Origin of the sequence: Pseudorhodobacter ferrugineus DSM 5888 (genome assembly GCF_000420745.1) — a bacterium.
In the GTDB taxonomy this organism is placed as follows: domain Bacteria; phylum Pseudomonadota; class Alphaproteobacteria; order Rhodobacterales; family Rhodobacteraceae; genus Pseudorhodobacter; species Pseudorhodobacter ferrugineus.
The window spans coordinates 1-47,807 of record NZ_ATVN01000024.1 but is presented as its reverse complement, the minus strand read 5'-3'; the positions used below and the strand labels follow the sequence as shown (position 1 = coordinate 47,807).

Annotated in this window: 54 protein-coding genes and 3 pseudogenes; 38 read left to right on the top strand and 19 right to left on the bottom strand. The window is 59.0% G+C overall.

Annotated features, from left to right (window positions below; genetic code table 11):
* The coding region (locus tag G560_RS0116780) for an IS3 family transposase (RefSeq protein ID WP_022705451.1) at nt 1–330 on the top strand (330 nt) is incomplete at its 5' end.
* 11 nt (nt 331–341) lie between these two features.
* On the opposite strand, the gene G560_RS19640 is transcribed toward G560_RS0116780, so the two are convergent.
* From G560_RS19640 to G560_RS0116760, 3 genes and pseudogenes are all read right to left on the bottom strand, one after another.
* The gene (locus G560_RS19640; protein WP_022705450.1) at nt 342–758 is read right to left on the bottom strand and encodes an IS110 family transposase; all 417 of its coding nucleotides are present in this window, start codon (nt 756–758) and stop codon (nt 342–344) included.
* A gap of 194 nt (nt 759–952) precedes the next feature.
* A pseudogene (locus G560_RS21545) lies at nt 953–1,561 on the bottom strand (transposase); the annotation flags it as partial.
* 386 nt (nt 1,562–1,947) lie between these two features.
* Nucleotides 1,948–3,090, bottom strand: coding sequence for an alpha-D-ribose 1-methylphosphonate 5-triphosphate diphosphatase (locus tag G560_RS0116760; protein ID WP_022705446.1), 1,143 nt, complete (start codon nt 3,088–3,090; stop codon nt 1,948–1,950).
* An 82-nt stretch (nt 3,091–3,172) separates the two neighbouring features.
* Here G560_RS0116760 and G560_RS0116755 point away from each other — a divergent pair, with 82 nt between their 5' ends.
* On the top strand, nt 3,173–3,847 hold the full coding sequence (locus tag G560_RS0116755) for a DUF1045 domain-containing protein (protein ID WP_022705445.1): 675 nt from the start codon (nt 3,173–3,175) through the stop codon (nt 3,845–3,847).
* Here the strand turns inward: G560_RS0116755 and phnN are convergent.
* Genes phnN through phnG form a run of 7 tightly spaced genes read right to left on the bottom strand, consistent with a single transcriptional unit; the run spans nt 3,829 to nt 8,789 of the window.
* Entirely contained in the window at nt 3,829–4,353 is a 525-nt protein-coding gene (gene phnN / locus G560_RS0116750; RefSeq protein WP_022705444.1) for a phosphonate metabolism protein/1,5-bisphosphokinase (PRPP-forming) PhnN, read from the bottom strand. The genes G560_RS0116755 and phnN overlap by 19 nt on opposite strands.
* Nucleotides 4,350–5,033 carry a phosphonate C-P lyase system protein PhnL gene (gene phnL, locus G560_RS0116745; RefSeq protein ID WP_022705443.1) on the bottom strand — a complete coding sequence of 228 codons (684 nt, stop codon included), beginning with the start codon at nt 5,031–5,033 and terminating at the stop codon, nt 4,350–4,352. The genes phnN and phnL overlap by 4 nt, the downstream gene beginning before the upstream one ends.
* A gap of 4 nt (nt 5,034–5,037) precedes the next feature.
* Nucleotides 5,038–5,823 (bottom strand): phosphonate C-P lyase system protein PhnK, encoded by a 786-nt coding sequence (gene phnK / locus G560_RS0116740; RefSeq protein WP_022705442.1) that lies wholly within the window; start codon nt 5,821–5,823, stop codon nt 5,038–5,040.
* Nucleotides 5,820–6,710 (bottom strand): alpha-D-ribose 1-methylphosphonate 5-phosphate C-P-lyase PhnJ, encoded by an 891-nt coding sequence (locus G560_RS0116735; RefSeq protein ID WP_022705441.1) that lies wholly within the window; start codon nt 6,708–6,710, stop codon nt 5,820–5,822. The genes phnK and G560_RS0116735 overlap by 4 nt, the downstream gene beginning before the upstream one ends.
* On the bottom strand, nt 6,707–7,789 hold the full coding sequence (locus tag G560_RS0116730) for a carbon-phosphorus lyase complex subunit (RefSeq protein ID WP_022705440.1): 1,083 nt from the start codon (nt 7,787–7,789) through the stop codon (nt 6,707–6,709). Before G560_RS0116730 ends, G560_RS0116735 begins: the two co-directional genes overlap by 4 nt.
* On the bottom strand, nt 7,789–8,358 hold the full coding sequence (gene phnH, locus G560_RS0116725) for a phosphonate C-P lyase system protein PhnH (RefSeq protein WP_022705439.1): 570 nt from the start codon (nt 8,356–8,358) through the stop codon (nt 7,789–7,791). Before phnH ends, G560_RS0116730 begins: the two co-directional genes overlap by 1 nt.
* Nucleotides 8,355–8,789 carry a phosphonate C-P lyase system protein PhnG gene (gene phnG / locus G560_RS0116720; protein WP_022705438.1) on the bottom strand — a complete coding sequence of 145 codons (435 nt, stop codon included), beginning with the start codon at nt 8,787–8,789 and terminating at the stop codon, nt 8,355–8,357. The genes phnH and phnG overlap by 4 nt, the downstream gene beginning before the upstream one ends.
* Nucleotides 8,790–8,907: 118 nt before the next feature.
* On the opposite strand from phnG, the gene phnF reads away from it, so the two are divergent.
* On the top strand, nt 8,908–9,624 hold the full coding sequence (gene phnF / locus G560_RS0116715) for a phosphonate metabolism transcriptional regulator PhnF (protein ID WP_022705437.1): 717 nt from the start codon (nt 8,908–8,910) through the stop codon (nt 9,622–9,624).
* Here phnF and G560_RS0116710 read toward each other — a convergent pair.
* From G560_RS0116710 to G560_RS0116685, 6 genes are all read right to left on the bottom strand, one after another.
* On the bottom strand, nt 9,615–10,256 hold the full coding sequence (locus G560_RS0116710) for an LbetaH domain-containing protein (protein ID WP_028914212.1): 642 nt from the start codon (nt 10,254–10,256) through the stop codon (nt 9,615–9,617). The genes phnF and G560_RS0116710 overlap by 10 nt on opposite strands.
* 1 nt (nt 10,257) lies before the next feature.
* Nucleotides 10,258–11,583 (bottom strand): phosphonate ABC transporter, permease protein PhnE, encoded by a 1,326-nt coding sequence (gene phnE / locus G560_RS0116705; RefSeq protein ID WP_028914211.1) that lies wholly within the window; start codon nt 11,581–11,583, stop codon nt 10,258–10,260.
* Nucleotides 11,580–12,455 carry a phosphonate ABC transporter, permease protein PhnE gene (gene phnE / locus G560_RS0116700; protein ID WP_022705436.1) on the bottom strand — a complete coding sequence of 292 codons (876 nt, stop codon included), beginning with the start codon at nt 12,453–12,455 and terminating at the stop codon, nt 11,580–11,582. Before phnE (G560_RS0116700) ends, phnE (G560_RS0116705) begins: the two co-directional genes overlap by 4 nt.
* Before the next feature lie 68 nt (nt 12,456–12,523).
* The gene (gene phnD, locus G560_RS0116695) at nt 12,524–13,417 is read right to left on the bottom strand and encodes a phosphonate ABC transporter substrate-binding protein (protein ID WP_022705435.1); all 894 of its coding nucleotides are present in this window, start codon (nt 13,415–13,417) and stop codon (nt 12,524–12,526) included.
* Between the two features lie 48 nt (nt 13,418–13,465).
* Nucleotides 13,466–14,284 (bottom strand): phosphonate ABC transporter ATP-binding protein, encoded by an 819-nt coding sequence (phnC, locus tag G560_RS0116690; RefSeq protein ID WP_022705434.1) that lies wholly within the window; start codon nt 14,282–14,284, stop codon nt 13,466–13,468.
* A 91-nt stretch (nt 14,285–14,375) separates the two neighbouring features.
* The gene (locus G560_RS0116685) at nt 14,376–14,609 is read right to left on the bottom strand and encodes a lysophospholipid acyltransferase family protein (protein ID WP_022705433.1); all 234 of its coding nucleotides are present in this window, start codon (nt 14,607–14,609) and stop codon (nt 14,376–14,378) included.
* An 89-nt stretch (nt 14,610–14,698) separates the two neighbouring features.
* Between G560_RS0116685 and G560_RS19630 the strand changes: the two genes are divergently transcribed.
* Nucleotides 14,699–15,709: a Na/Pi cotransporter family protein gene (locus G560_RS19630; protein WP_244870049.1), complete on the top strand. Its 1,011-nt coding sequence runs from the start codon at nt 14,699–14,701 to the stop codon at nt 15,707–15,709.
* 179 nt (nt 15,710–15,888) lie between these two features.
* Nucleotides 15,889–16,590 (top strand): hypothetical protein, encoded by a 702-nt coding sequence (locus G560_RS21115; protein WP_155947357.1) that lies wholly within the window; start codon nt 15,889–15,891, stop codon nt 16,588–16,590.
* 85 nt (nt 16,591–16,675) lie between these two features.
* On the opposite strand, the gene G560_RS0116665 is transcribed toward G560_RS21115, so the two are convergent.
* The 3 genes and pseudogenes from G560_RS0116665 to G560_RS20065 all read right to left on the bottom strand — a co-directional run.
* Entirely contained in the window at nt 16,676–17,323 is a 648-nt protein-coding gene (locus tag G560_RS0116665) for a DUF6990 domain-containing protein (RefSeq protein WP_155947356.1), read from the bottom strand.
* Nucleotides 17,316–17,684, bottom strand: coding sequence for a hypothetical protein (locus tag G560_RS0116660; RefSeq protein ID WP_022705428.1), 369 nt, complete (start codon nt 17,682–17,684; stop codon nt 17,316–17,318). Before G560_RS0116660 ends, G560_RS0116665 begins: the two co-directional genes overlap by 8 nt.
* A 379-nt stretch (nt 17,685–18,063) precedes the next feature.
* Nucleotides 18,064–18,701, bottom strand: a pseudogene (locus G560_RS20065) (LLM class flavin-dependent oxidoreductase); the annotation flags it as partial.
* Between the two features lie 144 nt (nt 18,702–18,845).
* Here G560_RS20065 and G560_RS0116650 point away from each other — a divergent pair.
* The 33 genes and pseudogenes from G560_RS0116650 to G560_RS0116490 all read left to right on the top strand — a co-directional run.
* The gene (locus G560_RS0116650) at nt 18,846–20,003 is read left to right on the top strand and encodes an acyl-CoA dehydrogenase family protein (protein WP_022705427.1); all 1,158 of its coding nucleotides are present in this window, start codon (nt 18,846–18,848) and stop codon (nt 20,001–20,003) included.
* Nucleotides 20,000–20,533, top strand: a complete 534-nt coding sequence (locus G560_RS0116645) for a lysozyme inhibitor LprI family protein (protein WP_022705426.1) — start codon at nt 20,000–20,002, stop codon at nt 20,531–20,533. Before G560_RS0116650 ends, G560_RS0116645 begins: the two co-directional genes overlap by 4 nt.
* A 24-nt stretch (nt 20,534–20,557) precedes the next feature.
* On the top strand, nt 20,558–22,162 hold the full coding sequence (locus tag G560_RS0116640) for a carboxyl transferase domain-containing protein (RefSeq protein WP_022705425.1): 1,605 nt from the start codon (nt 20,558–20,560) through the stop codon (nt 22,160–22,162).
* Between the two features lie 72 nt (nt 22,163–22,234).
* Nucleotides 22,235–24,169 carry an acetyl-CoA carboxylase biotin carboxylase subunit gene (locus G560_RS0116635; RefSeq protein WP_022705424.1) on the top strand — a complete coding sequence of 645 codons (1,935 nt, stop codon included), beginning with the start codon at nt 22,235–22,237 and terminating at the stop codon, nt 24,167–24,169.
* Nucleotides 24,166–24,810: a glutathione S-transferase family protein gene (locus tag G560_RS0116630; RefSeq protein ID WP_022705423.1), complete on the top strand. Its 645-nt coding sequence runs from the start codon at nt 24,166–24,168 to the stop codon at nt 24,808–24,810. Before G560_RS0116635 ends, G560_RS0116630 begins: the two co-directional genes overlap by 4 nt.
* Before the next feature lie 3 nt (nt 24,811–24,813).
* Nucleotides 24,814–25,710 carry a hydroxymethylglutaryl-CoA lyase gene (locus G560_RS19620; RefSeq protein ID WP_022705422.1) on the top strand — a complete coding sequence of 299 codons (897 nt, stop codon included), beginning with the start codon at nt 24,814–24,816 and terminating at the stop codon, nt 25,708–25,710.
* On the top strand, nt 25,700–26,485 hold the full coding sequence (locus tag G560_RS0116620) for a crotonase/enoyl-CoA hydratase family protein (RefSeq protein ID WP_022705421.1): 786 nt from the start codon (nt 25,700–25,702) through the stop codon (nt 26,483–26,485). Before G560_RS19620 ends, G560_RS0116620 begins: the two co-directional genes overlap by 11 nt.
* A gap of 214 nt (nt 26,486–26,699) precedes the next feature.
* Nucleotides 26,700–27,065 (top strand): NADH-quinone oxidoreductase subunit A, encoded by a 366-nt coding sequence (locus tag G560_RS0116615; RefSeq protein ID WP_022705420.1) that lies wholly within the window; start codon nt 26,700–26,702, stop codon nt 27,063–27,065.
* Nucleotides 27,056–27,589, top strand: coding sequence for a NuoB/complex I 20 kDa subunit family protein (locus G560_RS0116610; RefSeq protein WP_033419488.1), 534 nt, complete (start codon nt 27,056–27,058; stop codon nt 27,587–27,589). Before G560_RS0116615 ends, G560_RS0116610 begins: the two co-directional genes overlap by 10 nt.
* A gap of 11 nt (nt 27,590–27,600) precedes the next feature.
* Nucleotides 27,601–28,206: an NADH-quinone oxidoreductase subunit C gene (locus tag G560_RS0116605; protein ID WP_028914209.1), complete on the top strand. Its 606-nt coding sequence runs from the start codon at nt 27,601–27,603 to the stop codon at nt 28,204–28,206.
* Nucleotides 28,207–28,211: 5 nt separating this feature from the next.
* Entirely contained in the window at nt 28,212–29,096 is an 885-nt protein-coding gene (locus G560_RS0116600; protein WP_028914208.1) for a sulfotransferase family protein, read from the top strand.
* Nucleotides 29,096–30,304 (top strand): NADH-quinone oxidoreductase subunit D, encoded by a 1,209-nt coding sequence (locus G560_RS0116595; RefSeq protein ID WP_028914207.1) that lies wholly within the window; start codon nt 29,096–29,098, stop codon nt 30,302–30,304. Before G560_RS0116600 ends, G560_RS0116595 begins: the two co-directional genes overlap by 1 nt.
* The gene (locus tag G560_RS0116590; RefSeq protein ID WP_022705415.1) at nt 30,304–30,672 is read left to right on the top strand and encodes a hypothetical protein; all 369 of its coding nucleotides are present in this window, start codon (nt 30,304–30,306) and stop codon (nt 30,670–30,672) included. The genes G560_RS0116595 and G560_RS0116590 overlap by 1 nt, the downstream gene beginning before the upstream one ends.
* The gene (locus G560_RS19615) at nt 30,672–31,907 is read left to right on the top strand and encodes an NADH-quinone oxidoreductase subunit E (RefSeq protein ID WP_022705414.1); all 1,236 of its coding nucleotides are present in this window, start codon (nt 30,672–30,674) and stop codon (nt 31,905–31,907) included. Before G560_RS0116590 ends, G560_RS19615 begins: the two co-directional genes overlap by 1 nt.
* Before the next feature lie 2 nt (nt 31,908–31,909).
* Nucleotides 31,910–32,146 (top strand): DUF5337 domain-containing protein, encoded by a 237-nt coding sequence (locus tag G560_RS0116580; RefSeq protein ID WP_022705413.1) that lies wholly within the window; start codon nt 31,910–31,912, stop codon nt 32,144–32,146.
* A 9-nt stretch (nt 32,147–32,155) separates the two neighbouring features.
* The gene (gene nuoF, locus G560_RS0116575; RefSeq protein ID WP_022705412.1) at nt 32,156–33,451 is read left to right on the top strand and encodes an NADH-quinone oxidoreductase subunit NuoF; all 1,296 of its coding nucleotides are present in this window, start codon (nt 32,156–32,158) and stop codon (nt 33,449–33,451) included.
* A complete protein-coding gene (locus tag G560_RS0116570) occupies nt 33,448–33,738 on the top strand; it encodes a hypothetical protein (protein WP_022705411.1) in 291 nt (96 codons plus the stop codon). Before nuoF ends, G560_RS0116570 begins: the two co-directional genes overlap by 4 nt.
* Nucleotides 33,735–34,226 (top strand): DUF3291 domain-containing protein, encoded by a 492-nt coding sequence (locus G560_RS0116565; protein ID WP_028914205.1) that lies wholly within the window; start codon nt 33,735–33,737, stop codon nt 34,224–34,226. Before G560_RS0116570 ends, G560_RS0116565 begins: the two co-directional genes overlap by 4 nt.
* Before the next feature lie 4 nt (nt 34,227–34,230).
* Complete coding sequence (nuoG, locus tag G560_RS0116560; RefSeq protein WP_022705409.1) at nt 34,231–36,249, top strand: NADH-quinone oxidoreductase subunit NuoG; 2,019 nt, start codon at nt 34,231–34,233, stop codon at nt 36,247–36,249.
* A gap of 3 nt (nt 36,250–36,252) precedes the next feature.
* Nucleotides 36,253–36,672, top strand: coding sequence for a hypothetical protein (locus G560_RS0116555; protein WP_022705408.1), 420 nt, complete (start codon nt 36,253–36,255; stop codon nt 36,670–36,672).
* Between the two features lie 56 nt (nt 36,673–36,728).
* Nucleotides 36,729–37,766 (top strand): NADH-quinone oxidoreductase subunit NuoH, encoded by a 1,038-nt coding sequence (gene nuoH, locus G560_RS0116550; RefSeq protein WP_022705407.1) that lies wholly within the window; start codon nt 36,729–36,731, stop codon nt 37,764–37,766.
* Nucleotides 37,767–37,768: 2 nt separating this feature from the next.
* Nucleotides 37,769–38,272: an NADH-quinone oxidoreductase subunit NuoI gene (gene nuoI / locus G560_RS0116545; RefSeq protein WP_028914204.1), complete on the top strand. Its 504-nt coding sequence runs from the start codon at nt 37,769–37,771 to the stop codon at nt 38,270–38,272.
* Complete coding sequence (locus tag G560_RS0116540; protein ID WP_022705405.1) at nt 38,269–38,679, top strand: carboxymuconolactone decarboxylase family protein; 411 nt, start codon at nt 38,269–38,271, stop codon at nt 38,677–38,679. Before nuoI ends, G560_RS0116540 begins: the two co-directional genes overlap by 4 nt.
* Entirely contained in the window at nt 38,676–39,290 is a 615-nt protein-coding gene (locus G560_RS0116535; protein ID WP_022705404.1) for an NADH-quinone oxidoreductase subunit J, read from the top strand. The genes G560_RS0116540 and G560_RS0116535 overlap by 4 nt, the downstream gene beginning before the upstream one ends.
* Before the next feature lie 23 nt (nt 39,291–39,313).
* Nucleotides 39,314–39,802 (top strand): hypothetical protein, encoded by a 489-nt coding sequence (locus G560_RS0116530; RefSeq protein ID WP_155947354.1) that lies wholly within the window; start codon nt 39,314–39,316, stop codon nt 39,800–39,802.
* Between the two features lie 96 nt (nt 39,803–39,898).
* A complete protein-coding gene (gene nuoK, locus G560_RS0116525) occupies nt 39,899–40,204 on the top strand; it encodes an NADH-quinone oxidoreductase subunit NuoK (protein ID WP_022705402.1) in 306 nt (101 codons plus the stop codon).
* A 3-nt stretch (nt 40,205–40,207) separates the two neighbouring features.
* Nucleotides 40,208–42,322 carry an NADH-quinone oxidoreductase subunit L gene (nuoL, locus tag G560_RS0116520; protein ID WP_022705401.1) on the top strand — a complete coding sequence of 705 codons (2,115 nt, stop codon included), beginning with the start codon at nt 40,208–40,210 and terminating at the stop codon, nt 42,320–42,322.
* On the top strand, nt 42,322–43,860 hold the full coding sequence (locus G560_RS0116515) for an NADH-quinone oxidoreductase subunit M (protein WP_022705400.1): 1,539 nt from the start codon (nt 42,322–42,324) through the stop codon (nt 43,858–43,860). The genes nuoL and G560_RS0116515 overlap by 1 nt, the downstream gene beginning before the upstream one ends.
* A gap of 10 nt (nt 43,861–43,870) precedes the next feature.
* Nucleotides 43,871–45,310, top strand: a complete 1,440-nt coding sequence (gene nuoN, locus G560_RS0116510; protein WP_022705399.1) for an NADH-quinone oxidoreductase subunit NuoN — start codon at nt 43,871–43,873, stop codon at nt 45,308–45,310.
* A 28-nt stretch (nt 45,311–45,338) separates the two neighbouring features.
* The gene (locus G560_RS0116505; protein WP_022705398.1) at nt 45,339–46,061 is read left to right on the top strand and encodes a biotin--[acetyl-CoA-carboxylase] ligase; all 723 of its coding nucleotides are present in this window, start codon (nt 45,339–45,341) and stop codon (nt 46,059–46,061) included.
* 19 nt (nt 46,062–46,080) lie between these two features.
* Complete coding sequence (locus G560_RS0116500) at nt 46,081–46,860, top strand: type III pantothenate kinase (RefSeq protein WP_022705397.1); 780 nt, start codon at nt 46,081–46,083, stop codon at nt 46,858–46,860.
* Nucleotides 46,857–47,465, top strand: a pseudogene (locus G560_RS19610) (MBL fold metallo-hydrolase); the annotation flags it as partial. The gene G560_RS0116500 and the pseudogene G560_RS19610, both read left to right, overlap by 4 nt.
* Before the next feature lie 104 nt (nt 47,466–47,569).
* The coding region (locus G560_RS0116490; RefSeq protein ID WP_244870048.1) for a helix-turn-helix domain-containing protein at nt 47,570–47,807 on the top strand (238 nt) is incomplete at its 3' end.

The following is a 47,807-nucleotide window of genomic DNA, read 5'->3' as shown; positions in this document are numbered from 1 at the left end:
AAACCAAAGGCCAAAGTTCAGGTGCATTCCGACCAGGGTTCACAGTTCACCAGCTATGAGTGGCAGGAGTTCCTCGAACAGCATAATCTAACGCAAAGCATGAGCCGACGTGGCAACTGCTGGGACAATGCGGTGGCGGAAAGCTTCTTCAACCTGCTCAAACGCGAACGCATCCGCCGCAGAAAGTATAAAACGCGCGCCGAAGCCCGTCAGGACGTGTTCGACTACATCGAGTTTTTCTACAACCCGCAGCGCAAACACGTTAGGAACGGGATGCTGTCACCGATCGACTTTGAACAGCAGCAGAAACTGAAGCTGCAAGGTGTCTAGGAAACTAGGGGCTATTCAATTAGTGCCGTTCTGGCAACCTGCAAGTCTCTGAGAATGCGTGTATTCTGTGAAATCACGGCGTCAGGCTCCAGGGCCAGCGCAGCCCCCATGCGCGCCAGGCCACGGGCGTCCAACGCATCCGTCTTCGCGCGGGTCCCGCAGGCTTCGGCAAATCGGCGCGCCTGCAGCGGGTTTACCTTCACAAGCGGGAGCTGACCGGACAGGGTGTCCTCGAAAAGACGGTGATACGGCCCGGTCGGCTCGTACACGACACGCGCCAGGGGCCTTGAACCCAGCCATTTGCGCAACGCGCGTAAGCCGTCGGGGGTATTTTCAAAACGCTGCGCTGCATTTTCCTCCAGATGAAAAACATCAAAATGGGATTTGGAAATATCGACGCCAATGGTATGCTCTGTCATCTTCACCATGTCCTATGCTTGTCATGCATGATTTGTCACACGCGTATCCGTTCAGGCCCTTTGGGAAGACGGCGGTTGATCACACTCAAGAACGGTCCATCACGACCAAGCAATTTACGATCCAACCGCCGCCACTGCCCGCCATAAATGGCGTGGCGGGCAGTGGCTCCTTCATACTGCAGGAGCCGGGTTCAGCATAAGACAAGCAGGTCATGCTCAATCTGGAGTTCGCGGATGCAGCACAGCAGGGCTTCACGCTGACGTTCCAATTCTTCGACCTCTGGAACCAAGGGCGCCCTTTTCTTGCGTTTCATTGTGGCAGGAACCTCCGGGCCAAGGAGTTGGTTTTTCCAAGCATACAGCGTTGGCCTGCTAACTCTGACCTTTTCTGCCAAAGCCTGCGCACTTTCTTGACGGCTATAAAGTCCAACCACAGCAGCTTTCTTCACGGCGTCAGAGTGATTTCCTGGTCCATGTGTCCCGGTGGAAATCGTCTTGGTATCGGGGAAGACCTCGCGCACCCAGGCCGTCAGCGTGGCTCGCCCTGGATAGCCTAAGGCACGCAGTGTTCATGAAATGCAGCGCCCTTGGCTGGCATAATGCTCTAACGCCACCTGCTTTTGTGCCTCTGAGAATTTAGGCGCGCGCGGCACTGAACGTGTCGGCAAATCCTGCCCACGCTCATATTCTCGATGCCAGCCCTTTAAGGCATTCTTCGTTGGATACCCCAACTCACGGATCGTGGCCCGCAAGCGCTTGCCGAGCTTGATATAAAGCTCAACCGCACGCATTCGTTCTTCGTAGCTATACATGAACTATCTCCAAGATAGTCCAACTTTTCGTCCGCACCCCCCTTTTTTTCATTTGGCGCCGACCTGTTTGAAATTTGTTAATCTCATGAAAAATAAGCAGAAATATTGAAACTAGTGGGTCACGGCGTTGCGGAAAACTGGGTCAATCTCTCGCAGAATTCAACGCCGAAGACAGCTTGACAACGATACCGCACGGCTGTGCCGAACACAGTGCCCCCCCCCTAAGCCGACGCGATCCGCCTGAAAACTGCAGTGGTGCAGCAAGATTTCTCGCCCGAGGCCTGCCTGTCGTCGGAGCTACCAGACGCGGTGGCGACCGTCGCAAAAGGCGTAGCGCCACTGCTGATATTTCTGCGCGGTGCGCTGCACGGATAATACTGTGGGCATCAGCCAACCCTTTCGCCTTGCACCCACACTCCGCGCACCGCCCCTGAGCGCTCATGGCGTGTCACGCGGATCACATCGGCCCGAGCGCCCGGGATCAGATGCCCTCGGTCGGACAGGCCCGCAACCGCAGCCGGGGCTGCGGTGATCGTGGCGATACCGCGTGCGGTATCGCCCCACATATCGCCGAGCATCAAGCCTGCCGACAGGAGGGACGCGGGCACATAGTCAGATGAGATAATATCTAAAAGTCCTGCATCGGCCAACGCGCTAGCCGCCACATTGCCCGAATGGCTGCCACCCCGGATCAAGTTCGGCGCCCCCATCATGATCTTGATTTCGTGTGCTTTGCAGGCCGCCGCCGCCTCATGCGTCGTGGGAAACTCGGCAAACCGCGCGCCATGGCGGGCTGACTGATCGACGTGGCCCGCCTCGGTATCATCATGGCTTGCCAAGACCGCGCCATAGCGACGGGCTGCGGCAACGGCGGCAGCCTCGTGCCGGGCGCTGAATTCTTGCGAGAGGGCGATGCGGTTGGCCACCAGATCGTCGAATTCACCGTCTGAATAGCCGTGCTTGCCAACATAGTATTCCTTGAGCTTGGATAGGTCACGAAACTGCCGCGCGCCGGGCGTGTGATCCATCAGACTAACAATACCGATGCGGTCGTCCGCGCCGAACTTATCCAGCTCGGCCGTGAGGGTCTCAGAGCAAACCTCGGCGCGCAGGTGCAAAAAGTGGCTGACCCGCAGCGCGCCGCTGGCACGCAAAGTCAAAATTTCATCGGCAAGCGTGCGGGCATATTCGCCGTAATTCGCCTTCGCATGGGATACGACAGATCCGACCCGCAGCGCATCAAATACGGTGGTGATACCAACGCTGGCCAATTCCGCGTCATGTGCGATGATGGCTGCCGCATGGGGCCAGTTTACCTTTGGGCGCGGCTCGATGTGACGCTCTAGGTTGTCGGTGTGCAACTCGATCAGGCCGGGCAACACCAGGTCGCCGCCACAATCCACCGCTCCTGTTGGAATGTTGGCCCCGTCTGCGATGTCGGTTATAATTCCGCCGACCATACGCACCTGTCCGCGCAGGGTTTCATGTGGCAGCACAAGTGTGGCATTGGCGAGGATCGTTTCAGTCATGATCTGTTGTCCGAACTTGAGAAGGGGTTCAAAAGATGCCAGATGACATCGCAGTGTCACATGCGTGTGACGATTTACCTTTATGTCGTTTGCCATGGAAATTATGCACCGCTATGCCGTCTATTATGCGCCCCGCAATGGTGCTTTCGCTGGTCATGCCGCCCGTTGGCTGAACGATGACGCGGGTATAATCGCCCTGCCTGCCAGTGCCGAGATCCTGACCCGTGACGCGCGGCGATATGGCTTTCATGGCACGCTGCGCGCGCCGTTCAGGCCAGCAAACGGTATCAGCGAAAATGATATTGTAACTGAGATCGCCGCCTTGGCCTTGCGCCTGAAACCCGTGGAATGCACCGGTCTGCACCTTGAAAACCTCGATGGGTTTTTGGCGCTGACCCCGACGGGGAACACGACCGCGCTGGCAGCTCTGGCAGCAAGTGTGGTGCGGGCCACGAACCCTTTGCGCGCACCCATGACCGAGGCCGACATCGCCCGCCGTCGCCCCGACAGTCTGACATCTCGGCAGCGCGCACTGATGGGCGCTTGGGGGTATCCTTTTGTGATGGATGAATTCCGGTTCCATCTGACCCTGACTGACCGTTTGACCCCAGAGCAAATTCCACAGGTGATGCAAGCATTGCATGCCTATTTTAACCCGGTTTTGCCGCACCCTTTCTGTGTCGAAGACCTGTGCCTGTTTGGCGAGGATGCTGCCGGGGCGTTTCATCTGCTGCACCGCTATCCCCTATCCGGGTAAAGGGCCGCCAGAAGCCGAGCTGTGCCGATGGCGGGGGTGGCATCGTTCATGACTTGGATTGCGGCAATTTCGGGCGGAAGTGCAAAGGCCGCGCGGGTCAGACGGGCGCCGATGTCATTGGCATTTTCGCGGCCGCGTGCAGTCAGACGGGCCGCAAGCACCTCATCGGGTGCGGTGATCATGATCACCCGCAGGTTCGGGAACACCTGCACCGCGTGGAGCAAGGCGCCACGGCTACCATTGAAAACCACATCGCCAGGGCCCTCAATCTGGCTGTGCGGGATCCCGTAGCGCAGGCCATGCGCCGCCCAGTCCAATGCGAAATCGCCTCGGTTCTGGAGGCGGGTAAACTCTGCCTCGGTCACGCTCTCAAAATCCTCGCCGCCTGCATCCGAAGGGCGGGTGATAACCCGGCACACCAGCCGCAGGTCGGGCCGCGCCCGCAGCGCGCCTGCCAGCAGCGTGTCCTTGCCCGCCCCCGATGGCCCGACGATCGCAAAAATCATGCGGCAGCCTTTGGGGTGAACCCGGTCACATCGACCAGCCGGTCGCAGACGGTGCTTCGCGCGCCCTCGTCGTGGAAAATACCAAGGATGGCCGCGCCAAGTCCTTTGGCCTCAAGGATCAACTCCAGCACCACCGCACGGTTGGTGGCATCAAGGCTGGCGGTAGGTTCGTCCAGCAGCAGCGCCGGATAGGGATGGATAAAGCCGCGCGCGATGTTGACGCGCTGCTGCTCGCCGCCCGAGAACGTGGTGGGCGACAGATCCCACAGCCGCTCAGGAATGTTGAGGCGTGCAAGAAGCGTTTCGGCCCGCGCGCGCGCCTCTGCTTGGGCAACCCCAAGTTGCAACAAAGGCTCGGCCACCACATCGCGGGTCGGCACCCGCGGCACCACGCGCAAAAACTGGCTGACATAGCCCAGCGTTTCGCGGCGCAGGGCGATGATCTCGCGCGGGGTGGCCTGTGCCACATCCGTCGCCCCGATATGGATTGCCCCGCCCGCTGCCAGATAATTGCCCCAGACAAGGCGCATCAGCGTGGACTTGCCCGCCCCCGATGGGCCGATCAGGCCCACACATTCACCGCAGGAAACGGCCAGATTTGCCCCCGTCATCACCGGGATCAAGGCGCCACCCTGATTGTGCAGCACAAAGCTTTTCGATAAATTTTCTATGCGGATCATGGGGCTATACCTGCAAGACGGAGGAAACAAGAAGCTGCGTATAGGCGTGTTGCGGATCATCCAGCACCTGATCGGTCAGGCCCTGTTCCACCACCCGCCCGCCCTGCATCACCATCAGACGGTGCGCCAGCAACCGCACCACGGCCAGATCATGGGTGACAATCACCACCGACAGACCCAGATCGCGCACAAGCCCGCGCAATAGGTCCAACAGCCGAGCCTGCACCGAGACATCAAGCCCCCCCGTCGGCTCGTCCATAAAGACCAAGCGCGGTCCCGTCACCAGATTGCGGGCGATTTGCAGGCGTTGCTGCATGCCGCCGGAAAAGGCGCGGGGCCGGTCGTCGATGCGGTCGGCGGCGATTTCCACCAGGCCCAGCCAGTCGGTTGCCGCCGCGCGGATATCGCCGTAGTGCCGCGCGCCCACGGCCATCAGGCGTTCGCCAACATTGCCGCCCGCCGATACCCCCATGCGCAGCCCGTCGCGCGGGTTTTGGTGGACATAGGCCCAATCGGTGCGCCCCAGACGGCGGCGTGCGCTCTCAGACATCGCGAGAACGTCCTGCCCGTCATAGGCAATCCGGCCCCGCTCGGGCCGCTGATGCCCTGCCAGACAGGACAAAAGCGTAGACTTGCCCGACCCACTCTCGCCCACAATCCCCAGCACCTCGCCGGGATAAAGGTCAAACGACACATCTGCGCATCCGATGCGCGCACCATAGGTTTTGGTCAGGCCTGCCACGGTCAGCAGCGGCGTATCCGTGGCTGTGACTTTTTCAATATGGCTCATGCCGCACCTCCCGAGATGGGTGCCGACAGCCGACCCCGCTTGCCATGCGCCTGACGGTCGGTGCAAAAGTCGGTGTCCGAGCAGACGAACATCCGACCGCCCAGATCATCGGTGATCACCTCATCCAGATAGCTGGCCCGCGCACCGCAAAGGTCGCACACATGCGCGGCCTTGCTGGCGGTAAAAGGATGGTCATCAAAGTCGAGGCTGACGACCTTTGTATAGGGAGGCAGGGCATAGATCCGCTGCTCGCGCCCCGCGCCGAAAAGTTGGATGGCGGGGCTGTCCGACAGTTTGGGGTTGTCGAATTTCGGGATGGGCGACGGGTCCATCACATAGCGCCCCGACACCTTGACCGGATAGGCGTAAGAGGTGGCGATTTGCCCGTGCCGCGCAATATCTTCATACAGCTTTACATGCATCAGCCCGTATTCCTCTAACTCGTGCATCTTGCGTGTTTCGGTCTCGCGCGGCTCCAGAAAGCGCAAGGGTTCGGGGATCGGCACTTGGTAGACGAGGATCTGCCCCGCGTGCAGCGGAGTCTCGGGGATGCGGTGCCGGGTCTGGATCAGCGTCGCATCCGCTGTGCGGGTGGTGGTGGCAACCCCCGCGGTGCGGGCAAAGAACCGGCGGATGCTGACCGCGTTGGTGGTGTCATCGGCGCCTTGGTCGATGACCTTCAATCGGTCTTCGGGCACAAGGCATGCCGCCGTGACCTGCACCCCGCCGGTGCCCCAGCCATATGGCATTGGCATCTCGCGGCTGGCAAAGGGCACCTGATAGCCGGGCACGGCGATGCCCTTCAGGATCGCGCGGCGGATCATGCGCTTGGTCTGCTCATCAAGGTAGGCGAAGTTATAGGCCGGCTCGGGGGTGGCGTCGTTCATTCGGCGGCCTCCTGCAAGGCGATTGCATCGGCCCGCAGGCGGCGGACCAGTTCCAGCTCGGCCTGAAAATCGACGTAATGGGGCAGTTTGATATGTTCCAGAAACCCGGTTGCCTGCACGTTGTCGGCGTGCATCAGCACGAATTCCTCGTCCTGAGCCGGGGCGCCGGTAAAGTCTTCGCCCAATTCCTGCCAGCGCAGGGCGCGGTCGACCAGACTCATCGCAATCGCCTTACGTTCGGACTGGCCAAAGACAAGGCCATAGCCGCGGGTGAATTGCGCGGGCTGAGTGCGGCTGCCGGAAAACTGGTTGACCGTTTCACATTCGGAAAGCTCGATCTCACCGATCTCGACCGCAAAGCCCAACTCGGGAATGTCAACCTCGACCGCCACATGGCCGATGCGCAACTCGCCGACGAAAGCATGGGTGCGCCCGTAGCCGCGCTGGGTAGAATAGGCCATCGACAGGATAAATCCCTCATCGCCGCGCGTGATCGCCTGCAGGCGCAGCGCGCGGGCGGCGGGCAACTCCATCGGCTCGCGCGTGAGGTCAGGGGGCAGGGTGTTGTCGGGGGTGGCGGCCTCGATCAGGCCGTCGCGGTTCAGAATATCCATGACATGCGGGACGGGCGCAGCGGTGGTGGCGGTTTGCGGTGCGGGCGGCACTGTGCCCTCGGCTGCGAGTTTGAAATCCAGCAGGCGGTGAGTATAGTCGAACGTCGGCCCCAGCACCTGCCCCCCCGGCAGATCCTTGAACGTGGCGCTGATGCGCCGGTCTACGGCCATGGCCCCGGTATCGACCGGGTGCGACGATGCCAGACGGGGCAGCGTGGTGCGGTAGGCGCGCAGCAAAAACACCGCCTCGATCAGGTCACCGCGCGATTGCTTGATTGCCAGCGCCGCCAGGTCGGGGTCAAAAAGCGACCCTTCGGCCATCACCCGGTTGACCGCCAGCCGCATCTGTTCGCGGATTTGTGCTACCGAAAGTTCGGGCACCGACGGGTCGCCCCGGCGTTCCTCGGCCAGCCAGGCGTGGGCATTGTCGATGGCGCGCTCGCCACCCTTTACGGCGACATACATCAGAGAGCCTCTACTTTTGTGCTGCGCGGCAGGCCCGCGATGCGGCTGCCACAGGTGAACAGGCAATCAAACCCCATCGGAAACAGCGCCCGGTTGGCACGAAACGCAGCGGTTTCGGGCAGGCTGAGCCAGGTGGCCGTCTCAATCCCGGGTCCGGTCAGGGTGGGGCCGTGGTTGGTCAGCCGGTCCATCTCGACGATCAGGGTAGCCGAGCGGTCGGGGTAATCTGGCAGGCCAGTGGCAAAGCGCGTCACGGGTTGCAAGGCGGCCCATGTGCCAAGCGCAAAAGCGGCATCCCCGGCCTTTACCAGCCGCGCGCCAATGTGAAAGGCCACCCAGTCGCGCACCGGGGCACAGTCGGCAGCGCCCGCCAGATGCAGCGGCGTGGTTGCGTCGGTCAGCGTCAGCAGGGCGACCCCAGCCGCCATGGATAGCGGTGCAGGTGGGGCGGCCCCGTGTAGGGCCATGATCTTGCCGGGTCTGGCCATGGCGTCCAGAATGGCGCGAAAGGCCTGTGCGGATTGGATCGGGGCATCGGCAAAGCCACCGCTGAGGGTGTGGGTGTTCATGCGTCTTCTCCGCGCACAAGGGTGAAGAAATCGACCTTGGTGGCGGCGGCCTTCTCAGTGCGGGCCTGCCGGGCGGCCTGCGCCTCGCGGTGCAACACATCCAGCACGCCGGATCCAAGCGCTGCGGCCTGCGGTGTGTGCATCAGCGCATCCATGATCGCAGCATGCGTGGAATGGCGCGCATCGCGGCCCTGCACCCAGGCGTGGCCGACTGGACCATCCGTCAGTTGCACCGAACAGCGTGTCACGGTCATTTCTCCCAGATTGAAGGGTGCGCCCGTGCCACCCGCCCGCGCCTGCACCATGACCGCCCCCACCTCGGGGCTGCGCAAAAAGCTGTGGGCGGGAAGGTCGGGCATCAGGGCCGCGAGCCTGGCGGGATCAGCCTTGGCCAGCACCGCCATCCAGTCTTTTCGGGAGTTCCAGGTCATGGTGTCCTCGACATCTTTTGGGGTTGTTGGTTTATCTATACAACTATACAAATCATAGTCTGAACGCAGGCGCCACACAACCGCGCTTGCATGAATTTTTAATGACAGGAACCCGCCCTTGCCACGACCGAACCTGTGGGCCGCGATTGAAGGCACCTTGCGATACGAGATTGCCCAAGGGCTGTATCGCCCGGGTGACAAATTGCCGACCGAAGCCGCCTATGCCGCGCGCTTCGGCGTCAATCGCCATACCGTGCGCCAGGCGCTGGCGGCCATGGCAGACGCAGGGATCGTGCATGCCCGGCGCGGCGCGGGCGTGTTTGTGACGGCGACGCCCGCCGACTATCCACTGGGGCGGCGGGTGCGGTTTCATCAGGGGATCAGCGCATCGGGCCGCACCCCCGCGCGCCGCGTCACCCGGCTTGAGACGCGGGTGGCATCAGCGACCGAACGGCAGGCGCTGGGGCTTTTTGATGAGGCGATGGTGCATGTGGTTGAGGGCGTGTCGCTGTCTGACGGGCAGCCCATCGCCACATTCCTTTCGGTGTTTCCCGCCGCGCGCCTGCCGGGGTTGCTGGCCGTACTGGCGGATGAGCCTTCGGTGACCAAAGCCCTCGCTGCTTGCGGCGTGGCCGACTACACGCGCGCGCAAACCCGGCTGACGGCCCGGTCGGCCGATGCGGTGCTTGCGCTGGCCTTGCAGATCAAACCGGGCGCGCCGGTGTTGCGTTCGGTCGCGGTCAACGTCGATACGGCGGGCGTGCCAGTGGAATTCGGCACGACCTGGTTTGCGGGCGATAAGGTGACGCTGACAGTGGCCCCGGGTCAGCCGTGATGCTTTTCCAGAAATGCCTCGGCCGGCAAAGTGCGAAAATCGGTCAGGGCCGCGCGCAGGCGGGCATGGTCCCAATCCCACCAGCCAAGCGCCAGCAGCCGGTCAATCACGCCCGGCGCAAAGCGGGCGCGCAGGGGGGTGGCGGGGCATCCGGCCACGATCATGAAGGGCGCTACATCGCGGGTGACAACCGCGCCTGATGCCACGATGGCACCTGCGCCAAGCGTCACCTCGGGCTTGATGACCGCCCCGTGCCCAATCCAGCAATCGGGGCCAAGCACTGTGCGGCGCGCGGCGCGGGCGGCGAAAAATACGGGGTCATCCGCCGCATCTTCCCAGTAATAGGATGACCGATACAGAAAATGATGCTGTGCCGCATGGGTGAACGGGTGGTCGGTCGGGCCGATCCGTGTCATCGCGGCGATATTGGCAAAGCGCCCCACCGTGGTGTTGGCAATATCGGCCATCCGGTCGCAATAGGCATAGGCGTGAAAGGTGAAATTGACCACGCGCGCGCCTTCGCCCACCTCGGTCCAGCCCTCGAAGATCGACGCATGCAGCATGCAGCCGGGGTGGATCAGCGGACCCTCAGCCGAGAGCCGCGTCTTGGGCTGCGCTTCGGCATCCGTCATGCTAGGACCCCTTGATCAGCTTGCGCCGCAGCCAACCCGAGAACGTGTCCATCAGCATGACCATCAGAATGATAAGGGTCATATAATAGGCCACTTCCTCCCAATCCTTCTGGGTCTGGATGGCTTGGGTCAAAAGCAGCCCCACACCGCCGCCCACGATGGCACCGATCACCGTCGCGCTGCGCGTGTTGGATTCCAGATGATACAGGATCTGGCTAAGCAAGACGGGTGTGATCTGCGGGATCACCCCGAACCTTGCGCGCAAGGCCGCATTGGCCCCGGTAGAGCGGACGCCCTCTACCTGTTTCTCGTCGATGTTTTCCAAGGCTTCGGAGAAGAGTTTGCCGAAAGACCCTGTGTCGGTCAGCAAAATGGCCAGCGCCCCGGTCATCGGGCCGGGACCGAAGGCGCGCGACAGGATGATGGTCCAGATCAGCCCATCCACACCGCGCACGAAATCGAACACCCGGCGCATGCTGCCACGAACCAGCCGCACGGGCATGAAGTTTGACGCCGCCACAAAGCCCAGGGGCAGGGCGATGATCGCCGCACCAAAAGTGCCAAGGAAGGCCATCAGCATCGTCTCGAAAATGGCCCAGGCCACATCCCCGTGGCGCCACATGGCATTGGTCCAGAAATCCCGTGCCATGCTTGTGATATTGGCGCGTGCCGGGTCCACACGGTCGCCAGTCAGCGCCATTCCGGCCAGTTCCAGCGGGGATTTGCCGTAAAACGGGCTGTCGAGCGTGAAAAAGAACAACTCCCACCCGCCCGAATATTTGAATGTCTCAATTCTTGAGCGGGTGTAGGTGACGCGGCCCGCAGGGGTGGTGATAGTCACGCGTGTATTAGATGCGTTGATGAAATCGGGGGGGATGCCATCGGGCTTGGTCAGCATCAGGCCATCTGGCCCCGGCTGCACGCGAATGGTGCCATAGCCGGGCAGCGCATATGTCATCGCGTCGCCCGCATATGTCACGATGTTGCCCGACCCAAGGTCGATGATCGTCTGCCCGTCCGTTTGGCGCACCCAATCGGGCGACATGCCGGGCGGATAGGTGCCCTTGCGCTCGCCTTCAATTGCAACGGTGATGTCGCCGCTGCGGTTGTCGCGCTCTACATGGGTTTTATGGCTGACGAAATCCGACATCAGAATGCGGGCATTGTCCATGCGTGCGCGGTCGGCCAGACCGGGAATGTCAAAGGCAAAGAAGATATAGGCAAGATAGGCCAGAATGACAGCGGGAACGGCAAAGGACACCCATTTGCGGCGCGTGAAATTGGCGGTGATCGTGGTTGCGATATCGGGGTTCACAGAGATGGTCATGCGCTGGCCCCTTTGGTCAGACGGGTGCGGAAATGGTCTGAAATGCGGTCGATGATCACGATGGTCGCAAACAGCAGAAGAAAGATCGCCACCACCTGATCGTATTTTCCTTGCCCCCATTGCATCGCGATCTTCAGGTCATACCCGATCCCGCCTGAGCCTACGAAGCCAAGGATGGCCGAGGCGCGCACGTTGATCTCGAACCGCAGCAGCGCATAGGACAGCCAGTTCGGCGCAACCTGCGGGACCACGCCCAGCCACATGCGCTGGCCCCAAGTGGCCCCCACCGAGGCCAACCCCTCGACCGGTTTCAGATCAGCGTTTTCGGCGACTTCGGAAAACAATTTGCCAAGCGCGCCTGCGGTATGGATGGCGATGGCGATCATCGCGGGGATAGGGCCGGGCCCAAGAATGTAGATCAACACCAGCGCGACCACGATCTCGGGTATCGCGCGAAAGCTATCCATCAGGCGGCGAAACAGGCCCACGGCACGGGGCCAGCGGGCAAGGCCGCGTGTTGCCAGCAGCGCCAGCACCATGGCCACCAGCGCCCCGATCAAGGTGGATACGGCGGCGATGTTCACCGTCTCAAGCAACGAGGGCAGGAATTGCCACGCATATCCGGGCAGGTTGGCGCGGTTGCGCCATGCCTCGGACACCACTTCGGATGGAAAGGCACCCAGCATGTGCAACCCCTCCCAAAAACCGCCTGCGTTGCGCTCGTCGGCCAGCATGAAGCCCGAGGCCATCATCGCCACAAAGATCACCAGCAAGATGCCGCCATACATCCGCTTGCGGCGCACCATTTCCAGATAGACGGTGCCCGTGTCGGTCAGTCGGGGAACCCCGTTGCGCAATGCTGCGTCAGTCATGTCGGCTCCCCCAATAAGAAATTGCCGGGGCCACGGATCGGTGGCCCTGGCAGTGCGTCATGAAAATGTCAGTTCGACTGCAACTTGCGCGCGGCAAGGATGCCGTCATATTCGGGCAGCGTGACCGGCACGAAGTCCATCGCATCGCCCGCCGCCACACCATATGCGCAGGCTTTGTCCGTCTCATGCAGGTCGGCGGTCAACTTGATGACGCGGTCCTTCACGTCCTGCGGCAGGGCCGAGCGGACGACCATCGGGCCCTCGGGGATCAGCTTGGACTGCCAGATCTGCACCAGATCATTCATATCCACCAAGCCCGCATCAGCGGCACGGCGCAACGCGCCCGAATTGTAGCCGTCTTCCCAGTTGCCCAGACCATCAGCCCAGGACACGCCCGCCGCAAAATCACCGTTGGCCACGCCGACGATGGTCTGCTCATGCCCGCCCGAGAATTTCACCTCAGAGAAATACTGCTCCAGATCGCCGTATTTCACGGCCAGTTCCGCGCCCGGGACCAGATAGCCCGAGGTCGAGTTCGGGTCCGCAAAGGCAAAGCTTTTGCCCTTGGCATCATCCATCGACGCAATCCCGGCATCCTTGCGGGCAAAGCCGATGGAATAATAGCCGGTCGAGCCATCGACGTTCTGCTTGGTCAGGGCCAGATCAACCGCGTTCGGGTCGGTCAAATAGATCTTGGCAAAGGCAGAGGCGCCCAGCCAGGCCATGTCCAGAGAGCCGCCCAGCAGCCCTTGGATCACGCCGTCATAATCAGCCGGGGTGAACAGTTTGACCGGCACGCCCAGTTCGGCCTCAATGGCCGCGCGGTAGCATTCCTGCGAGGTCAGGCGGTCTTGGGCGTTCTCGCCGCCAAGGATGCCAATGTTGAATTCGGTGATCTCTTGCGCCATCGCAGCGGGGGCAAGAAGGGCGACAAGTGCGGTGGCCGTCAGCAGCTTATTCATGGTCTCTCCATGGGTTGAGCCCCGGGGTGGGGCACTTGGGTAAAGGGGTCAGGACATCATCAGATCGGCATAGGTGCGGTCTGCCGAGGTGTCCTTGGGGATCGCGGTCGAGGTCGCGTCCTCGTTGAAACTGGCGTCCGCGCCGTAGATGTCGCGGGCCACGCCGGTCGAAAGCTGGTCAGGGGTGCCATCAAAGACAATGCGCCCGTCGCGCATGCCGATCACCCTGTCACAGTAGCGACGCGCAGTATCAAGCGTGTGCAGGTTGGCCACCACCATGCGCCCGTCTTCGACATTGATGCGCTTGAGCGTGTCCATCACCACCTGCGCATTCATCGGATCAAGGCTGGCAATGGGTTCATCGGCCAGAATGATTTTCGGGTCTTGCATCAAGGCGCGCGCAATGGCGACCCGTTGTTGTTGGCCGCCCGACAGTGCCTCTGCCCGTTTTGGGGCCTGTTCGGCAATGCCAAGCCGGTCCAAGATGGCGATGGCGCGCAAAATGTCGGCGCGGGGCCACAGGTTGAACATGGTCTGCAGGGTGGAGCGGCGGTTCAAGATGCCATACAGCACGTTCGAGACCACATCCATCCGCGGCACCAGGTTGAACTGCTGAAAGATCATCGCACATTGGCTTTGCCATGTCCGTGTCTCGGCACCGCGCAGGGCCGCAATGTCGCGCCCCTCAAACAGGATCTGGCCGGAACTGACATCAGACAATCGGTTCATCATCCGCAACAGGGTTGATTTTCCGGCACCCGAACGGCCGATGATGCCCACAAAACTTGGCCCGTTGATGGTGAAGCTGGCATTGTCCACGGCGGCCTTTTGGCCGAACAAACGGCTTACCGACTTTACTTGCAGCATGTGCGATCTCCCCTTGGCTTGGGGTGGTTGATAAGGACCCTGTGTAACGGCCTTACGTTGTTCAGATAAAACTTACGTGACGGTTTCCGGGTCAGACCCGGACGCGGCGCGGCCAGACAAACGCCTCGTCGAGGGTGTGGTTCGCTTCTGCTGCAAGCGCCATGGTGATCCGACGGAGGGCTTGTGCAATGTCTGTCTGAAACGTTTGCAGTGAGGCTGCGCTGAGGGGGGCGCCGATATTGATCGGCAAAGTGCCACCCTCCAGCCGCCGCGTTTCATGGAAGATCATCGCGAGGCGCAGGGCATAAGACATATGGCTGGCCATCTGGAATATCCGTGAATTCTGGCATGCGAAATGCACGGGAAGGCTTGTCACACACGGCAATGTCGCAAGGCGCCCCACAAACGGTTGCGATGATCCTCGGAGCCAATCTGGGCGGCGCGTTCATCGCCTATGTTTTAACCTTGTCAGCGCCAGTAGCGTCGCGCCATATGGTCGTTGCCAATCTGGCCCTGCGCGGCAGTGGTGCGATTTTGGCGACCTTGCTTATCGCGTTAATGCCCGATCTTTTGAACACCCTTGGGAACACCGCCGCGCGTCAAGCGATCAATCTGCATCTTGTGTTTAATCTTGTTTTGGCGACCGCCGCTCTACCCTTTGTGGGGCCGATTATCGCCGGGCTGGAGCACCTGATAAAAGACACACCCGTCGAAGAAAACCCGATGGAATCCGCCAGCGCCCTTGATCCGACCGCTCTAGACCGACCACACCGTGGCTTGGATTGTGCGGCGCGCGAATTGCTGGGAATGGGCCAGAAAATAGAACAAATGCTGATTACAGTTGAACCCCTGTATGATCACTGGGACGTTGCTGGCGGAAAATTGATCCGTGATCAGGATATGATCATCAAAAAGATGCACTTAAATGTGAAGCTGTACCTCGCAAAACTGGGTAAGGCTGGTTTGGATGAAGCATTGAGCAGCCGCTCAATGGAACTTGCCTCTATTTCGTCCAGCCTTGATTCTGCATCGGATGCAATCACGCGGGTCATGCTGGATCTCGCGCAGCGGCTCGACAGCCAAAAGCTGAAGTTTTCAGAGCAGGGACGAGAAGAGATACGTGATTTCACAGATCGGGTCCAAAGCAATGTTCAGTTGGCACTAAATGTGATGATGAACCAAAATCCAGCTGAAGCTCGTGAACTGGTCGCAGCAAAGGAAACGGTGCGGCAGGTCGAACAAAAGTTGCAACGTAATCATATCGGCCGATTGCGCGAAGGCATGTCCGAAAGCATTGATACCAGCAATATCCACCAAGAAACCCTGCGGGCGCTCAAGCAGATCAATACAGCGTTTTCGATGGTTGGATATCCGATTCTTTTGAAATCTGGGGATCTTTTAGAGAGTAGGTTGGCCAACACCTAAACCTTTGAGGGCGCACGAGATTGCAGATTGGCCAGACCCAATATCTGCCAATGCAAAGTCCTACGACCCAGCGAGTTATTTGTTCGTTTCATGTCCCAAATTGACGAATGCTGAGTTTGGCACCTTTTTGTAGTGCTTGCATGTTGTAACCATCGGGACTTTGCGCGCTGGGTATCATCATGATGCCAATGGCGCCACAACATTGGATATTTCAACCGCTCAAACACGCCAAATATGCGCGTCATCGCGTCGAAGGCATTTTAAGTCTGATCGCAAGTATACAAAAACGCGAGGATGGTGCTGGTATGGTCGATCTACGACCGCTTCTCGTCGAGATCGAAAAAATGCTGCCGCTCGCATCCAAGACTCATCGACCGGCATTGCTCGCGCTTCACTGCCTTTATAATTTTTGCGTGCCCGATGGCTATCGCAGCGACGGCTATGCTGCGTTCCGCGACGCACATTTTCCGGAATTTTCGCAGCCAACGATCGAGGCATTGGTCACCGCGACTGCGATAGGCTGGACCTGGTCAAATAGTCTAGCCGACCATCGGGCCATGATTGATCAGTATTTTGCCGAGCGGATTCGCCCGACTGGCCTGCATGCGCCGCGCCTACCCCCGCGTCCGCTGGACCACCGCAATGCGGCCCTCGAACCCATCCCCACCGTCCGCCATCGCCGTCTCCCTCTGAAGCTCAGAGCGAGACTCGCCTCTCGGTCAGTGCTGGGGAACCGGCGAAATCAATGGGGCGGAGACGGCGCATACCGTTCTGGGCAATGCAAATTGCACTCGGTGGCCATCCTGTCCAAGAAGACATCGCTTTGGTCTACAGGGTTGTCCCATGGCGCAGGGTTCGGTTTCAGGAATTCACCGCCGTGATCGGACCGGACGGCCAGCCCGTCTCATTTCGGTTCGATCATTTGGAAGATGCCGTTGCCGAGCTGCGGCGGTGGTTGAACCTGCCTTAAGTCTGTGCAAGGTCAATCGCGCGTTGGACTGTGTCTGCCGTGATAAAGGACGGAAATTTAGCACGCTCCCCACGTTCAAACCGGTCTTTATAAATGCGCAACTGCTCGATATTTCCGGTCTGGGCCAACGCAATGAAATGCCAAATCTGAAGATGCGGTTGTTCGCCGGGCTCTCGCTTGGCCGCGGCGTCAATGAATGTGTCTGGCGACACCGTTGCCGCCCATTCTTCAATTTCTGTCATGGATGATGCCATTGCCGTAACGAGTTCATCTTTGGTGAAGAACTTTCTAGACGTGGATTTAACGGCAATTGGCGCGTCGATCGGAACATCGGACGCCAGAATCTGTTTATACACAGCCTCAAGTCCCTTGTGAATTAATTGCACGAAGGTGGTGACATCCCACAATGTTTCTGTTCGAGGATACGCTTGGAATTCGGCAATTAAATAACTGTGGCCAAGATCATGTTTGAACAGATGGCCGCGACGCCCCTCGCGCCTGACCACCTCCCACGTTTCAACTTTTCCCGGCGGCACAGAGCGCAAGACAGTGTTTATTGCAGCTTTGGAGAATAGGTTTCCTGCCTCGGCAGTTTTGTGGGGTCTGCGCATCCAAGGCCATAGCAGAGAGAATTTGTTAGACATGGATAGTACTGTTCAACCAACCTGGCACAAACCCCGCCAGCGTTTCGGCCAGCAGCGTATGGCGTTTCTCTATGCCATTATAGGCCCAAACACCTGCCACCCCGGCCCGAAAGCAAAAGTAAATCCCATCGGCGCCTGCATGTCCGATCACCAGATCATTTGGTTCATCAGGACTGATATACAAATCTTGAGGAGGCAAAATAACCTGCATGTAACTGGCTTCACAATAGACACCTTCTGAGAAGGTTGAAAAATACTCATGACATTGCGGTGTCCAACGCATCGCATCCGTGGCGGTTACAGTTTTCACCCCGCTTCGAAACGCCGCATATTCTGGGTCATCAGGCCATTCCGCAGACATAATACCAAATACCTCCAATTTTTTTCACAAGCGTTGGCAACTGGAATACCCCCAACCCCCTCGACTGTGAACCTTAAAGAACGGTGGTTTCTGCCCCCCGTTGGCCATTTCAGCGTCGTCATCACGTTAGCATGGTCATGACCGCCCCGGCAAAACCTAACTCGTTTCGGTATGTGTGTGGCTAATCCGAGGAGCGGCCATTCTCTCTGTCCCGATGATCTTACAAGAGGGCACACAGCCGACCTGCGACAGCCCCGCGTGATGCCCGCGTTCGTCATTGGTTTAATGTCGGCTTCCTGCCCCAATGCAGGACCAGTTCGCAGCCACGGCGAACGACCGTTGTCCGCCCCCAACGTCGATCATCGGCATTGGTTACCTTAGGTTTTCCCAAATGCACCGAGGGGCGTAAGGTGGCGCGGTAGGTGGCCAGCGCATCGCCCAAGCTTGCCGGTGCAAAATGCGATGCAAAGGCATAAGGCAAGCCGAAATAGGCCGCGAGTTGCGCACCATAAAGGCTGGACCCCAAAATCCAGACCGGAACATGGGTGCCGGTGCCAGGTATCGCGCGCACAGCAGCGCCGTGGGGGCATCGCCCAGATAGCCGATCAGCTCCTGCACATCGGCGGGAAAACTGTCCTCCTCGGCCATATGCCTGCGCAGGGCGCGGGCGGTGGCCATATCGGTGCCGGGCGCGCGGCCAAGGCCAAGGTCGATCCGATCCGGATAAAGCGTGGCGAGCGTGCCGAACTGTTCGGCAATCACCAAGGGCGCATGGTTGGGCAGCATGATGCCACCTGCGCCCACCCGAATGGATTTGGTCGCCGCTGCGATATGCGCGATCACAAGGCTGGTTGCCGCACTTGCGATGCCTGGCATGTTGTGATGTTCGGCCAGCCAATAGCGCGTATAGCCAGCGGTTTCGCCCGCCTGCGCCAAGGCGACCGAATTTGCCAAGGCATCGGCGGCTGTATGGCCTTCGGGGATTGGCGACAAATCGAGGATAGAAAATGCGGGCATGGGCAGGCTCCTTTGCCCCTAGCTATGCGCGCGGGCGGTGGCTGCCAAGGGGGGGGCGGAAGGAGGCAAGCTAATTCTTGACCCGACTCAGTCTTTGTGGCTATGAATTGAACAAGCGTTCAATTCTTGTCGGGGGAGACGGCGATGTTCATGGGTTCTATGCGGTTTGATCTGGGTGACGATATTTCGGCGCTGCAAGATATGGTGCACCGCTGGGCGCAAGAACGTATCAAGCCAATGGCCGCCAAGATTGACGCCAGCAACACATTCCCGCCCGAGTTGTGGGCCGAGATGGGTGATCTGGGCCTGTTGGGCATTACGGTGCCGGAAGAGGACGGCGGCGCAGGGATGAGCTATCTTGCCCATGTGATTGCGACCGAGGAAATCGCGCGGGCCAGTGCGTCCGTGTCGCTATCATACGGCGCCCATTCCAACCTGTGTGTTAACCAGATCAAGCTGAACGGCACGCCTGCGCAAAAGGCGAAATACCTGCCGGGGCTGATTTCGGGGCGGGCTGTCGGGGCATTGGCGATGTCCGAGGCGGGGGCGGGGTCTGATGTTGTCAGCATGAAGCTGCGGGCCGAGAAAAAGAACGGCTATTACACGCTGTCAGGGCATAAATACTGGATCACCAATGGGCCGGATGCCGACACCTTGGTCGTCTATGCCAAAACCGACCCTGCGGCGGGTTCCAAGGGGATGACCGCGTTCATCGTGGAAAAATCGATGAAAGGTTTTTCGACCAGCCCGCATTTCGACAAGCTAGGGATGCGCGGGTCCAACACCGCCGAGCTGATTTTCGACAATGTCGAAGTGCCGTTTGAAAATGTGCTGGGGGTTGAGGGCAAAGGCGTGCGCGTGCTGATGTCGGGGCTGGATTACGAACGCGTGGTATTGTCGGGCATTGGCACGGGCATCATGGCGGCTTGTCTGGATGAGGTGATCCCCTACCTGCAAACCCGTGAACAATTTGGCCAACCCATCGGGAATTTCCAGCTGATGCAGGGCAAGGTGGCCGATATGTACACGGCCATGAATTCGGCCCGCGCCTATACCTATGAGGTGGCGCGCGCTTGTGATCGCGGCCAAGTCACCCGCCAAGACGCAGCTGCTTGTGTGCTTTATGCGTCTGAACAAGCGATGGTGCAGGCACATCAAGCCGTGCAAGCCCTCGGCGGCGCAGGGTTTCTGGCGGATAGTGCGGTCAGCCGGTTGTTCCGCGATGCGAAGTTGATGGAGATTGGGGCAGGGACGAGTGAGATTAGGCGCATGCTGATCGGGCGCGAGGTGTTGGGGGCATGACAGGCGCTGTTGAGGTGATGTTTGGATGCATTTTGAAACCCTGTGGCCTTGCAGTTGGCCTGCTTGCCGTTGCATCGGTGGTATATGCCGAGGACGGCCCTGTCGTCGATGAAAACATCATCAAAACCTGCTTGCAAAGCGCGTCCTATGACACTTCGAACCCGGCCTGTATTGGCGACGCCGCGGAAACCTGCATGTCGCTGCCCGACGGTGCGACAACCTTCGGTATGACCAGTTGCCTTGCAGCCGAGGCAAATGTGTGGCGCAGTTCACTGGAGCAGGAATTGGCAGCCTTGAAAGCCGAGCTGCAAAACTACGATGAAAGCCGCGCAGGAACTTTCACTGCGTTGCAGGCGCAGCAGGATAAGGCGCAGGCCGCCTGGCAAGTTTATGCCCGCGCGCAATGCGATTTGGAGGTGGGCATCGTGATTGACGGCACCATCAGCGGCCCGACCGCTGCGGCGTGTGAAATGGACCTGCTGGCGCAACGCACGATCAAACTGCGCCTTTTGCGCAGGACAGTTGAATGATCGAACCCAGATTGTGATGGAAAAATGAAACTCACCTCTACCTTCCTGCCCAATTCTGAAACCGCCCGCACCAACCGCGCAGCCCATCTTGCGATGCTGGATACTGTGGCGCAGGCCGCCCAACTGGCCGCTGCGGGCGGCGGGGCGGCGTCGCAAGCCCGCCATATCTCGCGTGGTAAAATGCCGCCGCGCGAACGGGTGGCAAACCTGCTGGACGCAGGCTCTCCCTTCCTTGAAATCGGCGCTACAGCGGCGCATGGGCTTTACGGCAATGATGCCCCCGGTGCAGGCGTGATCGCAGGCATTGGCCGCGTGATGGGGCAGGATGTGATGGTGGTCTGCAATGATGCCACCGTAAAGGGTGGCACCTATTACCCGATGACGGTGAAAAAACACCTGCGCGCACAGGAAATTGCCGAGGAAAACTATCTGCCTTGCATCTATCTCGTGGACTCCGGCGGCGCGAACCTGCCCAATCAAGATGAGGTCTTCCCCGACCGCGATCATTTCGGCAGGATTTTCTATAACCAAGCCCGCATGTCCGCCAAAGGCATCGCACAAATCGCCGTGGTGATGGGGTCTTGCACCGCAGGCGGTGCTTATGTGCCCGCGATGTCGGATGTGACCGTCATCGTGCGTGACCAAGGCACGATCTTTCTTGCCGGCCCCCCCTTGGTCAAGGCCGCCACGGGCGAGGTTGTCAGCGCCGAAGACCTTGGCGGCGGCGATGTGCATACCCGCCTGTCGGGCGTGGCCGATTATCTGGCCGAAGATGATGCGCACGCGCTGGCCCTTGCCCGCCGCGCCGTGGGCAACCTGAACCGCGCCAAACCCGCAACTGTGCAATGGCAAGCGGCAGAAGACCCGGCCTATGACCCCGAGGAAATTCTCGGCCTTGTCCCCCCAGACTTGCGCACGCCCTATGATATCCGTGAGGTGATTGCCCGCGTCGTGGACGGGTCTCGCTTTGACGAATTCAAAGCGCGCTTCGGCGAAACGCTTGTCACCGGCTTTGCCCATATCAACGGCTGCCCCGCAGGCATCATCGCCAACAATGGCGTGCTGTTTTCCGAAGCCGCCGTCAAAGGCGCACATTTCGTGGAACTGTGCAGCCAGCGCAATATCCCACTGGTATTTTTGCAAAACATCACCGGTTTCATGGTGGGTCGCAAATACGAATCCGAAGGCATCGCACGCCACGGCGCAAAACTTGTTACCGCCGTTGCCACCACCAATGTCCCCAAGATCACCATGCTGGTCGGCGGTTCCTTTGGCGCGGGTAATTACGGCATGGCCGGCCGCGCCTATTCGCCGCGTTTCTTGTGGTCTTGGCCCAACAGCCGCATTTCCGTGATGGGCGGCGCGCAGGCCGCAGGCGTTCTGGCAACCGTCAAACGCGACGGCATCGAACGCAAGGGCGGCACTTGGTCACCCGCGGAAGAAGCCGCCTTCAAACAACCCACGATTGATATGTTCGAGGAACAATCCCACCCCCTCTACGCCTCCGCGCGCCTCTGGGATGATGGCATTATCGACCCCCGAAAAACCCGCCAAATCCTCTCTCTTTCCCTCACCGTAGCCCTGAATGCCCCGATCGAGTCCACAAAATTCGGCCTCTTCCGCATGTAGCTTTTTCTGTTCAAAAATATCCCGGGGGTCCGGGGGCTGGCCCCCGGCGCTCTCCAACGCGCGAGACACAACATGTTTCACAAAATCCTCATTGCCAACCGTGGTGAAATCGCCTGCCGGATTATTGAATCCGCCCGCAAACTCGGCGTGGCAACTGTTGCCGTTTATTCCTCGGCCGATGCCGGTGCCAAACATGTGGCAATGGCGGATGAGGCGGTGCCAATCGGCGGCCCCGCGCCCCGCGACAGCTATCTGCGCGGCGATGCGATCATCGCGGCGGCGAAAATGACAGGCGCGCAGGCCATTCATCCCGGTTATGGGTTTCTGTCCGAAAACCCCGATTTTGTGGATGCGGTCGAACAGGCGGGCCTGACCTTCATTGGCCCATCCGCACAGGCGATCCGCGCGATGGGCCTGAAGGATGCTGCGAAAAAACTGATGCAAGCGGCGGGTGTGCCCGTGGTGCCGGGGTACTTGGGCGAGGATCAAGACCCTGTAAACCTCGCCACGCAAGCCGCGAAAATCACCTACCCCGTGCTGATCAAGGCCGTGGCAGGCGGCGGTGGCAAAGGCATGCGCAAGGTGTCTGACCCCAAGGATTTTGCCGATGCCCTTACCAGTGCCAAGGGCGAGGCGGCCACCGCCTTTGGCAATGACGCGGTTTTGATTGAAAAATACGTCGAAAAACCTCGCCATATCGAGGTGCAAGTGTTTGGCGATGGCACCGACGCGGTCCATCTGTTTGAACGCGATTGCAGCCTGCAACGGCGGCACCAAAAGGTGATCGAGGAAGCCCCAGCGCCGGATATGCCTGCCGATATGCGACAAGCGATGGGCGATGCGGCGGTCAAGGCGGCGCGTGCTATCGGCTACAAAGGGGCTGGCACTATTGAATTCATCGTTGATGCCAGCGATGGGCTGCGCGCGGATCGGTTCTGGTTCATGGAAATGAACACACGCCTGCAAGTCGAACATCCCGTGACCGAGGCGATTACGGGCGTCGATCTGGTCGAATGGCAGCTGCGCGTCGCCAGTGGCGAAAGCCTGCCGCGGCAACAAGACGAACTGACCATCACCGGCCACGCGTTTGAGGCGCGGCTTTATGCCGAGGATGTGCCCGCAGGCTTTTTGCCCGCCACAGGGCGGCTGGACCATCTGTCCTTTCCCCAAGGCGTACGTGCCGATAGCGGTGTGCGGGCGGGTGATGTGATCAGCCCTTGGTACGACCCGATGATCGCCAAGATCATTGTGCATGGGCCAACCCGCGCGGTGGCCTTGTCGCAGCTGTCGCGTGCCTTGGCGCAGACCCAAGTGGCAGGAACGGTCACCAACCTCGCCTTTCTGGGGGCTTTGGCACGGCACAAAGGATTTGCGCGCGGTGATGTGGATACGGGGTTGATTGAACGCGATCTGGTGGCGCTGACGCTTGTGCCGGTGGCGTCGACGATGGTCAAAGCCTTGGCGGTATTGGCGGCGGCGAACCTGCCGGATGATCCGCTGGCAGGCTTTACCCAATGGGCACCGCTGCGTCACAGCCTTGCGGTGATGCATCTGGGTGAACGGCTGGACGCGGTGGTAGAACCCTTGGGCGCGGCCCGCGCGCAGGTTATGGTGGGTGGTGTCACGGTTATTGCCACCCGCCGCGCAGGCATCTGGCAAGTGGACGGGGCACCGCATGTCCCTGTGGTGCAAACGGCCAGCGCGATTTATGTCTTTGCGCCGGAAGGTGCCTTTGCCTTTGCCCCCGTTGACCCGCTGGCACGTGATGCTGTGGGGGCAGGGGATGGCAAGGCCACGCTGTCGCCCATGCCGGGGCTGGTCAAAGCGGTGTTTGTGACGGCGGGGCAAAGCGTGCAGGCCGGCGACCGGCTGTGTGTGCTAGAGGCGATGAAGATGGAACATACCCTGACGGCGGTACGTGATGGTGTGGTGGCCGAGGTGCTTGCCGTCGCTGGTGATCAGGTCGAGGCGGGGGTGGCGCTGATTGTGCTGGAAGATGCCACATGATCCGGCTGCATCATGTGCCCCAATCGCGGTCGTTTCGTATCCTTTGGCTGCTGAATGAGATTGGCGCGGATTTCACTTTGGTCCCGCAGCGGTTTGATAAATCCCTAAGGGATCCGGCCTTTCTGGCAATTTCGCCTGCGGGCCGTGTGCCTGCGCTGGATATTGACGGGCGGACAATGTTTGAAAGCGGGGCAATGGCCGAATATCTGGCCGAAAGCCGCGCGCCGCATTTATCACGCCCCATAGGGCATCCGGAACGCGCCGATTACCTTGAATGGCTGCATTTTGGCGAAACCATCGGGCAGCATCTGGCCAACCTGACCCAGCACCATTTGATGCTGCGCGACGATCACATGCGCTCGCCCACTGTCATGCGCCTTGAAGCAAAGCGGCTGGCGATTTGTCTGGACGCGGTGGCGGCACAAGCAGGGCAGGGCTATTTGCTGGCGAACGGGTTCTCGGCCGCCGATATCCAATGCGGTTATGGCTTGGCGCTCGGCCAACGCTTTACGCTGCTGTCCGATGCGGCGCGGGCCTATCTTGCCCGACTTGAACAGCGCGCGGCGTTTGTGCGCGCGCTGGCGCAGGATGGTCCGCCGCTGATTTACACCCAACCCTTTTACCCCCCACCGAATGTTTGATTTATGCAAGAATTTGCCGAAATATACGAGGTTGGACCCCGCGATGGGTTGCAAAATGAAAAGTCTGTCATTGCCTTGGACCGCAAAATCGCGCTGATTGATCTGCTGTCCACAGCAGGGTTTCGGCGGATCGAAGTGGCGAGTTTTGTGTCACCCAAATGGGTGCCGCAAATGGCCGATAGCGCCGCAGTAATGGCGGGTATCACGCGGCGGGCAGGGGTGATCTATGGCGCGCTGACGCCAAACATGCAGGGCTATGCGGCGGCGCGTTTGGCGGGGGCCGATGAGGTGGCGGTATTCGGGGCAGCGTCCGAGGGGTTTTCGCGCGCCAATCTGAACGCGACCATTGCCGAAAGCCTTGCGCGCTTTGCTCCAGTGGCATCGGCCGCACTGCAAGATGGGCTGCGGCTGCGCGGCTATGTCTCTTGCGTCACCGATTGCCCCTATGACGGGCCGACCCCGCCGCAGGCCGTGGCGAAAACCGTGGCAGCCTTGCGCGATCTGGGCTGCCATGAGGTGAGCCTTGGCGACACCATCGGGCAGGGCACAGCGGAAGCGATTGATGCAATGCTGGCGGCGGTTTTGAATGAATTGCCTGCGAGCCGTTTGGCGGGGCATTACCATGATACCAACGGCCGCGCGCTGGATAATATCGGCGTGTCTTTGGCGCGGGGCTTGCGGGTGTTTGATGCCGCCGTGGGTGGTTTGGGCGGTTGCCCCTATGCGCCGGGGGCGGCGGGCAATGTCGCGACCGAACGGGTTGCGGCCTATTTGGCGGCACACGGGTTTGACACGGGGCTCGATGCGGCGACCCTGAACCAAGCCGCAGCACTGGCGCAATCGATGCGCAGCCCCTTGATGCAGCCGCTTGATACAAAAGGATTAAACCATGACCTATGACACCCTTCGCCTAGAGGTTGATCCGCGCGGCGTGGCAACGCTTACCCTTGCCCGCCCCGATAAACGCAACGCCATGTCGGCAAAAATGATTGCGGAACTGACCGATGCGGCGCAGGCGCTGGGGGCCGATAGGGCGGTGCGCGTGGTCATTCTGGCCGCACAGGGCGACAGCTTTTGTGCAGGCGGTGATTTGGCGTGGATGCAAGACCAAATGGCTGCCGATGGCCCGACGCGCGCGGCTGAGGCACGCAAGCTGGCGATGATGTTGGCTGCGCTGAACAGCTTGCCCAAGCCGCTGATCGGGCGGGTGCAGGGGCAGGCTTACGGCGGTGGTGTTGGCCTTATGTCGGTCTGCGATGTGGCGATCGGTGTGGCCGAGGCGCGGTTTGGTCTGACCGAAACGCGGCTGGGCCTGATCCCTGCAACTATCGGCCCCTATGTCATCGCACGGATGGGGGCGGCCCATGCGCGGCGCGTTTTTGCCAGCGCGCGGATTTTCGATGCGGATGAGGCGGTGCAATTGGGTCTTTTGGCCCGTGTGGTCTGGCCGGGTGATTTGGACGCAGCCATTCAGGCCGAGGTGAAACCTTACCTGTCTTGCGCACCAGGGGCCGTGGCCGAGGCAAAAGCCTTGATCCGTACCCTGCAGCCGATGCCAACAGCCGCCGACATAGAGGCCAGTATTGCGGCCTTGGTCACCCGTTGGGAAAGCCCCGAAGCGACTTTAGGAATTAACGCATTCTTTACAAAAGAAAAGCCTGATTGGGCGCAGTAATCGCTTTCCCCCACAGAAAACCTTGCGCGGCCCGCTCGGCCCATTCTGCCACAGGGTAAGCTTGCAGTATTTCACGCATTTCGTTGGCGCAAAGCGCAGGTTTTAGCGCCTGCGTCGGTTGACCCCGACGGGGGGGAGGAGTAGATGGAACGAAGAGAGCGATTTCTCCCCTTGGGGTGGAAACCAGCATGTCGCCAGCGATAGGAGCATCTTCGTGGACCATCTTCTCCGGGAATACCTGCCCATAATCATCTTTTTGGTCATTGCCGTAGGCCTTGGGCTGGTGCTGATTCTGGCGGCCGTTGTGCTGGCCGTGCGCAACCCCGACCCCGAAAAAGTGTCGGCCTATGAATGCGGCTTCAACGCGTTTGATGACGCGCGGATGAAATTTGACGTGCGGTTTTACCTCGTCTCGATCCTTTTCATCATCTTTGATCTGGAAGTCGCGTTTTTGTTCCCATGGGCCGTCGCCTTTGGCGAGATCAGCATGGCGGCGTTCTGGTCGATGATGGTGTTCTTGGCGGTGCTGACCGTCGGTTTTGCATATGAATGGAAGAAAGGGGCGCTCGAATGGGAGTGATGGCCGGAGCCAATACGGCGGGGGCGGACCTTGAGGTTTCGACCCAAGCCCTGAATGCCGAGTTGCAGGACAAAGGGTTTTTGCTGACCTCGACCGAAGATATCATCAACTGGGCGCGCACAGGGTCGCTGCACTGGATGACCTTTGGTTTGGCTTGCTGTGCGGTGGAAATGATGCACACAGCGATGCCGCGCTATGACGTGGAACGCTTTGGCTTTGCGCCCCGCGCATCCCCACGCCAGTCGGATGTGATGATCGTGGCCGGTACGCTGACCAATAAAATGGCACCTGCGCTGCGCAAGGTTTACGACCAGATGCCGGAACCACGATATGTGATTTCGATGGGGTCCTGCGCCAATGGCGGCGGCTATTACCACTACAGCTATTCGGTTGTGCGTGGCTGTGACCGGATCGTGCCTGTGGATATTTATGTGCCTGGCTGCCCACCGACGGCCGAGGCGCTTTTGTACGGCATCTTGCAATTGCAGCGCAAAATCCGCCGCACCGGCACGCTGGTTCGTTAAGGGAGTATATGATGACCGAAGCCCTGAGCGAACTTGCAGGCCAGTTGGAACTGCGCCACCCCGATGCGGTCGTGTCCACAGCCATAACGCATGGTGAGTTGACAGTTACCGTCGAGGCCCGCTTTTTGGTGGGTTTTGTCGATTTTCTGAAAACCGATGCAAGCTGCCGTTTTTCAAGCCTTGTCGACATCACGGCAGTTGATTTGCCCGAACGTACAACGGGCCGGTTTGATGTGGTGTACCACTTTCTGTCGATGTACCAAAACCACCGCATCCGGCTGAAAGTGTCGGTGCGCGAAGATGAAATGGTGCCATCGCTGACATCCGTTCACCCGTCGGCAAATTGGTTTGAGCGTGAGATTTTCGATATGTTCGGGATCTTGTTTTCGGGTCATCCCGATTTGCGCCGCATCCTGACTGATTATGGCTTTCGCGGCCATCCTTTGCGCAAGGATTTCCCAACCACAGGCTATACCGAAGTGCGTTATGACGAGGCGCAAAAGCGCGTGATTTATGAACCGGTAAAGCTGGTTCAGGAATACCGTCAGTTCGATTTCATGTCGCCATGGGAAGGCGCGCAATACGTGCTGCCCGGTGACGACAAGGCCAAGGGTTAAGCGGCGTGACGCAAGAACCGACCATCATGTTTTGCGTGGGGGCAACGAAATCCGGCACCAGCTGGCTTTTCGACTATTTGTCCGACCACCCGGATTGTCATGTGCGGTCGATCAAGGAACTGCATTATTTCGACACGCAAGAAACCGGCGCGTTTCAGCGGCAAATTGCCTTGCACCGCAACAAGGCGGCGCGGTTGCGTGACCGTTTGGCGGATGCAAAGGGCAAAACCCGCAATCGGGCGTCGGTCAAAATGCAAGACGTGATGCATTGGAAAAAAGTGCTTGAGAATCGGGCCGAAAACACCGCCAATTATCTGGCCTATTTGACTTGGGGCATGGATAAGCATGCGCTGGTCGCCGATATCACGCCGTCTTATGCGTTGCTGCCCGTTAAGCGGTTGACGGAAATGGCGAAACTGTCACCCGACACGCGCTTTATTTACCTGATGCGCGACCCTGTGGCGCGGCTGTGGAGCCATGTGCGTATGGTCGAACGCAGGGCAGGGGACGCCGCGCGCGATTTGGCGGCGGCCTGCAAGGCGACAATGGACCGCGTGTTGGCGGGTGTCCAAAGCAGTCTGACCGAACGCGGCGATTACAAAGGTGCAATTGAGCGGCTGAATGCGGCGGTAGACCCGTCTAAGCTGTTGATTATGTTCATGGAAGAGATGCTTACGCCCGCCGGTATCGCCCGCATCTGCGCCTTTTTAGGCATCGCCTATAAAGGTGCCAGTTTTGACCAGCCTGTGCATGTGGGCCCTGCCTTGGCAATGGCACCTGCACAATATGACGCTGCGCGCGCGCTGTTGCGCCCGCAATATGACTTTGTCGCCCGCCACTATCCGGATATTCCGGCCAATTGGCGCAAGAATATGGGTGAGGGACTATGATGGACGGTGGTTTTGACGACGCGCTGACAGGCGAGCAGAAGATCCGCAATTTCAACTTGAACTTTGGCCCGCAACACCCTGCGGCCCACGGTGTTTTGCGGCTTGTGCTGGAATTGGACGGCGAGATTGTGGAACGCTGCGATCCGCATATCGGGCTGCTGCACCGTGGCACCGAAAAGCTGATGGAAAGCCGCACGTATTTGCAAAACCTGCCCTATTTCGACCGGCTGGATTATGTGGCGCCAATGAACCAGGAACATGCTTGGTGCTTGGCGATTGAAAGGCTGACAGGCGTTGAGGTGCCGCGCCGCGCGCAGTTGATCCGCGTGTTGTTTTGCGAAATTGGCCGTGTTTTGAACCACTTGCTGAACGTGACGACGCAAGCGATGGACGTGGGGGCGCTGACACCGCCGCTCTGGGGCTTTGAAGAGCGCGAAAAGCTGATGGTGTTTTACGAACGCGCTTGTGGCGCGCGTCTGCACGCCGCCTATTTCCGCCCCGGTGGTGTGCATCAGGATCTGACACCGGCGCTGATCGAAGATATGGACACTTGGGCGCTGGAATTCCCGCGCGTTTTGAACGATATCGACGGGCTGCTGACCGAAAACCGCATCTTCAAACAGCGTAACGCCGATATTGGTGTTGTCAGCGAACAAGACATCCTCGATTGGGGTTTTTCGGGCGTTATGGTGCGGGGGTCCGGCCTTGCATGGGACTTGCGCCGCGCGCAGCCCTATGAATGCTATGACGAATTTGAATTCCAAATCCCTGTGGGCAAAAATGGCGATTGCTATGACCGCTATCTGTGCCGGATGCAGGAAATGCGCGAAAGCACCTCGATCATCCGTCAGGCGCTTGCCAAATTGCGCAAGGAACCCGGTGATATTCTGGCCCGTGGCAAAATCACCCCGCCGAAACGTGGCGAGATGAAAACCTCGATGGAAGCATTGATCCACCATTTCAAACTGTACACCGAAGGGTTCCATGTGCCCGCGGGTGATATTTATGCCGCAGTTGAGGCCCCCAAGGGCGAATTTGGGGTTTATCTGGTCGCGGATGGCACCAATAAACCTTACCGCGCCAAGATCCGCGCGCCGGGGTTCTTGCACCTGCAAGCGATGGATTACCTGTGCAAAGGCCACCAACTGGCCGATGTGGCCGCGATCATCGGCACGATGGACGTTGTATTCGGGGAAATTGACCGCTGATGGATTGGGTTGGGGCAGCACAAGGGCTTGCATGGGTTGGCGCGGCAATCACGGACGCTATCGCCCTGATTTGCTTGCCTAATCCTGCGCGCGGCCTTGTGGTGATGACCCACCATATGGAACAGCTTCCGCAAGTGATGCTGGACCGCTACATCGCCTTTTTCGGCTTTTCGCTGTTTGTCGCGCTGTATGGCGACCTGACGGTTCTTGCGGCTTGGGCCGCTGTTTTGGCCTTTATGGCCTGTGCCGATACGGTTATCTACGCCCGCATCGGCAAGCCTTTTGCTAGACATCTTAGCGCAGGCATCGCAGCACTTGTTGTGCTGGCTGTCGCGCTTATCGCCATGATTTCGAACGGAGCCGCCTGATGTTACGCCGCCTGCACAAAGAACAGCCCGCCTCTTTCGCCTTTACCCCGGCCAACCAAACTTGGGCCGAAGGCCAGATCTCGAAGTACCCCGAGGGGCGTCAGGCATCGGCGATCATTCCGCTGCTGTGGCGCGCCCAAGAACAGGAAGGTTGGCTGACCCGTCCCGCGATTGAACACATCGCTGAAATGCTGGGTATGGCCTATATCCGCGCGCTGGAAGTGGCGACATTTTACTTTATGTTTCAGTTGCAACCCGTTGGGTCGATTGCAAATATCCAGATTTGCGGCACCACGTCCTGCATGATTTGCGGGGCCGAGGATTTGGTCGCCGTCTGCAAGGAATTGATCGCTGAAAAGCCGCACACCCTGTCAGCCGATGGCAAGTTTTCGTGGGAAGAGGTCGAATGTCTGGGGGCCTGCACCAACGCGCCGATGGCCCAGATCGGCAAGGATTACTATGAGGATCTGACCCCCGAAAAACTGCGCGACCTGATCGCACGCTTTTCCAAAGGCGAGGTGCCCGTGCCCGGCCCGCAAAACGGCCGCTATTCCTGCGAACCCTTGGGTGGTTTGACCAGCCTTAAGGATTTTGAAAAAGGCCGCAAACCCTATAACGCCAGCGCCCAAGAAGCGGTGGATATTGGCGATACGGTGAAGCGGATTGATGGCACAGAAGTGCCAATCCTGACGCCATGGTTAGGGAAATCCGGCGGCAAAGCGACCAAGGCCAGTGCCAAGCCAAGCGCCAAGGTTGCCGATGCCACGATGACCAAGGCCCAAAAGGCTGCGTCCGACAAGGCCGCAAAATCTACTGCCGTTGAAAAGGCACTGCCAAAATCATCGGCAACTGTTGCCGCGTCGGCAGCCCCCGCGAAAGCAGTGAAGAAACCAGCGCCAAACGCGGCACCTAAAGCTGCAATCGTCGCCACTCCGGTCGAGGCTGGGGCTGGGACAAAACCCGTCGGCCTGAAAACTGCGCGCAAGGGCGGCGCCGATGACCTGAAAAAGATCGAGGGTATCGGCCCCGCGTTGGAAAAGCTGTGCAATTCGATGGGCATTTTCCACTTTGACCAAATCGCCGCTTGGGGTGATGCGGAAATTGCTTGGATGGATGGCAACCTGAAAGGCTTTAAGGGCCGTGTGACCCGCGACAAATGGGTGGCGCAGGCGAGACTGATTGGCGAGATCGGGATGGACGCATTCCTGATCCGCGCCAAAACGAATGAATATTGACCATGAAGAAAACGCCCACTCCATCCGAGGTTCATCAGGCTAAACAGGCGCGGCTTGTCGCGGTTGTTCTGGTGGCCACAATGGTCCTGTGGTTGGGCGCGCAATTCATCGGCGGCAAACTGGGGTGGGAGGCGCGCTTTGTCTTTCTCTTTGATCTTGCGGCATTGGCGGGTTTCGCCTTTGCGCTGGTGGTAACTTTTCGGCTCTGGCGTCAGCGCAATGCTGATGCAGACAATTGAGGGCATGACATGCTGAAAGATCAAGATCGGATCTTTACCAATCTGTACGGGATGCATGACCGCACCCTTGCTGGCGCGAAAAAGCGTGGGCATTGGAACGGCACGGCAGGGTTTATCGCCAATGGGCGCGGCTGGTTGGTGGACCAGATCAAGGCGTCAGGCCTGCGCGGTCGTGGCGGTGCGGGTTTCCCGACGGGCCTGAAATGGTCGTTTATGCCCAAGGAAAGCGATGGTCGCCCGTCCTATCTGGTGATCAACGCGGACGAATCCGAACCCGGCACCTGCAAAGACCGCGAGATCATGCGCCATGATCCCCATACGCTGATCGAAGGCGCGCTGATCGCGTCTTTCGCGATGGGGGCCAATGCCTGCTATATCTATATTCGCGGCGAATATATCCGCGAAAAAGAGGCGCTGCAGGCCGCGATTGACGAATGCTATGACGCGGGGCTGATTGGCAAAAACGCGGCTGGCTCCGGCTGGGATTTTGATTGCTATCTGCACCATGGGGCAGGCGCCTATATCTGCGGCGAAGAAACCGCGCTGCTGGAAAGCCTTGAGGGAAAAAAAGGCATGCCACGGATGAAGCCACCGTTTCCTGCAGGTGCGGGCCTTTATGGCTGCCCTACCACTGTGAACAACGTGGAATCCATTGCCGTTGTGCCGACCATTCTGCGCCGTGGCGCCGATTGGTTTGCAGGCTTTGGCCGCCCGAACAATGCAGGAACCAAGCTGTTTGGCATTTCGGGCCATGTGGTAAACCCGTGTGTCGTCGAAGAAGAAATGTCGATCACCCTACGCGAGTTGCTGGACCGTCACTGTGGCGGCGTGCGGGGCGGTTGGAAAAACATCAAAGCCGTGATCCCCGGCGGGTCATCCGTACCGATGTTGAACGCGGCGCAGTGTGATGATGCGATCATGGATTTCGACTGGCTGCGTGAACAACGCTCGGGCCTTGGGACTGCTGCGGTTATCGTGATGGATCAAAGCACGGATGTCATCAAAGCGATCTGGCGCCTGTCCAAGTTCTACAAGCACGAATCTTGCGGCCAGTGTACGCCCTGCCGCGAAGGCACGGGCTGGATGATGCGTGTGATGGACCGTTTGGTCCGTGGCGAGGCCGAGGTTGAAGAGATTGACATGCTGTTGTCGGTCACCAAACAGGTCGAAGGCCACACCATTTGCGCGCTGGGTGATGCGGCGGCTTGGCCGATCCAAGGCCTCGTGCGCCATTTCCGCGAGGAGATTGAGGACCGTATCAAGGCCAAGAAAACCGGGCGCATGGGGGCAATGGCAGCAGAATGATGCACGCCGCCATCCCTTTGACATTCGGCGCGCTGGCCCTGTCGGCCTGCGTCTCTACGCCTGCCCCTGTGGCGCGTGGCCCGATTGTGTTGGACGGGGTGGAATATGCCGTTTCCAAAACCGGATCGGGTGCGCTGGAAGTGCGCCGGATGGGCCGGCCGTTCGAGAACTGGGAGGGGATGGAGGCGCAGCGCGCCGCCGCGCAGTACTGCGTGGGCCGCGCGCAAACTTCGATCAATGATCGGTTCCGCGACAATGCGTGGCTGATCGTGCGGGGGTGCGCATGAAAATGCATCTGGCAGAATTGAACGTAGGCCGCCTGTTGGCCCCCACCGATGACCCGCGCGTGGCCGATTTTATGGAAAATCTGGACCGCGTGAACGGGCTTGGCAAACGCATGCCCGGCTTTGTGTGGATGATGGAATGGTCCGGCGAACCCGGGACGGGCAACACCGATGCGAAAATCGGCGGCGACCCGCAATATGTCTCTAACCTGACCGTCTGGGAAGATGCCGCCAGCCTTGAGACCTTTGTGTGGAAAACCGTTCACAAACAATTCTATGACCGTCGGGCCGAATGGTTCGAGGTTTTGGGCAAGATGCATTTCGTGATGTGGTGGGTGCCTGCGGGCCACCGCCCCACATTGGATGAGGCGCTGGAAAAACTGGCGTATAAACAAGAACATGGTGATAGTGATGTGGCCTTTGGCTGGTCCTATCTGAGCGATGCACAGGCGTGGAAAACCCACGGTTGCGCTGAAGTTGCGGCGGAGTAATGGCATGTCCAACCTAAAGAAAATCATCATCGACGGTATCGAGGTTGAGGTGGAAGGCGCAATGACGCTGATCCAAGCCGCCGAAGTGGCAGGCGTGGAAATTCCGCGCTTTTGTTACCATGAACGGCTGACCATCGCGGGCAACTGCCGCATGTGTCTGGTCGAAGTTGTGGGCGGCCCGCCAAAGCCTGCCGCATCCTGCGCGATGCAGGTCAAGGATTTGCGCCCCGGCCCCGAAGGCCAGCCGCCTGTGGTGAAAACCAATTCGCCCATGGTGAAAAAGGCGCGCGAAGGCGTGATGGAATTTTTGCTGATCAACCACCCCCTTGATTGCCCGATTTGCGACCAAGGCGGCGAGTGTGATTTGCAAGACCAAGCAATGGCTTACGGCGTTGATTTCAGCCGCTACCGTGAACCCAAGCGTGCGTCGGAAGACCTTGATCTGGGCCCGCTGGTCGCCACCACCATGACCCGCTGTATTTCCTGCACCCGCTGCGTGCGCTTTACGTCCGAGGTTGCGGGCATTTTGACCATGGGCCAGACGGGCCGTGGTGAAGATGCTGAAATCACAACCTATTTGGGTGCGACACTCGACAGCAACCTGCAAGGCAACATCATTGATCTGTGCCCTGTTGGCGCGCTGACCTCCAAACCCTACGCGTTTACCGCGCGGCCTTGGGAATTGACCAAGACCGAAACCATCGACGTGATGGATGCGCTTGGCGCCAATATCCGCGTCGATACCAAGGGCCGCGAAGTCATGCGCATTTTGCCGCGCAACCATGACGGCGTGAATGAGGAATGGATTTCCGACAAAACCCGTTTCGTCTGGGATGGTCTGCGCCGCCAGCGCCTTGATACCCCTTATATCCGTGAAAACGGCAAGCTGCGCAAAGCGGGCTGGAATGAGGCGCTGCAAGCTGCCGCTGCCGCCATGAAGGGCAAGAAAGTTGCAGGCTTGGTCGGTGATCTGGTGCCGGTTGAGGCGGCGTTCAGCCTGAAGACGATGATTGAAGGCATGGGCGGCCGCGTGGAATGCCGCACCGATAATGCTAAGCTGCCAGCAGGCAACCGCTCGGCCTATGTTGGCACGGCGACGATCGAAGACATCGACAGCGCCAAGATGATTCAGCTGATCGGCACCAACCCGCGCATGGAATCGCCCGTGCTGAATGCGCGTTTGCGTAAGGCGTGGTCGAACGGTGCCGATATCGCTTTGGTTGGCGAAAAAGTTGATCTGACCTATGACTATTTCCACCTTGGCAATGGTCGCGGCGATCTGGTCGGTTTGCTGAAAAGTAAATTCTCCAAGGTGCTAGAGGTGCCGTCGCTGGTGATTGTCGGGCAGGGCGCGTTGAACGAGGCTGACGGCGAGGCGGTTCTGTCACAAGCCATGAAGCTGGCCGAAGATACGCAATCGAAACTGCTGATCCTGCACACTGCCGCTGCCCGCGTGGGTGCGATGGATGTAGGGGCCGTGACCGATGGTGGCATGTCCGCCGCGTTGGACGGTGCCGAAGTTGTTTATAACCTTGGCGCGGATGAGGTGGATATCGCCCCCGGTGCCTTTGTTATTTACCAAGGCAGCCACGGTGATCGCGGCGCACACCGCGCCGATATCGTACTGCCGGGTGCCGCCTATACCGAAGAATCGGGCCTGTTTGTGAACACCGAAGGCCGCCCGCAAATGGCATCCCGCGCAGGGTTTGCCCCGGGTGAGGCCAAGGAAAACTGGGCCGTTTTGCGCGCCTTGTCGGGCGAATTGGGCAATGCCTTGCCATGGGACAGCCTTACCGCTTTGCGCAAAGCGATTGTCACCGCCGTGCCGCATCTGGGCGCGATTGATGAGGTGCCCGAAAACGACTGGCAGCGCATTCCGTTGCGCGATCCGGCAAAGGCCGATTTCCGCAATGCGGTCCGCGATTTCTATCTGACCAACCCCATTGCCCGCGCGTCGGTGTTGATGGGCGAACTTTCGGCCCAAGCAAAAGCGCGGGCAGACAAACCAATGGCGGCTGAATAAACGATGACCCGTTTTGCCCAAATCACCTTGTCTGCGCTGGCGCTTGCCGGCCTGTCGGCCTGTGTGCCGGCAGACGGTGGCGTGGGCGATGATGTGGCAGGGCGGGCCGATTTCAATCCGCGCTATAACGGCATCCAAACCGTTTTGCTGGATGGTGATCTGGTCAATTTCCATGTCACAATGGCGGGCGTGCGCGGGCAACAGGATGTCGAGGCTTATGCCCGCTGTGCGGCGGCCCAATACGCGCTGATCCGAGGTTTCGGGTTTGCGCGCCATGTGCGCACATCGGTCGCAAAATCGGGTGGTAATTGGCGCGGGGATGCGGTTTACACCATCTCATCCGCATTACCGCGCGGCGCGATCACGATTGATGCCGAAGTGACTGTCCGCGACTGCGGCGCACAAGGGATACCGACGATATGACGACCACGTTAAACACGATAAAGACTGTTACGAATAAGGCCGAGGGATAAAGGCGCATGGATCAATTTCTGCAAACGGGCTTGGGGATCACATTGCTGATCGTCGCGCAGTGTCTTCTGGTCATCGCCTTTGTGATGATCTCTTTGCTGTTTCTGGTTTACGGCGACCGCAAGGTTTGGGCTGCTGTGCAAATGCGGCGCGGGCCGAACGTGGTGGGGGCCTTTGGCCTGCTGCAATCGGTGGCCGATGCGCTGAAATATGTGGTCAAGGAAATCGTTGTGCCTGCGGGTGCCGACCGCCCTGTGTTTTTTCTTGCGCCGATGCTGTCGTTCGTGCTCGCCATTCTGGCTTGGGCGGTGATCCCGTTCAATGACGGTTGGGTTTTGTCCGATATCAACGTGGCGATCCTGTTTGTCTTTGCTGTATCGTCGCTAGAGGTTTACGGCGTGATCATGGGGGGCTGGGCGTCCAACTCCAAATACCCGTTCCTCGGATCTTTGCGCTCGGCTGCGCAGATGATTTCATACGAGGTGTCGCTGGGCCTGATCATCATCGGTATCATTATATCGACCGGTTCGATGAACTTTGGTGCGATTGTTGCGGCCCAAGATGGCGATTACGGGTTGTTGAACTGGTACTGGCTGCCGCACTTCCCTATGGTATTTCTATTCTTTATCAGCGCCTTGGCTGAAACCAACCGCCCGCCGTTCGATTTGCCCGAGGCGGAATCGGAACTGGTTGCGGGCTTTATGGTTGAATATTCGTCCACCCCGTACCTCTTGTTCATGGCTGGCGAATATATCGCCATCTTCTTGATGTGCGCGCTGATGTCACTGCTGTTTTTTGGCGGCTGGCTGTCGCCCATTCCGGGCCTGCCCGATGGCGTGCTGTGGATGGTTGGCAAAATGACCTTCTTCTTCATCATGTTCGCCATGGTGAAGGCTATCGTGCCGCGTTACCGCTATGACCAATTGATGCGCATTGGCTGGAAAGTGTTCCTGCCTTTGTCGCTCGGTTGGGTTGTGCTGGTGTCGTTCCTTGCAAAATTCGAAGTTCTCGGCGGCTTTTGGGCCCGCTGGACGATTGGAGGCTGATCATGGGTGAAAACCGCGCCATAGACTGGAACCGCGCCGCAAAGTATTTCTTGCTGGTGGATTTCATCAAAGGCTTTGGCCTTGGCTTCAAATACTTCTTTGCCCCCAAGGCCACGCTGAACTACCCGCATGAAAAGGGGCCACTGTCCCCGCGTTTTCGTGGTGAACACGTGCTGCGCCGCTATGCCAATGGCGAAGAACGCTGTATTGCCTGCAAATTGTGCGAGGCGGTTTGCCCCGCCCAAGCGATCACCATTGATGCCGAACCGCGCGAGGATGGCAGCCGCCGCACCACGCGCTATGACATCGACATGACCAAGTGCATTTATTGCGGCTTCTGCCAAGAGGCGTGCCCCGTCGATGCCATCGTCGAAGGCCCGAATTTCGAGTTTTCCACCGAAACCCGCGAAGAGCTGTTCTATGACAAGGAAAAGCTGCTGGCGAATGGCGACCGTTGGGAGGCAGAAATTGCCCGCAACCTCGAATTGGATGCGCCCTACAGATGACCGATGATCTGACCAAAATGTTTGCGGCCATGATGGCGCAGGGGCAGGAAATGGCACGCGCCTTTGCCCCTGCGATGGAGGGTGTGGATGTGAAAGGCTTTGAAAAGCTGTTCCCAACCATGCCCCCTGAAATGCTGGAAATGTGGTTTGGCAAAACCTTTAACCCTGACGGGCTGGATGCGAGGACCCGTTTACTGGTCACCATCGCCGCCTTGACCGTTCAAGGGGCGCTGGCCGAACCGCAGCTGCGGCTGACCATTCGCCAAGCGCTGACCGCAGGCGCCACAAAACGCCACATCGCCGAGGTGATCTGGCAGATGAGCATGTTCGGCGGCTTGCCCGCCATGCAAAAGGCGCTGGAAATTGCCCAGTCCGTCTTTGCCGAAGTTGAGGAGACCAAGGAATGACCGTCGTTGATCTGGCCTTTTACGTTTTTGCCTGCACGGCCGTGACTGCGGGCGTTCTGGTGACAGTCTCGCGCAACCCCGTGCATTCGGTGCTGTGGCTGATCCTTGCGTTTTTGTCTGCGGCGGGGCTGTTTGTTCTGCTGGGCGCGGAATTTGTCGCCATGCTGCTGATCATCGTCTATGTCGGCGCGGTTGCGGTGTTGTTCTTGTTTGTCGTGATGATGCTGGACGTCGATTTTGCCGAGCTGAAGGGCGAAATGGCGAAATACATGCCGATTGCCTTGCTGATCGGGGTGATTTTGCTCATGCAGCTTGGCATCGGTCTTGGCGCTTGGGTGCAGGCCGATGGGGCGATGGGCCTGCGTAAGGCTGTGACGCCTGATATGGCGCAAGTGGAAAACACCCGCGCGATTGGCCTGCTGCTTTACGACAAATACCTTATGCTGTTCCAGCTTGCCGGCATGATTTTGCTGGTCGCCATGATCGGGGCGATCGTGCTGACCCTGCGCCACCGCAAGGATGTAAAACGCCAGAACGTGCTGCACCAGATGTGGCGCGATCCGGCGCAGGCGATGGAATTGAAAGACGTGAAACCGGGGCAGGGGCTGTAAACATGGTTAAGGGAGCGATCAAGATGAAGTCTGTAATGTTTAGTGCTGTGATTTCGATGGTGTTGTCTGGCGCGGCCTTTGCAGAAACCAAACAAGTTGTCCGCCAGTTGAAAAATTGCGGCAGCGAGGCGACCAACCAGTTTGGCAAGCATTTCGAAAAGCCTGCTGTGAATGAGGGCAATGGTTATGTCGGCCTTTCGGTTGAACAGACCGATGCCACTGGCACCAAGGAACGCTACACGCTGGTCAACTGTGCCACCCGCAAAATGGTGCAGCTGCAGGCCGAATATTTGCTGAAAAACTCCTCTAAGGGGCTGCCTGCGCATGGCGATTTGTTTGCCTTCACTGATGCGCTGCGTAAACAGAAAAAGCTGGCGAACTTGGATCTGTTGGTCATCAACGGCAAGAAATATGGATATGTGGTCGTGAAGGGCCAATTGGCAAAAGCCTATACCGAAAAGGCACGGCGCGGAGATTGCGCTTGTGGGCTGTATTACCCTGAAACCATGTGACCATGGGCAATGCTTTGGCATCATTGCAGTGACGCAGTGATGCCATATTGGACGACAAAATGACGATATCGGGCAATGACCCGGAGGGACGAAAAGATGGTTGGATTAGAGCATTACTTGGCGGTCGCCGCGGCGCTGTTTGTGGTTGGCATCTTCGGGATATTCCTGAACCGAAAGAACGTGATCGTCATCTTGATGTCGATTGAGCTGATGCTGCTGTCGGTCAACATCAACCTTGTCGCCTTTTCGTCCTTTCATGGCGATCTGGTTGGCCAGATCTTTACCATGTTCATCCTGACGGTCGCCGCCGCCGAGGCCGCGATTGGCCTTGCGATCCTTGTGACCTTCTTCCGGACCCGTGGCACCATCGACGTCGAAGACGTCAACGTGATGAAAGGCTAAGCAATGGCAACGATCATCCTTTTTGCGCCTCTGATTGGCGCCCTGATCTGCGGCTTTGGCTGGCGTGTGATTGGCGAATTCGCAGGCCAGGTCATCACCACGGGCCTCGTGTTCCTTGCGGCCTTGCTGTCTTGGGTCATCTTCCTTGGCGCGATTGATGACACCACGCATATTACCGTGCTGCGCTGGATCGAATCTGGCAGCCTGTCAACCGATTGGGGTATCCGCCTTGACCGCCTGACCGCGATCATGCTGGTGGTCATCACCACCGTATCGGCCTTGGTGCATCTCTACAGCTTTGGCTACATGGCGCATGACGATAATTGGTCGCACCATGAACACTACAAGGCCCGTTTTTTCGCCTATCTCTCGTTCTTTACCTTTGCGATGTTGATGCTGGTCACGGCCGATAACCTTGTGCAGATGTTCTTTGGCTGGGAAGGGGTGGGCGTTGCCTCGTATCTGCTCATCGGGTTTTACTACCGCAAACCCACGGCCAATGCCGCCGCGATCAAGGCCTTCGTGGTCAACCGTGTCGGCGATTTCGGCTTTGCCCTTGGCATTTTCGCGCTGTTTTTCCTGACCGACAGCATCCGTCTGGATGATGTGTTTGCCGCAGGTCCCATGCTGGCCGAAACCAACCTGCATTTCCTTTGGGCCGACTGGAACGCGGCGGAACTGATTGCTGTGCTGCTGTTCATCGGCGCGATGGGTAAATCGGCGCAGCTGTTCTTGCACACATGGTTGCCCGACGCGATGGAAGGTCCGACCCCTGTTTCGGCGCTGATCCACGCGGCGACGATGGTAACCGCCGGTGTGTTCTTGGTTTGCCGCATGTCGCCAATCTTTGAATACGCCCCGCATGCGTTGACATTTGTCACCACGCTTGGCGCGCTGACCGCCTTTGTCGCGGCGACCATTGGTTTGGTGCAAAACGACATTAAGCGCGTGATCGCCTATTCGACCATGTCGCAGTTGGGGTACATGTTTGTGGCCGCAGGGGTTGGTGCCTATCCGGTCGCGATGTTCCACCTGTTCACACACGCGTTTTTCAAGGCGATGCTGTTTCTTGGTGCAGGCTCGGTTATCCATGCCATGCACCATGAACAGGATATGCGGAACTATGGCGGTCTGCGCAAAAAGATCCCGATGACCTTTGCCGCCATGATGATCGGTACATTGGCGATTACCGGCGTTGGTATCCCGCTAACCCATATCGGTTTTGCAGGCTTTCTGTCCAAAGATGCGGTGATCGAAAGCGCCTTTGTCGGGTCCAACTTTGCCTTCTGGATGTTGGTGATTGCCGCCTTGATGACCAGTTTCTACAGCTGGCGTTTGATGTTCATGACCTTCTATGGCAAGCCACGCGGCGACCATCATACGCATGACCACGCGCACGAGTCCCCTAAGGTGATGCTTGTGCCGCTGGGTGTTCTGGCACTGGGGGCTGTGTTCTCGGGGATGGTTTGGTACAATTCCTTCTTTGGCGATCTGGACAAGGTTCACAGTTGGTTCGGCATGGAAGCCGCCCATCATCAGGCCGAAAGCGAAGGCCATGCACCGACCGAGGCAACGGCGGAAGCTGCAACAACGGAAGCGGCAACCACAACGCATGCCGCCGAGGCCACAACCGATACCCATGCTGCGATGACGCCTGGCACTGCCCCCAAAGGGGCGATCTTCTTTGGTCCAGACAATAACACCATCCACGAGGCGCATGACGTGCCGAAATGGGTCAAGGTGTCGCCTTTTGTCGCGATGGTCCTTGGCTTTGTCTTGGCCTGGAAATTCTACATCGCCAGCCCAGAAATCCCTGCCAAGCTGGCCGCCCAGCAGCGCCCGCTGTACCTGTTCTTGTTGAACAAATGGTACTTTGACGAACTCTATGACCTGATCTTTGTCCGCCCCGCAAAATGGCTTGGTGCCTTTTTGTGGAAGCGGGGCGATGGTGACGTCATTGACGGGGCGATCAACGGCATCGCCATGGGCATCATCCCAATGCTCACCCGCCTCGCTGGGCGCGCGCAATCCGGTTACATCTTTCACTACGCATTCGCCATGGTGCTGGGCATCGTTGCCCTTGTCACCTGGATGACGCTCTCGGGGGGCGCGCACTAATGGATAACCTTCTTTCCATCATCACCTTCATTCCAGCGGTTGCCGCTGGTATTCTGGCGCTGTTCTTGCGGGGCGACGATGCGGCCGCGCGCAACAATGCCAAATGGGTGGCGCTTATCGCGACCTCGACAACCTTCCTTGTGTCGGCTTTCGTTTTGATAGGGTTTGACCCCGCCAACACCGGTTTTCAGTTTGTTGAAGAATACGACTGGATCCTTGGCCTGAAATACAAAATGGGCGTCGATGGCATTTCGGTGCTGTTCGTGATGCTGACCACGTTCCTGATGCCGATCACCATCGCGTCGTGCTGGTCCGTGGAAACCCGCGTCAAAGAATACATGATCGCATTCCTGATGCTGGAAACGCTGATGCTCGGCGTGTTCTGCGCGCTTGATCTCGTGCTGTTTTATCTGTTCTTTGAGGCAGGCTTGATCCCGATGTTCCTGATCATCGGCATCTGGGGCGGCAAAGCGCGGATCTATGCGGCGTTCAAATTTTTCCTCTATACCTTCCTTGGCTCGGTGCTGATGCTGGTTGCGATGATCGCGATGTTTGTCGATGCTGGCAGTACCGACATCCCCACGCTTTTGGCGCATAATTTCGGGTCCGACACGATGAACATCGTAGGCTTCCAAATCGTTGGCGGTTTGCAAACCCTGCTGTTCCTTGCCTTTTTCGCCAGCTTTGCGGTGAAAATGCCGATGTGGCCGGTGCACACATGGTTGCCCGATGCGCACGTTCAGGCCCCGACGGCGGGTTCGGTTGTGCTGGCGGCGATATTGCTGAAAATGGGCGGCTACGGTTTCTTGCGGTTCAGCCTGCCGATGTTCCCCATTGGTGCAGACCTGCTTGCGCCATTGGTTTTGTGGATGTCGGCGATTGCGATTGTTTACACATCCCTCGTGGCCTTGGCCCAACAGGATATGAAAAAGCTGATCGCCTATTCCTCGGTCGCCCACATGGGTTACGTGACGATGGGGATTTTTGCGGCGAACCAGCAGGGCATTGATGGCGCGATTTTCCAGATGATCAGCCACGGCTTCATCTCGGGCGCGTTGTTCCTCTGCGTGGGCGTGATTTATGACCGCATGCACACCCGAGACATCGACGCCTACGGCGGCCTTGTAAACCGGATGCCGCATTACGCGCTTATCTTCATGTTCTTTACTATGGCAAACGTCGGCCTTCCCGGCACATCCGGTTTTGTCGGCGAATTCCTGACCTTGGTCGGTGTGTTCCAAGTCAACACTTGGGTTGCCGCTGTGGCCACATCGGGCGTGATCTTGTCTGCGTCTTACGGCCTGTGGCTGTACCGCCGCGTAGTGTTTGGCGACCTGATCAAGGAAAGCCTGAAATCCATCACCGATATGACCACCCGCGAACGCGCGATTTTTGCGCCGCTGGTGGTGATGACACTGCTTTTGGGCGTGTACCCCAGCCTTGTGACCGATATCATCGGCCCCTCGGTGACCGCGCTCGTGACTGATTACCAGGCCGCCATCCCCGCCGCGGGTGATGCGCAAATGGCCAAGCATTGAGGGACGACAGATGAACCCGAACGATTTTTCAACCGTCCTTCCGGAAATCACCTTGGCCCTCTTCGCCATGGGCACGCTTTTGGCCGTGGTCTACACGGGCAAGGATGCGCTGGCTGGCACCGTAAACTGGGCCATGGCAGGCATGTTCATCCTGCTCGCGTTCTGGATCGGGGTTGGCACCTCGGGCGAACGGACCGCCTTTGACGGCATGTTCAACGATGACCCCTTTGCGCGCTATGCCAAGGTGACGATCCTTTTGTCCGCCGCCGCCGTGCTGATTATCAGCCATGATTTCATGGTCAAACGCGGGATGTTGCGGTTTGAATACCCCATCCTAGTCGCGCTTGCGGTTTTGGGCATGATGTTCATGGTCTCGGCTGGCGATCTGATCGCGTTGTATATGGGGTTGGAACTGCAATCCTTGGCGCTTTACGTCGTGGCCAGCTTTCGCCGTGACAGCGTGAAATCGTCCGAGGCAGGGCTGAAGTATTTCGTCCTAGGCTCCTTGTCTTCGGGCATCCTGCTCTACGGCGCTTCGCTGACATATGGCTATGCAGGCACCACCGATTTTGCGGGCATTCTGTCGACGCTTTCCAGCGGTGACATTCCGCTTGGCCTGCTCTTTGGCCTTGTGTTCCTGATCACCGGCCTTGCGTTCAAAGTTTCGGCCGTGCCGTTCCACATGTGGACACCCGATGTTTACGAAGGCTCGCCCACCCCCGTCACGGCGTTTTTCGCCACGGCCCCCAAGGTTGCGGCAATGGCCCTGCTGGCTCGCCTGATGTATGACGCATTCGGCGCGATCCCGGGGCAATGGGGGCAGGTTATTGCGCTGCTTGCGGTGCTGTCCATGTTCGTCGGCGCAATTGCCGCCATCGGCCAGCGCGATATTAAGCGCCTGATGGCTTATTCCTCAATCTCGCATATGGGCTTTGCCTTGATCGGCCTAGCCTCGGGCACGGCCTTTGGCGTGCAGGCGATGCTGATCTATATGGCAATCTATGTGACCATGAACATCGGCACCTTTGCTTTCATCTTGTCGATGGAAAAGGATGGCCATGCCGTAACCTCTATCGACAGCTTGAACATGCTATCTAAAAAGGCCCCCTTGCAGGCGCTTGCCATGCTCGTGCTGTTGTTCAGCCTTGCAGGCGTGCCACCGATGCTAGGGTTTTTCGGCAAGTTCTATGTGCTGCAAGCGGCGGTGAATGCCGATATGACATGGCTTGCCATCGCGGGTGCCATTGCCTCAGTCATTGGCGCGTTTTACTACCTGCGCATCGTATTCTACATCTATTTCGGGGCCGAGGGCGACGGCGTCGACGCCCGTATGGGCACCGTACAATGGGCGGCGTTGATGGGGTCAGCTTTGATCATGGTGTTTGGTGTGATCAACCTTTTTGGCATCGAAGGCGTGGCCCAATTGGCGGCGCAAACGCTTGTCAACTAACGCAGCTCCCTCGGGCTGGCCACAAGGCGTGGCCCGAATTTTGCTGGATACGGTCGACAGCACCAATGCCTATGCCGCGCGTTTGGCCCCAGACAGCCCCACTTGGATCATGGCGGCGGAACAAACCGGCGGCAGGGGGCGCCGTGGCCGCCCGTGGAGCAGCCCGCGTGGAAATCTCTACGCCACCCTTGCGCTGCAACCGACCGAATCCGCCGACCAAGTTGCGTTGCGTTCCTTTGCCGCCGCCTTGGCATTGCGCGATGCTTGCGTATCGCTTACGAACCTTACCACAGGATTTGCGCTGAAATGGCCCAATGACGTGTTGCTGAACGGGGGCAAGCTGGCAGGAATTTTGCTGGAAAGCAGCGGGACAGGGCAACGGATACAAACCCTTGCCATTGGCACAGGCGTGAACCTGATCGCCGCCCCTACAGCTGACCAAGTCGAACCCACCGCCACGCCCCCCGTCAGCCTGCTTGGCGAAACCGGCACGCGCGTCACACCCGAGGCTTTCCTCACCGCACTCGCCCGCGCCTATGCCCATTGGGAAATCATTTTCACGACCCAAGGCTTCGCGCCCTTGCGCACCGAATGGCTGTCCCATGCCGCCCGCATCGGTGAACCCATCACGGCGCGCACGGGCCATGACACCCAAACCGGCATTTTCGAAACCATCGACGACACAGGTGCGTTGATCCTGCAAACGCCGCACGCCCGCCGCGCCATCCCCGCCGCGGAAATCTTTTTTTGACCCAAAAGGAACGCGCCTCATGCTTTTGGCCATAGACTGCGGCAATACCAACACCGTCTTTTCCATCTGGGATGGGACGGAATTTATCGCCACATGGCGCTGTTCGACCGATCATAAACGCACGGCGGATGAGTATTTCGTTTGGCTGACCACCTTGATGACCCTGAACAAGGTGAACGCCCAAATTACCGAAACCATCATTTCCTCTACCGTGCCGCGCGTGGTGTTTAACCTGCGCGTGCTGACCGACCGCTATTTCAACTGCCGCCCGCTGGTCGTGGGCAAACCCGAATGCAAACTGCCAACCGCCCCACGAGTCGATCCGGGCACCTCGGTCGGTCCTGACCGGCTGGTCAACACCGCCGCAGGCTTTGCGCGCCACGGCGGCGATCTGATCGTGGTCGATTTCGGCACCGCCACCACCTTTGACGTGGTCGACCAAGACGGCGCCTATATCGGCGGGGTCATTTCCCCCGGCGTGAACCTGTCGCTGCAAGCCTTGTCTATGGCCGCCGCCGCCTTACCTCACGTCGATGTCAGCAAACCCGAACACGTGATCGGAAAGAATACGGTGGCCTGTATGCAGTCAGGGGTGTATTGGGGCTACATTGGCCTTGTCGAAGGCATTTGCCGCCAGATCAGACTGGAGCATCCGCGCCCGATGAAGGTTATCGCCACCGGGGGGCTTGCCCCGTTGTTCCAGCAGGGAACCGAAATTTTTGACGCCATCGAGGGCGATTTGACCATGCATGGCCTTGTCCTCATTAACGAACTGAACAAGGAAACGGACACCGCATGAAAGCGAACCGGCTAATCTATCTCCCCCTCGGCGGCGCGGGCGAGATCGGGATGAACGCATATGTTTACGGCTATGGCCCCGAAGACAAAGAACGCCTGATCCTCGTCGATCTGGGCGTGACCTTCCCCGATATGGACACCACCCCCGGCGTGGACCTGATCATGCCAGATATGGCATGGCTAGAGGCCCGCAAAGACCGGCTTGAGGCGATTTTCATCACCCACGCCCACGAAGACCATATCGGCGCGGTCGCGCATTTCTGGGGCAAGTTCAAATGCCCCGTCTATGCCCGCAAATTCACCGCCACCATCGGGCGGCTAAAGTTTGACGAACACGGCCACCCCAAAGACGCGATCACCGTGGTCGAGGCCCGTCCCGATGTGGTCAAGGCTGGCCCATTTGACGTGCAATTCGTGCCCGTCAGCCATTCCATCCCCGAAAGCTCGGCTTTGGTGATTGACACCGAGGCGGGGCGTATCGTCCATTCCGGCGACTTCAAGCTGGACGAAAAACCACTGGTGGGCGAGGCATGGGATGCGAATATGTTCCAAGCCATCGCGCGCGAACGGCCCGTCAAGGCGTTGATGTGTGACAGTACCAACGTGTGTTGATTGTCACTGAGAACTGACCCGGCAACAGCAAAAATTGTCACTGAGAACTGACCCATGTGCAACCTTGCCTCAGCTTGAATCAGCTGGGGGCACTTGGAGTGATAGACATGAGTTTTTTAAAAGTTATCCGGGGATGGGCGCTGCGAGAGAAGATGCCCATTCGCGAGATCGCGCGGCGCACGGGCATCTCGCGCAACACGATCAAGAAGTATTTGCGGGAGGGGATTGTTGAGCCAGCGTTTCAGACGCCGGATCGTCCGAGCAAGCTGGATCCGTATGTCACTCAGCTGACAGCATGGCTTGTTTCGGATCAGCGCAAATCACGCAAAGAGCGCC

Coding starts and splice junctions, on each gene's coding strand:
- G560_RS19640 (WP_022705450.1), bottom strand. CDS start 758: ATGGTGAAGATGACAGAGCATACCATTGGCGTCGATATTTCCAAATCC.
- G560_RS0116760 (WP_022705446.1), bottom strand. CDS start 3,090: ATGACTGAAACGATCCTCGCCAATGCCACACTTGTGCTGCCACATGAA.
- G560_RS0116755 (WP_022705445.1), top strand. CDS start 3,173: ATGTCGTTTGCCATGGAAATTATGCACCGCTATGCCGTCTATTATGCG.
- phnN (WP_022705444.1), bottom strand. CDS start 4,353: ATGATTTTTGCGATCGTCGGGCCATCGGGGGCGGGCAAGGACACGCTG.
- phnL (WP_022705443.1), bottom strand. CDS start 5,033: ATGATCCGCATAGAAAATTTATCGAAAAGCTTTGTGCTGCACAATCAG.
- phnK (WP_022705442.1), bottom strand. CDS start 5,823: ATGAGCCATATTGAAAAAGTCACAGCCACGGATACGCCGCTGCTGACC.
- G560_RS0116735 (WP_022705441.1), bottom strand. CDS start 6,710: ATGAACGACGCCACCCCCGAGCCGGCCTATAACTTCGCCTACCTTGAT.
- G560_RS0116730 (WP_022705440.1), bottom strand. CDS start 7,789: ATGTATGTCGCCGTAAAGGGTGGCGAGCGCGCCATCGACAATGCCCAC.
- phnH (WP_022705439.1), bottom strand. CDS start 8,358: ATGAACACCCACACCCTCAGCGGTGGCTTTGCCGATGCCCCGATCCAA.
- phnG (WP_022705438.1), bottom strand. CDS start 8,789: ATGACCTGGAACTCCCGAAAAGACTGGATGGCGGTGCTGGCCAAGGCT.
- G560_RS0116710 (WP_028914212.1), bottom strand. CDS start 10,256: ATGACGGATGCCGAAGCGCAGCCCAAGACGCGGCTCTCGGCTGAGGGT.
- phnE (WP_028914211.1), bottom strand. CDS start 11,583: ATGACCATCTCTGTGAACCCCGATATCGCAACCACGATCACCGCCAAT.
- phnE (WP_022705436.1), bottom strand. CDS start 12,455: ATGACTGACGCAGCATTGCGCAACGGGGTTCCCCGACTGACCGACACG.
- phnD (WP_022705435.1), bottom strand. CDS start 13,417: ATGAATAAGCTGCTGACGGCCACCGCACTTGTCGCCCTTCTTGCCCCC.
- phnC (WP_022705434.1), bottom strand. CDS start 14,284: ATGCTGCAAGTAAAGTCGGTAAGCCGTTTGTTCGGCCAAAAGGCCGCC.
- G560_RS0116685 (WP_022705433.1), bottom strand. CDS start 14,609: ATGGCCAGCCATATGTCTTATGCCCTGCGCCTCGCGATGATCTTCCAT.
- G560_RS19630 (WP_244870049.1), top strand. CDS start 14,699: ATGATCCTCGGAGCCAATCTGGGCGGCGCGTTCATCGCCTATGTTTTA.
- G560_RS21115 (WP_155947357.1), top strand. CDS start 15,889: ATGATGCCAATGGCGCCACAACATTGGATATTTCAACCGCTCAAACAC.
- G560_RS0116665 (WP_155947356.1), bottom strand. CDS start 17,323: ATGTCTAACAAATTCTCTCTGCTATGGCCTTGGATGCGCAGACCCCAC.
- G560_RS0116660 (WP_022705428.1), bottom strand. CDS start 17,684: ATGTCTGCGGAATGGCCTGATGACCCAGAATATGCGGCGTTTCGAAGC.
- G560_RS0116650 (WP_022705427.1), top strand. CDS start 18,846: ATGTTCATGGGTTCTATGCGGTTTGATCTGGGTGACGATATTTCGGCG.
- G560_RS0116645 (WP_022705426.1), top strand. CDS start 20,000: ATGACAGGCGCTGTTGAGGTGATGTTTGGATGCATTTTGAAACCCTGT.
- G560_RS0116640 (WP_022705425.1), top strand. CDS start 20,558: ATGAAACTCACCTCTACCTTCCTGCCCAATTCTGAAACCGCCCGCACC.
- G560_RS0116635 (WP_022705424.1), top strand. CDS start 22,235: ATGTTTCACAAAATCCTCATTGCCAACCGTGGTGAAATCGCCTGCCGG.
- G560_RS0116630 (WP_022705423.1), top strand. CDS start 24,166: ATGATCCGGCTGCATCATGTGCCCCAATCGCGGTCGTTTCGTATCCTT.
- G560_RS19620 (WP_022705422.1), top strand. CDS start 24,814: ATGCAAGAATTTGCCGAAATATACGAGGTTGGACCCCGCGATGGGTTG.
- G560_RS0116620 (WP_022705421.1), top strand. CDS start 25,700: ATGACCTATGACACCCTTCGCCTAGAGGTTGATCCGCGCGGCGTGGCA.
- G560_RS0116610 (WP_033419488.1), top strand. CDS start 27,056: ATGGGAGTGATGGCCGGAGCCAATACGGCGGGGGCGGACCTTGAGGTT.
- G560_RS0116605 (WP_028914209.1), top strand. CDS start 27,601: ATGACCGAAGCCCTGAGCGAACTTGCAGGCCAGTTGGAACTGCGCCAC.
- G560_RS0116595 (WP_028914207.1), top strand. CDS start 29,096: ATGGACGGTGGTTTTGACGACGCGCTGACAGGCGAGCAGAAGATCCGC.
- G560_RS0116590 (WP_022705415.1), top strand. CDS start 30,304: ATGGATTGGGTTGGGGCAGCACAAGGGCTTGCATGGGTTGGCGCGGCA.
- G560_RS19615 (WP_022705414.1), top strand. CDS start 30,672: ATGTTACGCCGCCTGCACAAAGAACAGCCCGCCTCTTTCGCCTTTACC.
- G560_RS0116580 (WP_022705413.1), top strand. CDS start 31,910: ATGAAGAAAACGCCCACTCCATCCGAGGTTCATCAGGCTAAACAGGCG.
- nuoF (WP_022705412.1), top strand. CDS start 32,156: ATGCTGAAAGATCAAGATCGGATCTTTACCAATCTGTACGGGATGCAT.
- G560_RS0116570 (WP_022705411.1), top strand. CDS start 33,448: ATGATGCACGCCGCCATCCCTTTGACATTCGGCGCGCTGGCCCTGTCG.
- G560_RS0116565 (WP_028914205.1), top strand. CDS start 33,735: ATGAAAATGCATCTGGCAGAATTGAACGTAGGCCGCCTGTTGGCCCCC.
- nuoG (WP_022705409.1), top strand. CDS start 34,231: ATGTCCAACCTAAAGAAAATCATCATCGACGGTATCGAGGTTGAGGTG.
- G560_RS0116555 (WP_022705408.1), top strand. CDS start 36,253: ATGACCCGTTTTGCCCAAATCACCTTGTCTGCGCTGGCGCTTGCCGGC.
- nuoH (WP_022705407.1), top strand. CDS start 36,729: ATGGATCAATTTCTGCAAACGGGCTTGGGGATCACATTGCTGATCGTC.
- nuoI (WP_028914204.1), top strand. CDS start 37,769: ATGGGTGAAAACCGCGCCATAGACTGGAACCGCGCCGCAAAGTATTTC.
- G560_RS0116540 (WP_022705405.1), top strand. CDS start 38,269: ATGACCGATGATCTGACCAAAATGTTTGCGGCCATGATGGCGCAGGGG.
- G560_RS0116535 (WP_022705404.1), top strand. CDS start 38,676: ATGACCGTCGTTGATCTGGCCTTTTACGTTTTTGCCTGCACGGCCGTG.
- G560_RS0116530 (WP_155947354.1), top strand. CDS start 39,314: ATGAAGTCTGTAATGTTTAGTGCTGTGATTTCGATGGTGTTGTCTGGC.
- nuoK (WP_022705402.1), top strand. CDS start 39,899: ATGGTTGGATTAGAGCATTACTTGGCGGTCGCCGCGGCGCTGTTTGTG.
- nuoL (WP_022705401.1), top strand. CDS start 40,208: ATGGCAACGATCATCCTTTTTGCGCCTCTGATTGGCGCCCTGATCTGC.
- G560_RS0116515 (WP_022705400.1), top strand. CDS start 42,322: ATGGATAACCTTCTTTCCATCATCACCTTCATTCCAGCGGTTGCCGCT.
- nuoN (WP_022705399.1), top strand. CDS start 43,871: ATGAACCCGAACGATTTTTCAACCGTCCTTCCGGAAATCACCTTGGCC.
- G560_RS0116500 (WP_022705397.1), top strand. CDS start 46,081: ATGCTTTTGGCCATAGACTGCGGCAATACCAACACCGTCTTTTCCATC.